Raw genomic sequence first — 57,671 nt, 5'->3', positions numbered from 1 at the left:
CTGACACATTTTCATTGCCTCTAATGCATTTTGGTGACTTTCCTTAGTAACCCCTGCACAACAGCTACTATCAACAACGATATCACATTCAGGAAATGCGGCCTTTAGTATTAATGCATTTGAAATAACACAAATATCAGTGCAAAGCCCAATCAATTCAATCTTATCAAAGGCTTCATTTTGTAATTTTTTGATTTCATTCACTAATTCCAAGGAACCAAAAGAAGGCTTATCAATTATTAGGCTCTTTCTTTCCTTAGCTATCTCTTCTATCTTATTGTTTAATTGCCATCCAGCGGTATCTTTTACGCAATGAAGAACGGGTAGATTCTTCCCTTCCATTGTATTCAGATATTCATTGGTATGCGTATCTCTTGTAAAAACAACATTGCCCTGAAAATTCTTTATTTTATCAACCACGTTAGAAACAATTAGCTTCGCTTCATTTGTACCTAGACTACCATCAATAAAATCATTTTGCATATCAATGACCAATAATAAATTATTCATCTTCGATTACCACCGTCTGAGCGGTGCCTCCTTTGATATTGTCTATCACACGAATTGCCGGAAACTCTTGCAAAAACTTAGAAAACTTCGTATAACCATAATTATTAACATTAAATTCAGGAATTCTTACACGAAGTTTTTGATTTAATTCTCCCATATTAATGCGTTTCTTACCTGTTTCTTTAATGATTGCACGTATCACACTTTCAATATGTTCCATCGTATTGGTGTTATCTCTAATATAAACAGTAATTGTACTACCAGAAATTCTTGTCTTTAGTGAGTCAATACTATCTAAAAATTTAGAAAGCTTCGTATAACCATAGTTACGAACGTCAAAGTCAGGATAAAGTTTTACCAAGCGACTACCAACCTCACCAATTCCAGTTTCACGTCCATCGTTAACATTCTCAGTAATAATCTTAATAATTGTTGCTTCAATGGCTTGGATGCTAACTGTGGATTCATTTTCAATTCCTTGGCTTGAGTCTCCTTCTGACTGATCCACTTGTGCTAATACATCCAAATAGGTAAATCTTTCACACGCAGCACGGAAAGGTTCCGGTGTTTTTTTCTCACCCATACCAATTACCATCATGCCGGATTCTCTTAATCTCATAGCTAATCTAGTAAAATCACTATCACTAGATGCAAGGCAAAATCCCTCCACTTTATTGGAATATAAAATATCCATTGCATCTATAATCATAGCTGAGTCTGTTGCATTCTTTCCCGTTGTATAACTATATTGCTGTATTGGCACAATGGAGTTTTCTAATAAAACTTCTTTCCAACTGTTTGCTTCGCTTTTTGTCCAATCTCCATAGATTCTTTTATAAGTTGCACTACCGTATTTTGAAATCTCATCTAAAATATATTTGATGTACTTTGCAGATATGTTATCCGCATCAATAAGTACTGCAAATCTTTTATCCTCCATTATTTCTCCTTTCTAAAATGCTGCTCCCATTCAGCGACTTTAAAACCTACTAAAATAGAGTCATTGTCTATGATTAATGGACGTTTTACTAACATTCCATCGCTCGCTAGTAATTCAATTTGTTCATCATCACTCATTGTACTTAACTTATCTTTTAGATTTAATTCCTTATATTTTAAGCCACTAGTATTAAAAAATTTTTTAATTGGATTTCCGCTTTTTTCAATCCATACTTTAAGTTCTTCTTTTTTAGGATTGTCTGTTACAATATGACGATCTTCATATTGTACATTATTCTCATTTAACCATTTTTTTGCTTTTATGCAAGTACTGCATTTTGGATATTCAATAAATAACATAATCTATACTCCTTTACTAAATTATATCTCACCTAATATTTTTAAAATACTCTCACAAATTTTACCCACTTCATTTACGCTTTCATCTTCGTCAATACCGTATTCAATCAAATGGTCCGTTACCACGGTATCCATATCTAAAATTTGTCCATCATCCAAATCTCCAGTTACGGAATACGGAATATCTAATGTTTTTAATAATTTAATTTGCTCCTCGTTGAACTTTATTTTCATCTTATTAATTCCTCTCTATTTTTTTTACGTCTATACTAATTAAACTCATACTTATGCTAAAAGTATACCACTGAATATCATTCCTAACAATATACGTCTAAAATGATTTTTATTAATTCTTTGCATTGACACTGCTCTATTTCCGTCTTATAATAAATTCTGCTGGGGAATGAACGTCTCCCTTGGCATTTGCCAAAACCGCTTAATAGCTGATGACTTCTGCATACTATGCAGATATCATCGGCTTTTTTTATTCTATTCTAAAGGAGATTTATAATGAAACCTAAAAAAATTATTATTTCACTTTCAATTTTGACCATTACCAGCATATTGATGGGTACTATTTCTGCAGCCTTTTTATCACTACTACAATTGGTAACTGGGCTAAGAGAGCAATTCCATTTTCTCATAATATTTCTCCCACTCACAGGAGTTGCAACTGCTTTTATCTATAACAAATACGGTAAGAATTCGAATCTTGGAAATAACCTCATAATCGAAAGCGTGCAGGAAGAGAGGAACGTACCACTTAGAATGTCCATTCTCACATTTATATTTACTATCTTTACACATTTGACTGGGGGTTCTGCGGGTCGAGAAGGAACCGCTGTTCAGATTGGTGGTGCATTATCAAATAATCTTGCAAATTATTTTAAAGTGGAACATAAAGATAAACGCATCTTTGTAATGGCAGGTATAAGTGCTGCTTTTGGTTCTGTTTTTGGCACACCTTTAGCAGGTGCTTTTTTTGGTATGGAAATGTGCTATATCGGTAAGATAAGTTATGAAGCCTTGCTTCCATGTTTTTTTTCCTCTTATATTGCTGACTATATCACAAGACTATTTGGTATTACACATACCTCATATGTGATAAAATCAATACCATCCTTAAGTTTATATAACATCATAATTCTCATTCTTGCTTCCTGTGCATTTGGATTCATGGGAAGAGTTTTTGCAATTTCTGTCCAAGCATTAAAAAAATTATATTCTAATATAATACATAATTATTTATATCGAGTAGTTGCTGGAAGTCTTTTGTACATCCTTGTTATGGTATTATTAAATGCTTTTAAGTTCACAGGTTTAAGCACTTGGATCATACAGGCTGGATTTGATGGCAAGGTCACCCTATTGGCTCCAATCAAAAAGTTAATACTTACAGTTTTAACACTGGGATGCGGTTTTCAAGGTGGTGAGGTCACTCCTCTTTTTGATATTGGTGCTTCTGTTGGCGGCTATATCGGTCAAATAACACACATAGAGCCATCACTCCTTGCTGCTTTAGGCCTTATCTCAGTGTTTGGTTGTGCTACAAATACCCCAATTACAACAATAATGTTAGGAATTGAAATGTTTGGTGTAAATGCCATTCCTTATTATATCATTGCAGCACTGATCAGTTACTATGTTTCTGGAAACAGTGGAATTTATTCTTCTCAAATTATTATGATAAGCAAATATCAAACACAAACTGATATCGGTCAAAGGCTAGGAGCCATCGGCAATAAAAGTATCTTTCATCGTGTATTTAAAGCTTAAATAACATAGCACCTTAATGGGCTTTCAATGGATAAGTTTCTTTGCTAACTATAAGTTTTCTTGACGAATAAAATAATACCAGATATGATATATATATTGCGTTGTAAAGCAGAAAACTTAATAATTTATTGAGATTTGTAAAAAGAATACTAGCGAAGAAACAGAAAGGTATCGCAAAAATGAGAGATTTAACACAGGGTAATATCCCAAAACATTTGATTAGTTTTGCAGTTCCAACTATTCTAGGTAATATGTTCCAATTAACGTATAACGCTGCAGATTCCATTATTGTAGGGCGATTTATTAGTGAAAATGCACTTGCAGCTGTAGGTACTGCAAATCCAATCATGAACATTGTGATATTTTTTATTGCAGGAATATGCCTTGGTACCTCTGTACTTATGAGTGAGTTTTATGGAAAAAAAGATATGGTTAGCTTTAAACATGAAGTATCTACTTCCATGGTAATTGGTGCCGCATTCACCATAATAAGTAGTTTATTATGTATCATTTTTGCTAGGCCTTTACTACATTTATTAAATACTCCAGATGAAATATTAAGTGATGCAACTGCGTATCTTCAAATAATATTTTCTGGACTTATCTTTACTTTTTTCTATAATATATATTCCGCAAGTTTGCGAAGTGTCGGAGATTCAAAAACACCAATTATATTTTTGATTCTTTCTTCGATTTTAAATGTAAGTCTTGATTTGATTTTTATCGGAATCTTTGATTTCGGCATTCGTTGGGCAGCATGTTCCACCGTTATCGCTGAAGCTGTTTCAGCTATACTATGTGTTATATATGTATACCGAAAGATTCCAATCCTTAAATTAAAACCAAAAGATATTATTGTAAAAAAACATTTATTAAAAATCACTGTTGAATATAGTTGGGCTTCCGCCATGCAACAAACATGTCTTCACATCGGTAAGGTTTTAGTTCAAGGTGCGGTTAATCCACTAGGAGTCCAAAGTATCGCAGCTTTTAATGCTGTAAATCGAGTGGATGATTTTGCATTTACGCCTCAACAAAGTATTGCTGCAAGTATGACTACTTTTATTGCGCAAAACCGTGGTGCTGGTAATAAGGAACGTATCAAAAAAGGATTTCGAATGGGTATGATTATGGAATATGCTTATAGCGTATGCCTAGGTATCATTGTTTTGATTATTGCTCGACCTGTTTTACGATTATTCTTACCAGATGCAAATAGTTCCGCTCTACCATTAGGCGTAGTATATTTAACGTATATGGCATTCTTTTATTTGCTACCTGCAAGTACAAATGGTATTCAAGGCTATTTTAGAGGAATGGGAAGAATGAAAGTTACTTTGAATTCAACCTTTGTTCAAATGCTCTTTCGAGTAATTTTTGCATATATCTTTGCCCCAAGATTAGGTTTTTCTGGAATCGCTTTTGCTTGTCTTTTTGGATGGATTGCAATGCTTACTTATGAAGTTCCAATACTTTTAAAGTCTTATAAGACATTAAGTTCAGAAGTGAATATAAAAGGTAATTAATAATGACTCAAACTTCACACTTGTATAAATATGTATGTATGGAGTTTTAGTTATTTAATCGAGTAGGAGGAAATTCATTAATTGAATTTCCGTCCTCTCACACCACCGTACGTACCGTTCGGTATACGGCGGTTCAATAAGATTACCTTATTTGCGAATATCTTTCACTAAGTGTTATAAAACCTTGTTCTCTAAGATATTTATTGGTAAGAGTTGAATTTAAGATTGGGCTATTGGAGATTCTCCAGTAGCCTTTCCTTGTATTCGCATGTTCCCATGCTTTCCAATTCTCTACCCCTAGTTTAACTAAGTTATCATGTTTCGTTTTAATCTTTTTCCACTGTTTCCAGTAACAAAGACGTAAACGTCTTCTTAGCCACTCATCAAGTTCTCGTAAAGTACCTTTCATATCTGCTAGTTTGAAGTAACTTATCCAGCCAACAATTAATTGTTTTAGTTTAATAGCTCTGAGTTCCATACTCATTGCATTACTTCTTCCAGTGATACTCTTAAGTTTTCCTTTTAACTTCTTAACAGAAACTTGATGTACTCTTATTCCCATTTCACCTTTCTTATTGTAAAAGGTATATCCTAAATATTTTAGTTTCCATGGTCGGTCTACCTTACTTTTCTCTTTGTTAACTTTAAGCTTCAAGTCCTTTTCTATAAACTCCGTGATACTTTTCATAACTCGCTCTGCTGATTTCTTTGATTTCACGTATACATTGCAATCATCTGCATAACGGCAGAACTTAAGTCCTCTTCGTTCTAATTCCATATCCAGTTCATGCAACATGATATTACTTAATAGTGGAGATAAGTTCCCACCTTGAGGCACTCCTTCTACAGTAGCACTTACTAATCCCTTTTCCATCACTCCTGCATTTAGATACTTCCTTATCAGTCCGATTACTCGTATATCCTTGACTTCTTTATAAATCAGCCCAATTAACCTATCGTGGTTGACAGTATCAAAGTACTTTTCTAAATCTATATCTACCGCCCATTTATAGCCTTCATCCATGTATTCTTTACATTTTAGAATTGCTTGATGCGCGTTTCGATTTGGTCTAAATCCATAACTATTCTCTGAAAATTTCTTCTCAAAGATTGGCGTTAGTACTTGTGATACTGCCTGTTGTATCACTCGGTCTACTACAGTTGGTATCCCTAATGGTCTTGTTTTCCCGTTATCCTTTGGTATCTCTACCCTTCTTACGGGATTCGGTTTATAACTTCCATCTGCTATGGATTGCTTAAGCTCTTCGCCATGACTTCTTAGATATGGTAGAAGTTCATCTACTCCCATCTTGTCGATTCCATGACTTCCTTTATTCTTCTTTACACGTTTAAAGGCTTCATTTAGATTTTCATTACTAATGATTTTCTCTAGCAATCCATAGTGATATTCTCTTCGGGCGTTCTGTCTGTTATCCGACGTCATAGAAATGCTCGGCGCCTTTGCATAGCTTTCGAGTTCCACTCTATCCTTTTGCAAATGACCTGATTCTGTATTCAGTTGTCTGCTGTCATCACATTTCTTTGTTTCTTTCAAACTTTCAAAACCTCCTATTGTTCAGTCCTTCCCATAGGTCGTCGACTACCTCCGGTACTATGACCTCTGCTGACTTCTTAGTGTTCAGCCATACATCACTGCATGGGTTGTCATTTCAGAGTTCACTTCCATGACGTATCACTAAGACCTCCCCAGGTAAGAACGCAATCTTCCTCTCCATCTATCTGCCACATTTACATTAATTAATTTCGAGTAGTTATTGGACTTCGATTTGTATAGCAATCTTATCCTTAATTAATGCCTTGTATGTGATTTCTGTTCGTCAGACCAGAGATTTGCCCACGGACTTCCTTCAGATTCGCCCTCGCGAACGACACCCTTGTCTTAGGCTATACACTTGCCACTACTAGGCTGTGTTAGGGACTTTAACCCATTAGATTGCGCCCATGCTGGGCACACTATAAAGGAGGCTATTGCAAAGAAATTTAGCAATAGCCTCCTTTTTCATACTGATTATGTTCTATACTTTTTATTTCTAAATTTTTTATTATCCGTAAGCGTAAATATTCCACCTAAAATTCATGCAACACTTTCCTTAAAATTTCCTTGACTTCCTCATCTTTTTCGCTTGCTAAAAGATGCTGTAGGAATGTTTTTGCATGTTCTGTTTTTCCTTTACCAAAGGCAACAATAGCTACTTTTCGGATTTCTGGATTCTCGTCATCAATTAATTTACTCAATAAATTTCTTGCGGCTTCATCCTGAATCTCACCCAAAGCACCAATGGCTGCTTTCACCACTTTAATATCCTTGTCTCTTAGATACTTCTCAATTTTTTCAGTTTTTTTCTTCTCAGCTAACTTTTGTATCTTTTCAATTTCTCTTTCTTCGCTCATAATTTTGCTCCTTCTATGTATTTAATTGTAATCTTACAAAAAATCAATCTGCAAGGTCGCAACTATACTGTAGCACACTACACGAAAAATAACAACTAAACTGTCTAAATATTATAATAATTTTATATTTATTTTTTATTTATTTATTATAAAATCTACTCTTGTAGGTACAAATTAATTTGTTAGACGATATAATTCATTCACCTTTGATATATATGATAGGACACAGCATTTATGCTTTTATTTTCTATCATTTAAAAAGAGCTGATGACAAATAGCATTCTATTATCACTATTTGCCACCAGCTTTCTGTCCATTATTTCTATTCCTACTTACGAATTTTAAAATTCACTTGCTACATTTTTTGCGATTTCTTTTGCTTCATTCACTTTAGCAACCACGTCAATTCCAAGGATATCAACGCCTTCCACTGGAATTGTAGTAACATCTTTTACTCCAAACAATCCTAAAATAGTTCTTAAATATCTATCATCCATTTCAATTGGAGTTCCAGTATATACTCCGCCCCTTGATGTAATGTGAACCGCCTTTTTACCTTCACATAAACCAACTGGACCAGATTCTCCATACTTAAATGTAATACCAACTACACTAATATAATCAAAGTAAGCTTTTAAAATTGCAGGAGCTCCTAAATTCCACATTGGTGCTGCAAAGATATATTTATCAGCGTCAGCAAATTGATATGCATACTTTAAAACTCCATTCTGCTTACTACTCTCGTCTTTTGGTCCAAATATTTTACCTAAATCCTCTGGTCTTAAGAAGTCTACATTTTCCTTATATAAATCTACTATAATTACTTCATCCTGTGGATGTTCTTTCTTATATTGTTCTACAAAATAATCAGATACTTGAAATGTTCTTGATTCACCTTCTGGTTTAATATTTGCTTTAATATATAATACTTTACTCATAATTTTAAATTCCTTTCATAATGGCCACTCTAATACATGGTTTATTTTCCGTTTATTTACTCATTGTCTAAACTTTAACATAATGTTGTAAAAAAAGAGATGTTATTTTTTTAACAATTTATTTTATATTAATAATAGAAATCATTATCATGTTTTTATTATAGCACTAGTTTTAAAATATGCAATACCTAAAAAAAATTTATTTTATTAATTTTAATTCGTATAGACTAGGAAATAAATGTAATACTATAGGTATCTTAAGAGAGGAAGTGAAAGTATGAGTAAACAATCAAACCAACGCTATCGTAAAGAATTAGAGGAATCCTCTACAAGTAGCAATAATCTAAAGAAAACAAATAAGACTGCTACATCTAGTACCTCAAAAAAAGAAACAAGTCAATATGACTATAAGGATGACTTTGATGCTATCTCTAATGATTATGATGACGACTCAGATTATTATTAACAAATTATGAAGTAAGCTAGAACTTCAATAAGATACGCCCCCAAAAAGAAGTGTAATCACACCAAAGGGCATAGTCAGTTCTGACTATGCCCTTTGCTATTGTTGCCCTTAATTATTCACTACTCCACCTTCAACCACAACAGATTCAGGATTTACCGTATCACCGTATACTGGTTTTAAAGTAGCATCATAGGCCTCATGTATAAAATTTTCTTTTCCAAGACTTTCCAATTCTTTATTAATCCACTCTAATAATTCGGTATCACCCTTCTTTACTGCAGGTGCAATTGTATCTTGATTTCCCATAGCTTCAATACCTACCGTAAACCCAGCATTTTCAAGAGCCCATGCGAATAATAACGTATTGTCATGTACAAGTGCATCTCCACGACCATCCTTTAATGCATTAAAAGCTTCCGTATTTTCATCAAATGCTAATAATTCAACATCTGGATAATTCTCTCTTAAATATATCTCTGCCGTTGTTCCTTTGTTTACAATTAATGTCTTACCAGCAAATTCATCTGCACTCGTAATAGGCGCACCATCTGGAGAAACTACACCAAGAGCACATACCATGTAAGGATTTGCAAAATCAACAACTTCTGCACGCTCATCAGTCACTGTAAAGTTTGCTAAAATAATATCTACCTTACCTGTTGTTAAGTATTCTACACGACTTGCTGCCTCAACAAGAACAAATTCCACTGCATTCTCATCACCGATTAGATCTTTTGCAAAACGTTTTGCAATATAAACGTCAAAGCCTTGATTATCCCCATTTGCATCTACATAACCAAATGGAGATTTGTCACTAAATACACCGATTCTTATTTTTCCATCTTTCTTAATTTGTTCGATTCTAGAAGTACCTGTTTTATCATCTTTCTTACTTTCTGAAGTACCAGTCACAGCATCGTCCTTCGTTCCGCACGCTACCAATGCCCCCATAACCAAAATAGCCGTCAATAATAATGCAATTACTCTCTTTTTCATACTTGCTCATCCTCCCAATTAAAATGTTTTAAAAATTTCTTTGCCCGTTCTGTTTTCGGGCGATTAAAAAACTCCTCTGGTGGCGCTTCCTCAACAATTTTCCCCTCGTCAATAAAGACAATACGGTCAGCCACCACCTTGGCAAATTGCATTTCATGTGTAACAATTGCCATTGTCATCCCCTGCTTTGCAAGTTCTAAAATAACTTCAAGTACCTCACGAACCATTTCCGGATCGAGTGCTGCAGTAACTTCATCAAAAAGCATAATTTCAGGATTCATACAAAGAGCACGAACAATTGCTGCTCTTTGCTTTTGCCCACCGGACAGCTGTCTTGGATAAGCGTTTATTTTATCCTTTAATCCTACCCTTTCAAGAAGCTTTTTCGCCTGCTCTAGGGCTTCTGCTTTTTCTCTCTTTTGTACTTTTAATGGGCCTAACAAAATGTTATCAATGATTGTCATGTGTGGAAATAAATCATAACTTTGAAATACCATTCCTATTTTGGTTCTAACACGAGTATCTCGTTTTACTTTGTTACTTATTATTTCTCCATCTAATACAATCTCTCCACCTTGTATTTGCTCTAATCCATTTACACAGCGCAATAATGTACTTTTACCACACCCAGAAGGTCCTATGATTACTACTACTTCTCCTGGTTTTATATGAAGAGTGATATCATTTAAAATGGGATCATTTCCATAGTGTTTTGTTACATTATTAATTTGAAGCAATGCATCAGCCATAATGGTTCCTCCTAACTATTCCATGCTTTTTCTAATTTCTTTGATAGCAACGATATTGGATAGCAAAGGGCAAAATATAATAAGAATATAAAGGAATATATCCATATCGGTGCACTTGGATTTGTAATTCTAGACGCATCCATTATCTGCTGACCCACTTTTAGTACTTCTACAACTCCAATTAATACAACCAAAGAAGTTGTTTTTATCATTCTTGTAATTAAATTAATCGCTGCTGGTACTAATCTACGTACAGCTAAAGGTATAATTACATAACGATACATCTGTATTTCGGTTAAACCGATTGCCTTTGCACTTTCCTTTTGATGTTTGGGGATCGAGGTGATAGCTCCTCTTACAATATCTCCCATCTCAACTGTACCCCAAATAGTAAAAACAATAATTGATACAACCATGCTATCAATATGTATACCAATCAACTTAGTAACGCCAAAATAGAATATGAACAACCATACCAAAACTGGAATAATTCGAACCGCCTCTAAAATAAAACGACATAGAATACGGATTGCGATATTCTTTGATGTCATAATAATTCCAAAAATAATACCTAATACCGAGGAAATTAAAACTGCAATTAAAGCAATCTGAATCGTAACGAACAACCCTTCAAAGAGTCTTTCCATGTTTCTTCCTTCGAATAAAACACTAATTCCCAAACTCAGCAAATCGCACCCTCCTCTCAATGTAGGATAGTATCAAAGAGATTGGAAGTAAAATAATCAAATAAGATATGACTAGCATAAACAATGCTTCATCTGTTTTATAATACAAACCAATTAAATCCTTTGCTACAAACATTAAATCTGCAAGTGCAACCGCACTAAATACGGATGTTTCTTTTAGTAAGAAAATAATATTCGCACTAATTGATGGAACTGCAACTGAAAATGCCTGTGGTAAAATAACATACCGTATTAACTGTCTCGTATTAAGTCCAATACTAATCCCTGATTCAATTTGTGAATTGCTAGTTGCTTCAAAACCACTTCGAAAAGCTTCCGCCATATAACTACTTCCTAAAAATGAAAGACCAATCACCGCGCAAGTAACTGAGCTTAATTTAATTCCCAACTGTGGAAGGCCAAAATATAAGAAGAAAAGTTGAATTAACAAAGGGGTATTTCTTGATAATTCGATATATGCTCCTGCTATCTTACTTAAAACTGGCACTTTATAATATCTAATAACACTAAGCAATAATCCAATAAAAATTGAAATTATAATACCTATAAAACCAATGTAAAGGGTAAGTTTCGCAGCCTCTACATACATAGGTATATGCTTAATCATAAAATCGTAATTCATATGAACGCCTCTCCCCCTCTAATTCTATGTAAAACTCACATAAAAACATTAACAACAAAATCTCGCATAAAAAATCTTTCTTGGTATTTCACATAAGAATATTCGATTCTGTTCGTATTTTATGCTGTTCGCATTTTATTCTGTTCATATTTCCTCCCATTCTGTTACAACATCAGAATAAAAAATTAAGATAGAAAATGTATCTCAAATTTTTTAGAATGATATATATTTTCTATCTCTCTTTTCATCTCTTTTTTCTTTTTAATTCATACTATTTCTATATGAATTATTATATTAAATTTATTTCAGATTGTAACACCCGTTTTGTAAAATGTCAATTACTTTTTAACAATATATGTTAGTTTTTTTAACAATTTATGTTAGATTCTTTTTTATATAACACTTTTCTTGAATACACATGCTATAATCCTTGCTTTCCCATGATTAAATCTCTATCTTTTCTATTTTAAAGCTAAGAGGTTATTCTTAATTTTGTATTTACTTAATTTTGCATTTACTTAATTTTATATTCACATGATTTTATATGTGCTTACTCTTACATTTACTTAATTCCAAAATTTATCTATAAACATCGATTGTATATTTTAAAACTTCTAGGATATAGTAAATAATAATATTTAATAGAAAGAAGGACATATCGATATGCCTTTAAAACAAATCCCTCAAGATCCTGGAATCGACAATACTCTAGCATTATTAAAAGAAGGATATTTCTTTATAAAAAACAGAACTGAAAAATATAATACCGATATATTTAAGACACATTTATTGGGTAAAAAAATCACTTGTATCACTGGCAAAGATGCAGCTAAGATTTTTTATGACTCAACTCATTTTATACGCCATGGTGTTACACCAGTAAGAATTCAAAAATCATTATTCGGTGAGAATGCAGTTCAAGGGATGGATGGTGGAGCACATTTACACCGCAAATCTCTTTTTAACGCACTCACTTCTCAAAATAACCAAAATGATTTAAGTAAAATCGTAGCGAAAGAGTGGGATTCTTTAATCAGTCGATGGGAACAAGCTTCTGAAATAAATATCTTGAAAGAATCGAAAGAGGTTTTATGTAAATCCGCTTGCTTATGGGCAGGTATATCTTTAAATGAATCAGAGGTAAAAGATAAAGCAGAAGAATTTTTTTCAATGGTTGATGCATTTGGCGCGATTGGTCCAAGACATTGGAAAGGTAGAAAAGCAAGAACGAAAACTGAGATTTGGATCGGCTCTATAATACAGGAGGTCCGAGATAAAAAACGCAAAGTTCCAGAAGATACTCCTCTTTATGCGATGGCCTTCTTCAAAGATATCAATGGAAATTTGTTAGAATTAAATATGGCCGCTATTGAACTTATCAATCTTATTCGTCCCATAGTGGCAATATCTATTTATATATCGTTTATGGCGCTAGCTTTATATGAACATAAAAGTTCTATCAGTGATTTAACAAAAGATAAACAAAGAGAGATGTTTGTTCAAGAAGTTAGACGCTTCTATCCTTTCACACCATTTTTAGGTGCAAAAGTTAAGACAGATTTTACTTGGAATGATTATTATTTTAAGAAAAATGAGATGGTTTTATTAGATATTTATGGGATAAATCATGATCCTGGGATTTGGAAAGAGCCGAATATATTTCAACCAGAACGATTTAGAGACTTTCATGGATATACCTATGAATTTATCCCACAAGGAGGCGGTGATTCTACTACTGGTCACCGATGCCCAGGTGAAGGGATTACCATAGAACTAATGAAAGTAACTTTGGATTTTCTTGCAAACAAAATAAAATATAATGTTCCAAACCAAGATTTAAACTTTGATTTTTCTAAAATTCCTACGTACCCAAAAAGCGGATTTATTATAAACAATGTAAAGCCAATAAATTAACAAAAAGTGCATCTCAAATATTAGATAGAGTATAGCTAATATTTGAAGATGCACTTCACTTTTGAAAAAAATAAAGTTTAATTCCTTAATTCCCTGTGCTGGTATAATACTGGATACTAAATTTTCAAAAACCATATGCCAACAAATACATTCCTACCCTAAGAAACGGTTACCTGCAAAACAACGGAAGCTTATTCATTAACTATTAGGTATTGGCTACACTTCATGATACACATAACAATTTCTTCCTCTATTTTTTGCTTCGTACAGGGCAGTATCCGCATTACTATAAAGAAATTTAAAGGATTTTTTTCTATCCTTTTCCACCGTTATCCCTATACTTACAGAAAGTATACTTTGCTTATCGGATAGCTTGACTTTACGTACCTTTTCTTGAAAATCCTCTACTTGTGATTCAACATTTTTTATTGCGGATGCTAAATCCGTTCCAATATGATCGATAAAAACTACAAATTCATCTCCACCAATTCTTCCGACAATGGAATTTTCATGAAAACTCTCTTTAAGCAATGTCCCCATTTTACGTAAAAGTTTATCACCTAAAATATGTCCATGGCTATCATTTACTATTTTAAAATGATCTACATCTATAATTAGCATAGCATAAAAAGAATCATTAACTTCCGCTAAACTATCAAAAACGCGCTTTTCTAAAGTTCTTCTATTGTAGACACCTGTTAAATCATCCACTTCAGACAGAATCTCTAATATTCTATTTCTTTTTAAAATTTCATAATGTTCATGTACTGCTCGTTCCAACTCTATCTTAGCTATGAGACTTTTACTAAAATTATTTTTACGTGTTATCACATTCTCATGGTTAAAACGATAATATTCTTCTAATGCCTCATGCCACTGCTGCTTATCTCCAATAACTTCATAATATTCAACTAGGATATCTTGATATTTAGCTGTGTAATTAACATCATCAATATCTTGAGCAAGCATTTTCAAAACATTAATATATGTATCTCCTAGTTTTCTATCTCCTAACTGGAAAATTACTTGACGCACCCTCATAAGCGCATTAAAGGCATGAGTGTATTCTGTGTATTTCAAAACTCTTTCTAGAAGATATTGAATTCCTTCTTTCGCTTTACTAATGTCACCCAGCCCAAAACTATAGATAACTTCTTTGGATACAATAATAGCGCGTAAAATTTCACGATCTTCATTTGATAAAGTAGGCTCTATTTCCTCCATATAGCTAATTACTTCATCATCTTTCTCTAATAAAATAGCATTTTCGATTAAATTCATTACTATCGTAGAATAAGCGTCGTCCTTATAATTTTCAACTTTTTCTTTGTATTCCTTTGCTCTTATAAGATAGTTATAAGCTTCTTTGTAATCACCTAGTTCATGAAACATATCTCCAATATTATTTAAGATACGGCTCGTCAAATCATCATTTTTCATATCCTTACTAACATAAAAACCTTTTAGTAAATACTCTAATCCCCAGAATTCTTCTGAAATAGAATTATAAATAACTCCAAGTAGATTACTTGTAATTACGTAATAATTTAAGAATTTATTTTTCTCACTAAGCTCATTCGCTAACGTAACAGGCTTTAAACTTAATTCCAAATTTCCAGTTTTATAGTAATACAATGATGTATAATAAAGTGAAACAACTTCACTGTAGGTGTCGCCATCCCTTCTAGCATTCTCTAATAGTTGTTCTGTTAATGAAAGCATTTCTTTCGTAAAAGTACTTTCTACTTTCATTAACTCTAATTGTTTAATAATAATACGATTTTCTTTTTTCATAACATCACCTTCAGCATATTGTTTCAAATGTTTATATAATATAATATTTTATTAAAATAAATAAATTTAAAATAATCAGTTTAAAAATTCAGTTATGTATTTTATCATATCACCATTTTCCATAATTTTCAAACATATTATTTTATCATTTTAAATTTTAAATAAAAAACAGCTTAAAACTTTAAAAACGTTCTAAATTAAGCTTTTTAAAGTTTCTTGCTGTTTTATTTTATCAATTAATCTGTGTTCCGCCCCATTCAATTACAGAAAATCCAGTTCGTTCAAATGTTTGAAGTTCCTGTTCCTCTATGTCAATCCAATGGTTAAGCGGTTTATAAACCATAAATACACGTAATATACTATCTGGTTCTGGAAAGATGCTTAATTTTGCACTATCGGTGTAACTTTCATCTTGAAATGTAATTAAATTATATGCATTATTTTGCATAAGAGGTAACCAATATACAATAAATTCATTGTACTCTTTTGGCGTCAAACCAAGATAAGAGAGCTTTTCTTGTAAAAAATCTTTTGTATCCTTGCCAGCAACAACAAAACCTTTACTCATATCAAATTCGTTTTGTGTAATTGCCTCCCAAAATAAATAAGAATATTCTAAGCCATCCCTAGAATTCATTATGGTTCCATCAGGTTTTGCTGTGACTTTCCACCCATCCACGTAATCTGGGTAGGATACAAATAACTCTCCTTTTAAGTCTAGCTTTACTTGAATGTTCCTTTCTGTTTCTGGGTATAGATAAATCACAGGTTTGGCAAATTTTATTTTATTTCTATCAGGTTCATCAATAATTGTCTCGTTGTTAAGCTTCGTTTTTAATATAAATTCATCGGATACTGTAACACTTTTATAACTGGATTTATTAACATTATACGAGAGACGGTAATTTCCTTCTGTTAAATCTGAAAACCAAGAAAGATCGATACTTCCCCTTCTCTTATCTTCTAAAGAATCCGGTGTCCCACAAAATCCTGCAGTACAATTTACCTCTTCCCATCCATTCTCTGTCTTCTTTTCAAGCTTTGGTACAGCTACATAACTAGCTGTTTTACCAGTATTATTATAAACAGTATAAAATATTTCTTGTGAATCTAATGACAAATCATAAATATATTCGTTACTGTCTAGTTCTAGATAAAAATCCTCTGGCTGCTTATCTAAGCTTTCTTTCCCTTCTTCTGTGTTTTTTTCATTCGTGCTTTTTTCTATGTTTTTATCTTTTATATTTTCTTCTTCTGCAACTTCTCCTTTTATGTTTTCTTTTGTGTTCTCTTCTTTTGCATTTTCTACTTCTGCGTTTTCATCTCCTGTAACTTCTCCTTTTACATAGAATTCCGCAGCTAAAACATAGGCACTCGTCTTTTCCTCTTCTTGCATATATACTGACTTTACAAAACGATAATGACCATTCATCAAATAATTATTATAAGCAGATAGTGATATTACCTCTTCCATTGTTGAGTTACCATTTAAAATGATTCCAATATCATTCCATGCTAAATCACCAGACGGAAATACCTGATACCATATCCCATCTTCTTCAACTTCTAAATTAATTTCTTTACCAAAGGTAAACTGATTTGAACGTTTATTATTAAACTCAAGTTTTATCGACTCAACCTCATTTGCATAAATCTCTTGCTCTGTGGTCAGAGTTATGCCTTCTAAAGAGTTCACGTCATTATATTTACTTTCTACACAAAATAAATCTTGTAAAAATTCAAGATCAAAAGTTCCATTACTAGCTTTATAGATATCACCTTCATAACTGATTGTATCTTCCGATATTATATCTATCGTTTCACCTTCATTGGATGAATCTATAATATTTAGATTCAAAATAAATTTAGCATCCTCATTCTGCTTCGATGCTCGTGCTCTTTGAAACTCCAAATCATATAATTGTTTTAATACTTCATCACTTTCAAGGTCATTTAAAGTTCTCTTCATCCCATTACTGTTTTCTGTTATTTCCACACTAAGTACTTCCCAATTCTTATCTTGAAAGTTAAAATTAATTTTAGTACATGCAGTGAAAATAACACCTATAACCACTAGTAACATCAATAATTTATATTTCTTCATCATTGCTCTCATCCTTCTCCTTCTCTGTCTACCAACTGAAACAATCCATTCCATCCTTCACTTGAAGAAGTGAGAGATATCTTGATTAGGTTAGATTAATTTTGTATACATTAGACGAGTCACCTTGGTTATAGGTTTCATTTATTTTCTATATGTGTACACTACAATGAATCTTATCCCTCAATATTTCATCTTTATGATTCTAGTTGTATATTGACAGTCTCGACGCTGATAGCTCTAGGCCTTGAATCGTTTTTGTTTCAAGCACAACATTACAGTCCCATTCTTTCGCTAACATTAACTTCTCACGAATATTAACATCCCCGTCACCTAATGATAGATGATTCTTATTCTCTAAAGCATCATGCAGATGCATATGTACCAATCGCTTAATATTCTTTTTTATAAATTCTTCATCCTTATAACCAATGCAATGATCATGCCCCACGTCATACGTTAGCGCAAACACAGGACTTTCTAATAAATACTCAATTCCAGATTTAGAAAACCCTTTATATCCGATTGTATTTTCAATACAAATTTTAATGTCTGTATGACCAATTTCTTTCTCACACATATTTCTAAACTCAAATAAACTTTTCCTATACGATTCTATGTATTGTTCAAATAAATACACTCTTTTATCAGGCAAGGTAAAATAAACACCTTCCGACATATGCATATTTAGAATTGGTGCTTCGATTTGTTTTGCAAGTTGAATCGTAAATTTAACTGTATCCAAATATGCCTTTGACACTAAGGGATTAAAGTCAGCAACATTTAGATTTTCATCTAGATGAATCGTAAAAAAGATATTCTCTCTTTTACGAATCTTATTTAATTTTTTAACATCGATTTGTTCTAATTGATATTGTGGCATATTCATATTTAACTCAATAAAATTCAAACTTAGGTGCTTACATAAAGCTACACATTCATCCAAATCTTTTGTTTCAATTAACGTAGGCATTCCAAATCTCATGATAAATCTCCTTATATAAATTTTCTTTTACATCAATAATACCTTTTATTTACTATAGCATACATTAAATTACATTGACACTTTTTGTTAAATCAATATACTGTAATTAAGCTACTGAAATTAAGTCTCTCGCAAATAAACATGATTGATCATATTTTTAGCTTATTACTAATGATTACTATTTAAGCCTACAGTTTTGAATTGAAATCTATTTTATTATAAAATCAAATATCAAAACTTCGAATACAATGATATATAAAACAAAAGGAGTTAATATTATGGGCTGTTTAGGTAATTTAATTTGGTTTATTTTTGGTGGCTTTGTCATGGGTATTAGTTGGCTATTCGTTGGCCTCTTATGGTGTATTACGATTATTGGTATCCCTATTGGTATTCAATGTTTTAAAATGGCTGGCTTAGCATTTTTTCCATTTGGTAAGGAAGTAAGCTATGGTGGCGGACCTGGAAGCTTTTTATTAAATATTTTATGGTTAATCTTTGGGGGAATTGGACTTGCATTAGAATCTGCAATTCTTGGATGTATTTTCTGCATTACTATCATTGGAATTCCATTCGGTTTGCAGTGCTTTAAGATAGCTAAATTATCACTGATGCCATTTGGGACATCTGTTATATAAGAAAGGACAAAAGATTAAATGACTGAGATTAATAACTTATATCCAGAAGATAAAAATGAAATGTATCTATTATTATGTGAACAATTAAAATCATTAACAGAAGGGGAATCCCACACCATTCCGAATTTAGCAAATGCATCTGCTTTATTAAATGGTGCACTAAAAAACATCAACTGGGTTGGATTTTATTTAATGACCGATGGTTATCTACTTTTAGGTCCATTTCAAGGAAAGACGGCTTGCATTCGTATTCCAGTAGGTCGTGGTGTTTGCGGTACAGCAGTTTCAGAAAATCGCTCACAATTAGTACCTGACGTACACGAATTTCCAGGACACATTGCATGTGATTCTGCTTCCAATTCTGAAATTGTTATCCCAATTCGTAATGGAAATAATATTGTTGGTGTACTTGATATTGATAGTCCTATCAAAAATCGCTTTGATCAAGAAGATTTGGCAGGATTGGAAGCCTTTGTTAAAATATTAGAATCCGCATGTAACTGGTAACACTCAAAATGATAAGATTATTACATTATTTGTATTACAGTCTTCTTGCTTGCAATAAAATAATTGATATTACTCATTAATTTATTATCTAATATATAAAAAATCACGTTGCCCCCAAACTTACAACTTGGTAGTAACGTGATTTTTTACATATAGGTGACTTAATTAATTTTTTTCATTGGTTTTTCTGGATCCGATTAAATTTAATTAAGATGTTTTCATTCATTTATTCGCTCCACAGATTTCTTAAGTCTATCCACCTGTTCTATAAATTTGTATTCATTACGTAAATCATCATAATTAGGATCAATATCAATAGATTTTAAAACAATCTTTTGTAACTCTTCTTTCTTTTCTGAAACAGAAACATCATCATTTATTATATAATCCCAGTAAATTGACTCCTTTTGATTATTTGCAGCCATTAGGATATCATTGATATAGCACTCAAACCAAATTAGTGCTTGATTTTTATCCTTCAAATATAAGTAAGACCTAACTAGCAAATATGCTCCATTCCCGTTGTAAAATGAAAATTTATGTTCTAAATCATAATACTCTTTCGCATATAATAGTGCTTTTTCATATTGGTTTAATCTACTAGAAATATTCCATAAATTCATGATTGCAGCCAGAACTTGTTGAATTTCTGATAAAAGATATTGCTGAGACAACTTTGCCGCTGTTTCATACTCTCCTTTGTGGATATATAATACAGGAAAAAGCTGTTCTGAACTTATTCCATTATTGGGTAAAGTCTCTAATAATATTTTTGCACCATCGAATTTCTTCTTTTTCATATAAGTAGATGCAAGCATAACTGTCGCTGTCATTTTTATATTGATATCGCTCGAATTTATTAGTTGTTCACACATTGTTTCATTGTAATCTTGTACGTTTTCATATTCCTCATCCGTATAATCTGAGTCCAAAGTATAAACTAAGTTCATGCTTGTCATCATTACGATTTCAAACTTTAGTTTTTCAGAATTAGGGTACTCTTCCAAATATTCTTTACACTTCTTAATTCCTGCACGGAACCCATTCTTTATAAAATACTCTTTTAAAGAACTAGTAAGCTGTTCTAATTCACTCTCATTTAATTCCTGTTGAAACGATAAAAGAGTATCCACTGTTGTACCTAGTGCTCTTGCAAGTGGAGAAAGTAATGTAATGTCTGGATAGGTACTATCGTTTTCCCATTTACTCACCGCTGGTGCGGATACGCCAATTAAACTTGCTAATTGTTCTTGGGTCATTTGTTTTTCTTTTCTTAGCGTATAGATTGTTTTTCCTATTTTTATAAAAATACACCTCCATATCAGTTTTGATATATACATACTCTTGTTATAGCTCTAACATAAGTATAGCAATTAATATATCCCAACTCAATGGAGGTGTTGTTAAATAATATTCAATAATAATTAACCGTTAGGAAATAACTATCTTCGCTCTCATTTCCAGATTTATTACTTCATATTTACTTACTGATTTTTATCTTAAATTCTTTAATTTTATGTCTCTATCTTTCTAATTTTTACTTTTATATTTCTTTTATATTTTTTCTTTTCTTCTCTTGCTTTTAAATTTCTTCCTTACGAATATCTTCTAACGCCTTCTTTATTTCTTCACACTTAATCTGCCCTGTTCGTTTGATATCTGGCTTTGCCCAATTACATGCATTCTGGATCACTGTTCGAACTTCTTTATTATAGTAAGTTGGATTTGTCTCATGGCCCGGTTGAAAATAAAATATTTTACCGTAACCTCTCGTCCAAGTACACCCACTTCTACATACTTCCCCACTTTCAAACCATCCTAGGAATATAACATCATCTGGTTTGGGTATATCAAAAAATTCTCCGTAAGCTTCTTCCTTTTCCAACTCAAAATAAGGTGGTAATCCTTTTGCGATTGGATGTGTTGGATTTACAACAAATAATCGTTCAAAATCGTCATGTCGATATCGCATAGTACAACTGGTACCCATGAGTTTTACAAATGGTTTCGCTGTGTTCGCTGAATGTAGTACTACAAATCCCATACCTTTTAGGACCGCTTGATAAACTCGATCCGCCACCTCATCTGGCAATAATCGATTTCCACCATGGGACCAATATACTAAAACGTCTGTTTGTTCTAGTATATCTTCTGTAAGACCACATTCCTCTTCATATAAAGACGCCATCTTAATTATCTTCGCGTCCTCTATTTCACTTACTATTTCTGCGAGCGTCTCTCCAATTCCATTTGGATAAATTGTCAATACCTCAGGTTTATTTCTCTCATCGCGTCCTTCATTAAAAATCGTTATGTTCATATCGTTACCTTTCTTTCTTTTGACTTTAATACACGCTAACTTAATTATCGCCTTATTTTAAAGAACTGTTTATATGTTCTCTTGCAGTTTGATATGCAAAATATCTAGACACATTAAAACTACGAATCTTGCCATCATACATTCTATAGGCATAACCATAGTATTCATTAATATAGGTCTCTAAATCAACATAATCACTTCCATAAATCATCTTCTCCGACAAATCAAGTTTATTTTCATCAATTTTTGCTAATGCTGGAATCGCATCGAATGAAAGATCAGATACTAAATACCTTACATCTTCACTTTGAATTTTCTCTATATGATTTATATTATAATTTGCAATTATATAATCTGGTCTCATAAAAGCTAGTATAAAATAGCAAAAAAGAACTGTTCGAAAGAAAAATTTATCTATTTTATACGTATTATGATAAATATAATACAAGACACCAATCATAAGAACTGTTAGGGTAATTAAAAACCAAATAACTAAAACTCTTAAAAATGTCAAATGATATACGCTAATATAAAGAATCATTCGGTACATAGCAGAAGCTATCATTATAAATGTGCAAATAGAAATAATGGTTAGTAATCTTTTTAGACCATTGTGCTCTGAATATTTCTTTACACACAAAACCACCATACCAATATTAATCATAACTACAAATAGCAATTGAAAAAAACCTTGTTGTGCATACTTTGCATAAGTAATTCCTTCGGGCAAAGTTAAAAAATTCCCTCCAAACAAATAAACAATTTGAATACCACAAAACAATAAATATGTGGCTGTAATTATTCCTGCCATAACAATTGCAGACGTGGCTTCTTTCTTCTTAATAACCTTTACTTTGTCATTCAATCCATTGCTGGCAAAGGAACATATCAAACCATAAAACATAAACATTGCTATAATAACTAAAAATAAATAATAATTTAATTCTCCTGAAAAAGGGTTTTTAAATATTGAAAAAATACTTTTCATTAACTTTTGGAATACCATGTCTGCACTCGCTAACAAAGGAAGTACAATTCCAAGGAAAATACCACCATATATAATACCTTTGAGTATTGGCAGCCACTTGCTTTTTTCATGTTTTAATGGTTTTAATAAGGATATACCATGCTTAAAAAGATATCGAATACTCGCTATCGCTTCCAACCATACAATCACAATATTTTTAAAATAATGAAGGATACCCCAATCACTATCTTCATAGAACTGTTTAAATAAAAATATAGTAAATAAAATTATAATTCCTAAGGTATTAAATATAACAATAAACCAATTCATCGTTAAAAATGAGGAAATACCTAATAAAACAGCAGCAATTGCATAAAAGTAGGTATTCTTTTTTATCGTTCGATTTAATACTTTTAAAGTTATAAACGAAAATCCAAATAAACTAACTACAAATAAGGGATACAAAATTCCATTAAAATTTATATAAAAATCATAAAAGCAGAACATGAATAAAAATCCAAATCCCAATGCTAGGAGTAAAAGAAAAACATAATTCTCCCTTACTGGTTTTAGCTGATCAGTATTCGTTCCAGATTTATTTGTATCTATCTCTTCACTTTCTTGAACTTTATTTTCTTTATTTTCACTTTCCTTTTCTGTATTTTGCCCCACTTCATTTTCTTGCTCTTCTTTTTCTGCGTTTTCCCTTACTTCATTCTTTTGTTCTTCTTTTTCTTCATTTTCCCTTACTTTATTTTCTTGCTCTTCTTTTTCTGTGCATTCCCTTACTTCATTCTCTTGCTCTTCATTTTTATTATTACTTACATTGTTTTTGATTATTGAATTCTCTAAGTCAGACATAATAGTCCCCCTTTCATCGTCGATAACGAAAAGATTGATTAATTCTTATCACTTACATATTCTAAGATATCTCCCGGTTGACATTCTAAAATTTCGCAAATCTTATCCAATGTCTCTAAGCGAACGGCCTTGGCCTTCCCATTTTTTAAAATTGAGATATTTGCCATGGTTATTCCTACTCTTTCTGATAATTCAGTTACGCTCATTTTTCTTTTTGCTAACATTACATCTAAATTTATTCTTATTGCCATCTTCTCACCTCAACTTAAATTGTTAAATCATTCTCTTCTTGTATCCTGCTTGCTTTCTCAACCAAATGAGCAAGTGCAGCCGATACCACTGCAATGGCAATCCCAGCAAATATAACAAATAAAAATCCTATTACTACGGATGGGTGAGACATACCTAAAAAGAAGAATACTATGTTACCAATAAAACAAATTATTGTATCTATAATAGCTAGACGACTAATCCAACCAAGTAATATAGCATTCTTTTTTGAAAAAGAATTATCATTTTCTATTTCTCTACATATCTTCCAAAAAAGTACTAAAACTAAATAACAAGGTATTGCCATCACCCAAATAAACACTAGCCATGGCCAATAGCAAAATGCAAATTCTTTATTTGTTATTGCAAGTTCATTGCCTATTTGAGGTAATATAATAAAAAATACAATAGCCCCCATAATCCCAACTAGAATTGTTATAAACTTTAACCATTTTGATAAATTAGATTGATTCATAGATCTTGTTCCTTTCAGTGATTGAAATATCGTATTTACAATTTATTTCAATTTATTTAAATGAATTATAATCCTTTATTTTCTATAAGTCAATATTTATTTATCGTTTTACAATAAATATTATTTGTATTTTGATAAAATATAATTTAAAAGGGACTACAAAGGATAATGGTCCTACGGGCAGTGTCCCGCCACCGCCTGTGCCGTATATCCGAAGGGTAGGTAATCCCGTTGGAAAACTGACTGTTTCTATGCTCTCGGAATTGTTGTAAAATGAAAAGCAGAACGACAAATATTCATTTATGGAAACTATCAAAAAGTTCATAGACGAAGTATTCATGAAAAAGGGCTTACCTGCATTGCAAAGAAATCCGAACTTGCGAAAGGCTATGTGCTACATCGGGGAAAGAAAAAATAGAGAGCGATAAATTAACATTTGGGGGTATAAACATTGGAAGAGAAAGAAAAAATATTACAAAGCGTTCTGCAACTTATGAACGCATATCATGATGGTTTGCTGGGTGGAGAGAAAATGCCCGAACACGAAAATCCGGGATTAGATAAAACATCGAAAGAAAGCTATCTGTACTTTACGTTGCCTATGGCATTGAATTATCAGAGAAATTCATATCTTTTATGGGAATGTGCAAACAGACTTTATAGAGAAGTGCCAATGTTATTTGACTGCGCATCGGTATTATCAATACCGCAAAACGAACTGCAAGAGATTCTTGTTGATTATAAGGTTGCATTACAGCCTAACAAACAACCTCTTATTTGGAAAACGTTATGTAACACTTTTGCGGAGAAATTTAATGGTGATGTACGAAATCTCTTTTTTGACATGAACTATGAAGTTGCTGCTATCAAAGAGTATATTCAGAAGAATAAAAGGTCGTTTCCCTATTTAGGAGGAAATAAAATCTGTAATTATTGGTTATATGTCATGGAACAATACACGGATACGAAATTTGTTGACCGAGAACATATCACGGTTGCACCTGATACACATGTAATTCAAGCAAGTACAAAATTAGGTGTTATTACGGAGGAAGAAGCGAAAGACTCAGATGTGCAATTAAAGCTGGTAGAGCGATGGTATGAATTATTAAAAGATACTGATCATGTTTCAATAGATATACATACGCCAATGTGGTTGTGGAGCAGAGGAAAATTTGCTGTTGACATAGTGTGAACAAAATCCGATTTATTGAGGAAATAGCAAAGCCAGCCGATCCATTCGTTAGCAAGATGAACGGCAAATACTGCGCTGCTATTGACAGTCTGGCCCGTTTTTGCTGATGGGCAATCAAGGCGCCCATTCAGCGGGATGGCGGACGACGGCCAATGCAGGGTGCTTATTCCTACACTCAATTGCTTAGGGAGTAAAATTACTTTAATACGCTATTTGTATTCTGTTAATTCTCCCTTATCCATCTCATAAACTGTATCACACAGAATGCGAATATCCTCAGCCGAATGCGATGCAATTAAAATTGTTTTGCCTTGATTTTTTAAATCTAATAAATATTTTCTCATATCATTAACTCCATCCTTATCTAATCCATTAAATGGTTCATCTAAAATTAGTATAGAAGGATTTTCCATGATAGCTTGCGCTAAACCAAGTCTTTGACGCATTCCTAAACTATACTTTTTAACGACACGTTTTAACCTATAATCAAGACCAACTGCCTCCATTGCTTTTTTAACATCTGCCTTATCCGCAATATGATTCAAACCGGCAAGAAGTATTAGATTTTTATAACCGCTATAATAGGGAATAAAGCCAGGTGTCTCAATGATCAATCCTAAATTAGAGGGAAAATCAACATCCTTTCCTACACGTTTTTCTTCAACGATTATTTCACCGCTTGTTACTTTCACAAATCCGCAGATACATTTCATTAGCATAGTTTTCCCTGAACCATTTCGTCCAATAAGACCATGTATTTTCCCCTGTTCAAATGCAACCATAATATTTTTTAAAATCAAATCTTTTTTTATCTGTAGCGATACATTTTTAACCTCAATTGCATTACTCATAGCCATTCTCCTTAATCTATCTCTTGAACACTATCAAAATTGGTACTTTTCATTGCTATGCAACTAATAATAATTAGAATCACTATTGTACATACAAAATAAGTATAAGATATCCACATCGGCATTATGGGTTTACGAAAATACTGTGTGAAATGTAACCATATAGAGGTATGTGCCATTGGAAAAAACCACATCATCGGTATCTTAACCAAACAAAAAGTACCACCAAAAGCTATAATACACCCCGTAGTAAGTATACCAAAAATCTTTTTTTTCAAACAACTAAAAACAAGCATTATCAATGCTATAACTAATAAATACAGCATCATTAACCCATAACCTATAGAAGCTGCATACCAAGGAGAAACTTGATTATATATATTTTCTTTTATTAAAAGACTTGCAAAACTCTGAGCCCTTTCTGGATAAATAGTCGCATATTTCGTAACTACTAATGACCAACCGTTTGCAGAAAAGCTACTAGTTATTACTGGTAGAACTGTACCTATAAAAATAACTCCTATATATGTAAAAATAGATAAAATAGCAAATAAAATTTGTCCAAATATCCAATTTATTCTTCCAATTCTCTGCAAAAAAAATAAAGTTGTTCCATCTGTCCGAGGGAAATCTGAAAATAAAGCTAAGAATATAGCTGGAACAATAATAACTAAAACTTCTGAATTAACTGTTGCAATAAAAGGTTCTAATACGTTAATAGGTGAATTCATTTCTATCGCATGAGCTTGCAATGGTTCAATTACAAAGCTGTATATAAATAAAAGCATTACTACAAGCAGAATCATTCTAGCATTGCATATCCACTTTATATATTCTGTTCTTGCGGTAGCTAATATTTTCCTTATATTTAGCTTATTCACCAAAATCCCACCTCCGGTTCATTATAATAGCAAATACACAAAAACAGAAACAAACAAAAGCTATATTTATTAATAGTGAATTTCTCACCATATTATTATAATAAGCCAGACTACTTATTGTTTCAGGCCTTAAAGTATGTATAAAGTCAGTTGTAGAACTTTTTCTCTCTAACATTGCATCATAACTTATTTTTGTTAAACTTGTATTATAAAGATATATTATCATGAAAGGTACACAAGTAATAATATATCGATTTCTTACAAACGAAGCCATTAAAAATGCTGGAACAGCCGATACTGAACCATATAAAAACACTCCAAGTAAACTTTTTAAAACGATTAAATGGATATTTGTTTTTTTCTGTCCTATTAACGATATATAAGATGAGTGCGAAGGGAAATTAAAATAAATGATTAGCCCAAAAATTGCATAACCTAAAAAGACTGCAAATCCTCCCCCTAACATAGCAGATAGGAATTTTGAGATATAATATCTCATCTTACCTACACGATAAATCGTAAATCTAATAAGACCACTATTTCTCTCTGAACAATAATTAGGAATGAACGGAAAAGCAGCTATAATCGGTATAAACATAAGAAAATATCCACTGATTGCATTACTAAAAACGTTAATTGCTGCAAAGGAAGGATCACCCAGAAATATCTTTTTATCTAATCGAATAATGCCTTCTATAACAGAATAGATTTTTCCTGTGCTTGAATCGACATATAATATTGTTGTAAAAAATAATATTACAGTAATTAAAATACATAAAATAAATCCTACATTAAATATAGTCTTTTTCAGTTCTTGTGATAATGCATAAAATATCTTCATATATCTCCTTATATTATTTAACTCTTAATAATTATTTTTAATAAAATCAACTTCTCCTGATTCAAGGTCTACAGTTACATAAACTTCTTTATTTGGAGTCAAATCTAAATAAAACACCCAACAGGGTTTTGACAAGTAAATATTACCTGCTGTGTAATCGGTAGGGTCATAGTTTTCTCCTTTGATTCAATTAAAATTTCGGTTTCTAATGCCATAATAAATTTATCTTTAATAGAATAATAATCATAAAAATAATTAGAAAAATATAAATTATTATAAGATTTTGTAAAAAGAATATTATAAACATAGTAACCATCATCTGTTTGATATACAATAACCTCACTTGGTATTAGTTCGATGTCTTTAGAGAAGGATTTCAATTCCTCTGCACACACCTCAGCACGTTCAATCGCTTCACTAATCTTCATTTCCCCATCTATTAATACGTAACTATGATCTTCATACTCTATTCTTAAAGGTATTCGTTCTACTTCTATATATATTCCATTACTTATATTTATCAAAAATTCATTATGACTGTAATAATAAAATCCATCATTACCCATTCCGAAATGAATATTTTTTTCTTTATCATCATATTGAGGGCCTGGAGGATCCAATCTATCATTCCAATATATATTTTTTTTATCAAAGCTATTACCCACAAAGCTTTTTATAACTTCCAAATAATTGTCATTAAAATTACTTACCTGTATAAATTTATTCTGAGCGATTTCACCTGGTTTATTTATATCAATATTATATTCAAATGTTATGTTAGAATAACTATCTGACATGACATCATCTAATGTTTTTAAAATATTATCTATAGTATCAAATTCAAGATTATCGTCTAATTGATGTTCTTCCTTATAATTGGACTGAGATGTATTCTGATTAATATTATCGTTAACTTCCTGAGGAGTTTTATCGCACCCTGTTAACCCAAGTATTAATAAAATAATTATTAAGACATTTCTTGCTTTCATCGTCATTCCCTCTCTTAATTGTAATTAGAACTGCAAAAAAAAGTTTATAAATTCTTTCTTTTGCAGTTCTATTAATTATTATCTAATAAATACCTACTGAACCATAAGCATAAATCGATTTAGATACTGTATAATTATTCAATTTTGTAGTTACATAAAAAGCTTTACCTGCCTGAGGGACACTCCCTATAAAATATAAGTAATCGGTTCCCACAGAGGAAATATAACCTGATTGAATTGGAAATGATGTACATGTTCCAGTTACATATGCACCTACTGTAGATACGGTAAATGAATCCGTTTCAATTGTTACATATGGAACAACATTGTTGGTTTGGGTTAATAAATGGCTCTGAGTTATTTTAGTATCTGAGGATGGTGCCCCACTTGTCCAATAAAGATCATAACTACTTGCTGCATTAGCTGAAATATTAGTTGATGAAGCTATCGTTGCAGTTACAAGAGCTATCGCAAATATTTATATTCCCCTTTCATTCTTAGTTTTATAAAAATCGTTTGCAACCAATTTTTACATATATGTTAACTTAAGTAAACATACAAAATAGAATTCATACCATTCCTTCTGCAATCTATTAATCCTTTAATGTTCTTTATATTTACTTTGGTATCTACTATTATCAGTAATTAACAATTGTTAATTATAGAAATCAATAATAGTAGTCTACTGCTATCTAATAAAGTGTATTCTCTTTTCTATCTTTCTGTTCTTCATAAATCCCAAAATTAACATTATACTAAGTGCAACAAATTCAGCTGCAATGCAATAAGCAACTTGTTGCTGTTTTAAGACTATCATGACCAGCATAACAACAATTTCAATAAATAAGATTAACCTTGCTCGATTACCATATACCTTAACTTCCACTTGATTCAGTGGTTTATTCTTATCTTCCACTGGTGAAAGATAAAGGATTATACCAACTGCACATAAGGTAAGTCCTATACCAATACTGCTAGTCCAAGGTATTTGCTTGATACCAAAAAGTGCTGCTAACATGATTACAATAGAAAGAAGATAACAACGAAATTGTGTTTTCGCATGATATCCTCCTGCATAAGTTCTCAAAGGAATATATGCAAGCATAAACACAAAACTTTGCCATACCATTTTGAAAAGTAGACCAATCACTACGGTAGTTAAAAGATTAATTATCATGAGAAGTCCATGATGTAGACCGTACTCATATAACTCTTTATCTTCCGTAGTGATGATTCCACTATTGGTAAGCGATTCTGCAATCTTACCAGATAAATCAATTTTCATTAGAACTTACGAAGCTTGTCCGCACCTTGTGGTAATTTTGGTTGATGTCCTAACCACCAGCAAGTAGTACTAACATTTAATGTTGTTAACATTAAAGCAAAACTTGCTACAACACCACCAAATTTAAAAATTAAATTCTTCCCTCTAGTCTTCAAAGCTATACCCCCTTTCACAATTATTGGTAAATTTATTTTAACATATAAATTAGCATAATTTAAAAAATGTCGAAATTGCTATATTTTTATTCCGAAATTCGTAAATAATTACAATTAAGTATCATTATATTTGTTAAAATAACATATTTTGTTATATACTTATATGTTAAACATAATAAATTTTGTTATATACTTATGTGTTAAAATATATAAATACTATAATACATAATCATGAATTACATACGTCTCACATCGTCTTTTGATATCATTTAGATAAAAACTTTCACCGGTGCTTGATTCTATGTAATTTGAAGGAATAGATTCTTCTCCCACAGCACTCAAACTAATTTTAAAGTGTCTCTTTAATATTTCTTTTCCAGTAATATCAAAATAAAACTCTGTAACTTGCCCATTATAACCGATAAAGATTTGTCTTATGGTATCATATTCTCTTCTATTAATAGTTATAATATATCTTCCTACAATATCATTTACCCCTGGTTTTTCATCTTTAACATATAACTTCTCATCATTACCACAAGAGATAACTTTTTTCTTTTCTAAGTTGATCTTCATCCCATATTTGTCTTCACCGACACCCCAACGTTCCAAAAAATTATCATCCATAAATGACTGAAAAACGTTTACTCCTCCCTGTTCTTCCATTGCCGCTATAATCTTGATATGTGAATCAGTAACAGTTATATACTGAGTTAATTCATGAATGATATCCCCATACAACCCCATCAACTCTTTGAATTCTAAACATCGAATTCCATGAATACTTGCAAACCCTTTAATATAACTAATAATCTCAATTGCTTTCCTTTTATATTTTTTATCCACCACACAATACTCCGCTGAATATTGCTTAACCCCGAATCCTTGGTCTAATCCTTGCATTGCACGAACTTCAAAAGGTTGCGCTTCCATCTTTTTAATTGTTATGCAAGGTAAAATATCAGGAAATCTACTCATATATATAAAACCTCCCCTATTTTTTATATAAACACATCTTAGCACAAATAAAATTTTTCAAGGGGAGATTGTCGAAAAAACTATATAATGATTGCGATATTCATTCTTATTTATAGTAACGGATTGTATAGTAAAATATTTACAGAGAATAATTTATCATTATAATCAACATCTAATTTACCATTGTATTTATTAATGACATTTTCAACACTTGTTAGTCCTATACCATGATCATAAAAATCTTTTTTTGTTGTTAATAACTTTTTATTATTTTTTTCTATAATTCCATCAAATGAATTAACAATAGAAATATATAAAACTGAACGGTCAAGAACCATTTCAATTTGTAGATTTTTCTCATTACTTTTGTATAATGCCTCTATGGAATTATCCAACAAATTACCAAGAATTATATTTAAGTCAAAGGAGGATATCTTAATATTATTTGAAATATTAACTGTTGCCTCAACAGTAGTACCTAATTTCTTAGCCTCATAAATTTTATAATTTAGAATACTATCAACTTCGACATTTCCTGAGTTTATATACTCCGTGGAAACATCAATATAATCATAAGTGTGATTTAAATAATGAAGTAATTCTTGCTTTTTATCATTTTGAAGCATATATTGCATTGTATATATGTGATTTTTCATGTCATGTCGTAGCATTCTTATATTTTCACTTGATTCTTTAATTAAATTAAATTGATTTGCATAGGCCTCATTTTGCTGTTTTAATAAAACTTTTTCATATTTATCATCATAATACTGTATCATTGCATCGTATAAATAAAATACTAAGAAATTAATACCAAGCAACAAACTAACATTAATGGTAGTAGCCAATGAATTATATTTTGATACAAAAGCTGTTATAACAATCATAATACTACTTACGGGTATCATAAATATCGCTAACCAATGCAATCGATTCATCTTTGAATCTCTATTATTACTAGAAATTCTTTCAAGTATAAGCACTAATATAAAAAATAAAACATTGCTTAATATATTAGTAAAAGCTCTTATATTTTTTTCAGGTATAATATGAATAAAAATGTTATATGAAATACTATCAAGTAGCATACCTATAGAGTAGAACAACACTGTTGATATAATTCGAGTTGAAAGTTTCGCCTCATAAATAATAGTTAATAAAAAGAATAAAACAATATTCGTAACTAAATTTATGAATGGATTTGAAAAATAAATAGATAATGTACTATTTAAAATAAAAAAAATTGTAAAGGAAAAAAACTCTAATTTTTTATTTGTATTCGTTCGGTCAAAAAAAACACCCACTAATCTGTACAGAACATACATACGAAATAAGTTTGAAATTAAATATAATAAATCATTTACGTGTATCATATTTTTTACTCCCCACCTTTTCTACGTTTAATTAGAAAATCTCTTACTTCTTTTCTATAAGTTTGACTGATTGGAAGATGTACACCATTCGTAAACTTAATGCTGTCATACTGCGATTCCGAAACGTACATATAATTAATAAGATAGGATTTATGTATTAGTAAAAAATCTTTGTTAGGTACTCCTTTTTTGATATCTGCTAATTTCCCATAAAATTCGTATGTTTTATCAATCGATATAATACGTATCTTTTTATCATCACTTTCAAAATAAATGATTTCTTTGTAAGGTACTCTATAATAAATTTTACCTACATGAAATTCAAAAAATAAATTGCATCGACTCGACAATTGCATTGCAAGTTTTAATGTTTTACTTATCTTTTCTTTACAGATCGGTTTAATTAAAAAATTAAGCGGCCTAGTTTGGAACAAATCCATAGCGTAACTTTGCTTTGCTGAAATGTAAATTAGCTGTGTTACCTCATCGTGCATCTCTTCTCGAATACGTCGTCCTAAATCAACTCCATTCATTTGTTTTAATTCAATATCTAAGAATATTACATCAAATTTGTGTTCGTTTAAAATAAACCTACATAGTTCCTCCCCTGAATAAAACACCTCAACATCAATTTTATCAAACACTTCTTTTTGAAAATTTAAGATAATGTTTTCGATTTGCGAACAAATAGCTTGTTCGTCATCACAAATTGCAACTCTAAACATATCCCCCTCCCCAGTGATTCAATTAATTACAATTTATACTCTAATATAATATAGCATATTTTGTAATTTTTAGAAATATTTTTCCATGTTTTTTAGAAAAATATCTGGAAAGGAAAAAATCAGGAGATTCTACAAGACCTTTAAAGGCCATATAAGAATTTAAAGAACTTTAAATTACAGAAAAAACTTTTTTCATTTTATTTAATATTAAAAATTATTTATCACTTAATGGTTCATATATTTCAAATTTAAAATCATCTGCAATTTTAAAACATTGCTCTGATTCATCATAAATAAAATAGCCAGAAACGCCTCCAAGATATTGACCTCTATTATAATTTAGAGATATGCTTGTTTTAGCCTCTATGCGATGTAACTCGTCATTCCAATCCAATATATAATGGCCACTTTCATTACTTGGTATATACTCTGGTAAAGTACCTTCTTTTGCATAAGCAAATACTGTTCCATATTCAACATTACCAAGCATATCTACAACCTTACATGTTGCTATTCCAGATTGTAGTCCATCACTTGTAAGTAGCTCTGTTTCAAGCTCAAAGGATTCAACTTCTACTGTTATAAAACGTTCCATTTTCTCAATAAAATCTTCTATTTCATATTCCTTTAATGTTTCTAAATTAAATACTTTTATATGAGATTCCCATACACCTGTGCCGCCATAACCATACATATAAATAAATTCTTCTATTCCATCCCCAGTAATATCTTTTAAATAAAATTGGCCACTTGCACCTGCAAAATATCCAACTACAGGTGAATCAAAGGTAAAGGAGCCATTGGGACAAATAACAGTGGTTTTCGTGAAATCCGAACTTACATAAGCGATAATATCTTTATCCAAATCAGAGTAACAATAATATAATTTTCCATTCCAGTATTTCTCAGAAACCTGAAAATTTTCAAAACTTTTTATTTCATTCCACCATGCAAATTTCTCATATACAACCTTTTCAATATGATTAACCCCTTTGTTTAAATCTAATGTTCCAAGTGGCATAATACTGGATTGTAGCTTATTCATTTCTTTTGGTAGTATAATATTTTCCATATGATTTATACTGACAAATCGAATTTTCCCATTTGGTAGAATTCTAAAAGTAATTTCATCTTTTCCTATGTAGCACTCATCTTTTCCAATATAAAGTTCATCCTGAAGATATGCCATACTTTGAATCGTATAAATATTTTCTTCCTCATTCCTAGATATAACTTTTATATCGGATTCTTTCATGGAAATATCGCCGAAATAATACTGACCATATAACTCTTGCGTTAGAGCCTGAATATCACTTATGCTACCTGTTATTATCTCTTCCTCTGACAGTTCGATGATTTCTTTATCATTGTTATTTATGGTGAATTCCTTGTTTTTATTATTGATAGTTGATACTTTCATAGTTAAATTAATACGAACTGATACTATTATTATAAAAGTTACAACTATTAGTATTCCCAACCTCACTAAGGTTTTTTTTCTCACATTTAACCCCATCACTTACAATCCCCCTTATCCCCTTATTAAAAGTAATCTTATGTCAACTATTTTTTATAGATTTTACTCAATACACGTAATGTCTTAAAATAATCTCCTTATAAACAATGTACTTATAAATATTTATTTATAAACATCTACTTAAAGCAATGATATTACATGTAATATAATGTAAATAATCTAGTTTTGTAATTTTATTTCATATATATCTAAATTATAGAAAAAGAGATTGACATTCGTCAACCTCTTTCACCATTTTTTCCTAATTTATATTAGAAATACTTATTATTTACTTTTTACATATAGTTTTCCCTATTCATAGATTCATTGTTTAACAGGAATCCATATTTCACAGACTTAGGAATCACTATGCGTTATTAATATAATCCAAAGGTCTCGGCAACATTTAATACAAATAGAATGCCTTTTCCTGGTTCTTCAATCTTTAAACACTCTCTTATTGAATTAACAATTGAGTCTGTTATACTACTTTCAGATAAAATTAATACAATTTCTTTTTCTGGCTCTATATCCATGTTAAATAGTTTTTGAGTTTCATGTATTCCAGATCCTCTAGCATTAATAATTGTTCCACCTTTAGAACCAGCTTTTTGAGCTGCTTCAATCACTTCTTCAGCTTTCCCTTTTTCAACCACTGTAAAAATTGAATTATACATTGTTTTTTCTACACCTTCACTTTCTAAAACCTTATTATAGGTACAGCCTCTAGCACCCAAGAAATTTGCAACCGGAATGATAAATGCAATCCCATGCCTTGGTTTATGAAATTCAAGTTCTTTACTAATTATTTCAGTAGCGTTACGAATAATGCTTCGTTCACCAATGATTAAGACAATCTCTTTTCTGACATCATTAATTTCTAAAAATTCTAATAGTCTATTTTTAATAGTTCCTTTTCCTAATAGAATGGTTCCACCTGTAATTCCATTATGTTTGGCGATTTTCATTACTCGCCCTGCGGCTCCATAATTTACAATGATACAGAGAAGGTCATAATTTATATTTTCAATTGTGTCATTCATCTGCAACAATTCCTTTCTTCTTTGAATTATACTTAAAAATTAAGCCTAAAATTTGTAGAGCGATTAATGGAGTCAATGCAACCATTGCTATAATTCCAAATCCATCAATTAAAACATCCGCACTTACAATAGAATCCGCTGCACCTTGTGCAAAAGCTAAAATAAAGGTCGCTGTCATAGGTCCAGAAGCTACTCCTCCGGAGTCAAAGGCAATACCAACAAACAACTTTGGTGTAACTAGTGTCATAAGACATGCAATAATATATCCAGGTAATAAATAATGCCATAATTGAATTCCTGGTATTAAAATACGTATAATAGAAAGTGCAACTGCAACACCTACACCGATACATAATGAAAATAATACAACTTTTCTTTTTACATATCCACTCGTAACATCTTCAATCTGTCTTGTTAACACATATACAGCAGGTTCTGCTAATATTGTAACTAAACCTAATAAAAATGCAACTCCTATTATAATTAACTTATTATCATATAACGCTAATTGATATCCAACAATTGTTCCAACATCCATAAATCCTGCGTTAACACCAATTAAAAATATAACTAATCCTAAAAATGTATATATAATACCTTTTACAATTTTATGGAGTGCTCTTCTTGATAATTTAAATGAAATTTTTTGAAAAACAAAGAAAATGAGTACAATTGGTATTAAAGCAATAAAAACTTCTTTCGCAAGCCCAGGCGCTACATCAAGGAATGGATGAAAAAATGATGTATCAGCTGTCACTTCACTTTCTAAACTTGCTGTTATTTCACCTGTTTTAGACCAAATACTCATGATCATAACCGATAAAATCGCACCAGAGGATGCAATTGCTACTAAACCGAAACTATCCTTTTCTGATGCCTTACTATCTTTCTTCAATGTGGAAACACCCATTGCAAGAGCAAGAATAAACGGTACTGTTAATGCTCCAGTTGTTGCACCAGAAGCATCAAAAGAAATTGCTAAAAATTCTGGGGATACAAAAAAGGATAATATAAGAATCACTGCATAAATTGCAAGCAGAATCTTATATAAAGGTATGTTGTATACAATACGAATAAGCCCAAGTGCTAACATAATTGCAATACCAAGGGATACAACTATAAGAATGATTGATTTAGCAATTATACCTGAGGTAACAAACTCAACTTGACCTGCAAGTATATGTAAATCAGGCTCTGCTACAGAAACAAAAAAACCAAGTAATAAGCCTGCAATTGCAATAATCCATATTTTCTTACTTTTAACCATTGCAGAACCCATTAAGGAACCAATTGGTGTGATACCAATGTCTACACCAACTAATAATATCGATAATCCGAGGACAATAAACAAGCCTCCTAATAAAAACCTACCTAATGTCACAGTATCTAGAGGCACAAATGTGAAACTTAATAGTACTACAATTAATGTAATTGGTAATACTGAAAATAAAGCCTCTTTCATTTTCTCAAATAATGCATTCAATAATACGTCACTTCCTTTCCAATTATTCATGCTACGGCCAACTGCTAAGCTATTTGCTATTTATATAAGTTAAGACCATACCTCGTTATAAATTATATTTTTTTACATACTTAAAAAGTATATCACATTTTTTTTTAGATTGAAATATATTTTATATAAAATTAGCACAATTTTTATAAATAGATTTAGTATATATCTAATAGTATTCTTTTTTCTGAAATTTCCTTACCATGCTTATATTAAGTATTTCCATGTCATAAATTAGCTTTTATTAAGATAAATAGTTGTATTTTTCTTATTTTTCAAAAAATAAAGAATATTTACAAATTAAAAAGACCTTTGCAGATAGTTTATTTTATAATAATACTATTTGCAAAAGTCCATTTATTTTATTTCATAGCTTCTTTTATTTAATTTATCTTCTTTTTTTAAATAATCTTTTTTCTAATGAATCATCCCATAAGTAATTGCTCGTAATTTTCTTGTTGCTTCTGTCGTTCCAGAATTACATCTTTGAATAAAATACAGAAAAATTAATTTTTCTTCGGGATCTATCGTAAAATAATTTCCTGTCCAACCATCCCACCCATACTCATAGGTACTTGCATTCGTTGCTGCTTTCGCCTTATCAGTTAGAATCCTCATTAAATTTCCATAACTATAGCCTCTTATGGAATCCCAATTAAAAGATTTTTGTTGCGCATCGGTCAATTGAGGTGTTCTCATAAAACGAACTGTTTTTTTACCTAAAATACGTTTTCCTTTATACATTCCTTCATTTAACAACATTAATGCAAATTTTGAATAATCATTGATTGTAGAAACTAGTCCAGCTCCACCAGCTTCAAATGCTGGTTTTTTTGTAAAATCCGTCAAAGCGAGATTGTCTCCTTCGTAAGGTACTAATTTTTTTTGTTTTTCATCAAAGATATAATTTTGTGCAAATCGATTCACCTTATCCGCTGGAACATAAAAATCCGTATCCACCATACCAAGTGGATCAAATAATTCCTCTTTTAAAAACTCACCAAATTTTTTACCTGAAGCCACTTCTATCACTGCACCTAATACATCCGCAGATGCTCCATAAAGCCACTGTTCTCCTGGTTGAAATGCAAGTGGACATTCTCCCATTCGATTACAATATTCATAAGTTGTTCTATACTGACCCTTTGATGCATTACTTATATAGCTCTCAAATACAGCACCCATGCTTCTTTCAGCTACTGTATTATCTCCTGGATATACAATTCCAGAAGTCATATTTAACAAATCACGTATGGTTACTTCTCTCTCTACAGGAACAAGTGTATCATTTACACTTACCATTTGTTTTTTAAAAGATGGTAAATAGTTTGACACAGGTTCATATAAATCAATTATGCCTCGCTCAAATAATAACATAGCTGCTGCAGCAGTTACAGGCTTTGTCATGGAATATAGCCTGATAATTGTATCTCTTTTCATGGGTATCTTTTTTTCCATATCTGCATATCCAAAATCATTATAATAAATTTCTTTATCATCTTTGATTATACAAATACTTGCACCCGCAATATTTCCTGCTTGAATCTCACTATTAACAATTTCTGCTAACCTTTCTTTCATACAAATGAAACCCCTTTCGCATTCAAATTGTACACCTTTTAACCATCCATATTATAGCATTTACTGGAATATATTTCAATAATAGTTCTATTCCATTCCCTGCCCCACAGTGTATTAATTTCTTCAAATCCCATACGCATTATCTTAATTCGGATAAATAAGCATTTAGAAAATATCAAAATTACCTCTAATAATGGCAACTTTCTCAGATACCTTTAGTAGCATTACACTTATTATATAAAATAAAAGCCCAAGAATAATTTCACCAATCACTAAGCTAGTAATCTTAGTTAAATCTCCTCCTTCAAACAATAAATTTACTGCTCTAATACTTCTTGTTAAAGGAATTATATCCGTAAGTCGTTGTATCACACTTGGTAGCATAACCACTGGAAAATTTGCACCTGATAAAATAGCAAGTACATAGGACGCACAATTAAGCAATAAATGCATTTCACTTGAAACCATACCAATCATACTTAATATCATACCAAAACCGCTTGCTGAAAACATCGCAACAATAATGATTATCATCAGTAAAACCATGTTTACCTCATGAAAACTCACGTGAAAGATTGCTCCTCCAATGATAAAACCAAGAAATACACTAAAGAAGGATTCTATCGCCGGAAAAAATCCTTTTTGTAACACAGTTATTAGTTTATTACTAGGAGAAACAATTAAAGAACGTAATCTCCCGTAATACCGTTCCCCATTAAATGAAACACCAATGGTAAATACACAAGTTGAGGTGCATAAAAGGAATGCGTTTCCTACTACCCAATAAGTTAGTTGATTTGTTTGAAATCCAAAGGATGCCATCAAACAATACATGATCAATGTAAGTAATGGTATTGAAAATTTTAATAACAAAAATTCTTCAAAACGAAACTGTGAATTTTGTCCTTTGTAATAGAGCCAAGATTGCTCAAAAAATCTATGTATCATTAGCTTACCTCCAAAGTTGCACGAATTCTTACTTGATGATCGATTACTCTATAAAGAAGCGATATTCCAAATAAGTAAATTATATTGATAACCACTAAGACTAGAAATGTCCTCCAATAGACATAAAAATTAATATTCCCCTCAATACTCATCCGAATCAGTTTCACTGCCCAAGTTGGAGATAAACAATTACTTATTGGTATTATCCACTTAGGAAGCAAATCAATTGGAAATACAAAACCGCTAAGCAAAATAACAGGAATCTCAATACAATTCATATACAGTGTTGTTTTTCTTGAAAGAGTTAAGATATAAGCAATTACAATGGAAATTGTCATAAAGCATACAATGGCCGCACTCATTGAGATGATAAAATACCCAAGATTACCAAGAGATAAGTCCGCATGAAATAAAACTTTCGCAGTGATAAAGGAAATAAACAGTGTACTAAGAGCTAGTAATGTATTTCCTAAGATTTTCCCCCATATTATCAGTCGGAAATCTGCTGGCGCTGTATATATAATGGATAAGGTTCCACTCCACCGCTCACGATTAATGTCACCAGCAGATGAAAAGCAAATACAACTCCAAAGTCCCATTAATCCAGCACCCATAATGACATAACTTATAAAATTCTCTTTTCCGGAATTTTGAAACATATAATAAATTAAAATTGTATTTGCAATTGGATTCGCAATCAGACAAAAGCGAAACATAGATCTTTGAAATGAATTTTTCATCTGTAAAATCATCGTAGTAAGGATTACCTTTGATTTCATTTTAATTTCCTCCTACAAGTGCTATATAGACATCTTCAAGGGTAACTTCTTTTTCTGAAAGCTTTGTTTCAGGATGCTCCATTTTATAATTTGCTTTTAAATCCTTTGGGGTATCTAACGCAATTAATTTACCTTTATTAATAATTGCAATACGGTCACAAAGTTCATCCGCCTCATACATATAATGTGTCGTTAATAATATAGTTTTCCCTTGTTCTTTCAATTTTTTTATAATATCTCTTAACATTCTTGCACCTACTGGATCAAGTCCAACCGTAGGTTCATCCATAAATATAATTTCCGGATTATTAATTAAACCTCTTGCAATTTGTAAGCGTTGTATCATACCCTTGGAATACGTTTCTACTAAGAAATCTGCTTTCTCTGTTAAACCTACAAGTTCAAGAATATTTTCTATGTACTCTTCCCTATCTTTATGTGAAATTAGATAAATATTCGCAAAGTATCTTAAATTATCCCTTGCCGAAAGCCTTCGATACACTCCCATTTCACCACCGAAAATAAAATTGATTCGATTTCTGATTTTATTTTCTTCGCCAAAGGTGTTGTATCCAAGAACTTTACACTCCCCCTTAGTAGGTGCTAATAGTGTGATTAGCATTTTGATTGTTGTAGTTTTTCCTGCCCCATTTTGTCCAAGCAATCCAAAAACTTCTCCTCGTTTTACATCAAAGCTTAAACCGTCTACTGCTTTAACAACTTCTTTTTTTCGTTTTATCCATCCTTTACTTAAGCGATATTCCCGTGTAACATTATTCACTTGTATTACGGATTCCATATGCTCACCATCCTATTCTTTATTGTTCTATGTATATCTAATTAGATTATAATAGAATAACATATTTTTTTATTTTGTCAATTAGGATTTTGTATAAAGAATGTGTTATGCACATTCTCGTCGTTATTACGACTGACTTATAAAAAAAAGACTGTTGCAAACCAGTCTTTCATCTGTAACTTAAAACAGATAAATAAAGAACTAATTTGCAACAGTCTTTTTATTCTTCTCTACCAAGGGCTTGAGAAAACTTATCGATCAACTCTGCTCGCATTTTTTTATTTACACTATAATATTTTGAATTTTTAACTCTTTCCTCATGAATGATTCCGATACTTCTTAACTGTTCCATATGATGAGATAAGGTAGATGTAGCGATGGAAAGCTTTGCAGCTATTTCTTTTCCAATCATTGGACCGTTTGTTGATAATATCTCAAGAATCGAAAACCTTGTTTCATCCGCAATTACTTTTAGTATCTTTACAACATCTTTCGATTCTAGCCTATCTTCTTTTAAGCGATAGATTAAAAATTGATCCGTGTACATATAACGCACACTTTTATATGGTATAAAAACAGATGGCATAAAGTAAAAATGTTGATACGGACCACGTCGACCAAAAGTTTTCCCCATTATACGTTCCGAATATTCCAGTGGTTTAAGTTCACTTAATCCTTCTCTCGTTTTTCCTTCTTCAAGTAAAATAAGCTTAGAATAGGAGTCCATAAACTTATCAAATTGCTCTGTCCTAAGCTCATTTGCACAAGCAAAAATATCTCTTATAATTCGCTCTGTTTCTAAAAAAAGGTCTTCAAACACAAGATACGGAAAAGTTTCTTTTATATAGTTTAATTTATTGTATAGATCCACGATCTCATTTTGCGAATTCACAGCTTTTTTAATTTCTTTTATATCACCTTCTTGACCTAAGAAATGATAAATAAAAAATTCTTTCTCTGTCTTCAATAGATAATCTTCAAAGCTATCTAAAGTAAATTCTTTTAATTCACAAAATGATAGTAATTCTAAAACACCAATTGCAAAATAGGGATTTTCTTGGTGCAAACTATATAAATATCTATACTTTCTCTTTATATGATGAATGAAATCCTTATCATAAACTTCTTCATAAATCTCTTTATTTTTAACTTCTCCTAAGATACCTACTACTGCAAACAATAACTCAATTTCTTTGGAATAAATAAATGTACTATCCTGTTTGATATCTACAAAGATCATTTGGCACCCCCTTGCAGTTATCATAATATCACTAAAATTCTGACTTTACAAATCATTTTGTATCATTTCCCCTACGATGATTCTAAGTATGAATTCATTAGCCTCTACTCCATCCACCATTCCGCCGGTATCTCTTCTAATTCCATTAAGCAATTAATTTGATGGGATAACACTTTTTTTGTAACTTCAAATATTCCATTCGCATCACATAAAATACAATTGGCATCACCAAAAGTAACTTCTTTTGCTACATGATTATCATAAAATGCCTGCTCTAATTTTGAATATGCCTCTGAAATATGAGCTGTTGTTTTATTATAATGACGGTACACATGATTCTCTTTTATACTACCGTCTGGCATAATAATTTTAAAAAGTACTGGTTTTTCAGTAAATCGTTCTGGAACCTGCAACACTTCTTCCACACCATGAATAAATGTATTACGAATATGATTTACACCTAATAAAAGAATTTTCGCATTTTTTTCTCTTAAACGGTCATAACATCCACCAACCGCACAAGGAGTTGTTACATCTTCTTCTCCTTTTATGTATTCGTAGCTCTCCTTACCATAGGCAGCTACACTATGTGTTGGATGCAATGAGCGAACAACACCCTCTCGTTTCATGAACAAATTAGTTAAGATTCCAACACAGGATGGCTCCTTGTCTGGATCATACACATTATGTGACTCACTCATACTCGCCCAAGTGTGGGTAGGAAGAATTAGAAGTCCCTCGGATAAATATTCCATGAAGGCATCTAGTACTGTATCTGCTCCACCTTCTACTTCACCAATGGATTTCATTGATGAATGGATAAACACCGTATCCGTAGGTTCTATGCCCATTGCTTTTATTGCGTTTTTTAAATCTTGTTTCGTATACATAACTATTCCTCATTTACTTTGTATTATTTTATATATTTTTGTATTACTTATAATTGCACTATCTTATATTTTATTGTGTTAGCTTTTATTTCATTGCGTTAGCTTTTATTTTATTGAGCTATCTTATATTTCTTTATATTATCTAGTATTTCTTTGCAATATCTATATTTCTTTGCATTATCTAGTATTTCTCAACTATTTTAACACTTTCCCTTATATTAAGGTACTTCCTAGGTATTGTCAACAATTAGGGCATAAAGCTTTTATATTGCACTTTTATCCCAAATACAGATGCTATAGCTCTTATAGGAAAGCCTTTAAACTAGCTACATAAATGCATAAAGGGTGTTACAACCTTAAACGTTATTGTAACACCCTAAACTTAATACATATTATATTACTGACCTTTTAGTACTTTACCCAAAGTCTTTAATGTTATTTTTTGACCATTATATAATACCAAGCCCTTATAGATCTTGGCCGAATAAATAATAACTATTAAAGAAAATGCTGCTGCTATAACACATGAAATCACGCCTTGCAGTATAGATACATTACCTGTAATTAGATCCACTGGTACGCAAAATGGTATTGTGAACGGTACATACCTTGCTACATTTAAAATTCCTTCATGTCCCATCATAGATGCCATATAGCAGACTAACCAACTAATTAAAATAGGAAATACAAATACTCCTTGTGTGGAAGCAACTTCTTCGGGTTTTGTAACCATACATCCTGCAAGACCTGCAAGAACACAATAAAATAAAAAACCTATACAAAATATAATAATTGCTAAAACAACTGCTGGTAAGGAAAATGCGGATTCTCCAATATTGTCTTTCAAAAAATCTATAATTTGGATCACTGAACTTTGATATTCTGGATATATTGCATGTGCTACTGCATTTCCACCATATAAGCCAGCAAATATAGCAACAATCCATGTTAAAAATTGCAAAATTGCCATACTTGAAATAGCAAGTACCTTACCTGTAATTAACGCATATGGATGAACAGAGGTTAATAAAGTTTCCATAAGTTTTGAGGTCTTTTCCGTAGATACTTCTTTACTAATTGTTTGACCATGAAAGATAAGCATAAAATACATCATTAAACCAAAAATCATTGGTGCTAACATCTTAATAAGATATGTTGCAATATTTGTATCTTCACCAATATTACCAACTGAAGTTACAACAGGCATCAATACCTTAGTTAACTGCTCGTTTGTTAAACCAGCCTGCATTAACTTATTAGAATCAAAGCAAGTCATCATGGATGTTAATAGATTTTCTGTATTCTTAGTAGAAATGGAAGATCCCTCTGGAATAAGTGCCTCAATCGTGTAATCAGATCCATTTGGCTCAATTACTACTGCAACTGTTTTATCAGAATTTGCTTTTGCATCCTTTACTATTTCTTCTCTTGTCTTATTACTAACATAGATAAAATTTATTTCAAGAAAACTCTCGTCGTTATTTTGTAATAATATTTCATGATAGTCTGTGCTAGGTAATCCACTTTCATCAAGTACATAGACCGTTTCAATTGGCGATTTCTTTTCAGCTTCTGCTGGCTTTGCATTTATTATGTTTCCAATGATAAATGCTCCGATAATCAATATTGCAACTCCAAACGTAACAAGTTTAAAACCTTTTCCATTCGTTGCATTACGGAAAGTAAAGCCATACACATCCATCCAACCTTTAAAATATTTCTTATTCATGGTAAAGCTCTCCTTTCTATACCGTCTTTGAAATCTTAAATAATTCCTTGATTCCTATTTTATTACCATTATGCAATATTAATGTTTCATAAACTCTTGCTACAAAACGGAACAATAAAGAAATAACTATAATCTGTAAAACGATTGCTACCGCAATAATTAGGAAGTTTGCTTTTCCTACTAGAATTGCACCTGGAAGTATAAATGGAGAGGATAAAGGAAATAACAGCGAAAAATAAACATAAGCATTCATACCACTGCCCATTAAGGTACCTGCTGCACCCATGCCAATATAAACACCAACTAAAGTAATAATCGTAAAAATTGTAAGACTTTCGCTAGCTTCCTCTATTCTACTAACAGTAGCCCCCGCTAAACCTGCTATTGTTGCATAAAAAATCAATCCTAGTGCAAATAAAATAATACAAAAGATTATATTTATAATATTTATGTTTTGTAATATATCTCCTGTAATATAATTTGCTAAAATATTATCTGCACCAAGTAAGGTGATGGAGATTTGGTTTGATACAAAAAACAGAATTATGGTTGAAAGTACCTGTATTAATACCGCTGATAACATTGCCAAAACCTTACCAACCATGAGGGCTAGTGGTTTTACTGATGTTAGTAGGTATTCAATTACTTTCGTAGACTTATCTGATACAATTGATGTTGCAATTTGTGAACTTGCTAATGTATTTACCATCATGATTATAAATAGCAAACCATATATAAAAAAGTATTCAATATCTGTAATTGATGTATCCTCTTTTACAACATCAGCTCCAGTAGTATCCACCATGCTTACTTTGGATTCAATTTTTGAATGAATAACCGCTAACTGCTCACTTGCAATTCCTAAAGAATTAATCTTAGTTTCTTCAAATAACTTTTGAATTGCATTGGCAAGTACAGAAACATCTGCTTCCTTTACTGGTCCATTCTTTGCTTTTACAAAACTTAATGAATACATACCTTCATTATCCGTAATTTTTAGGGCAACTGCAGTATTCTCGTTTGTATCTATCGTATTTAATATATTTTCGTAAGAATCATCTGATGTTAAAAATGTTATGTGACTTAATGTTTCATTCGAATGGATGGAGGAAAAATCATTAAGCATAAGTGTCGTATTGTTAAAAACATATACTTTTGTAATTGGGCTCACACCATCTTCTTTTATATCCCCTTTTGAGGTGAAAATAGCTACAAGTGGCATTGATACTAGAGCTATTAATATAAAAATTACCAATGAAATAATATAGGCTTTGCTTTTTAAGGTTTGAATTAAAGTAAAAGAAAAAACATCCCTCCAACCAGTGATATTACTTTTCTTCATGAACATTCCCCACCTTCTCAATGAATATTTCATGCAATGATGGCTCTCTAAGTTCAAATTTTACAATAGGAACTTTATCTTCTATTAATTTAGAAAGGAATTCCATTGCTTGATTTTCTCCATTCACTTTTAAATGATATTCACTTGGAGTTTTATTTACTATCGTAAGTCCAAAAGATTTGATATAAGAAGCGATGTCGTTATCACTCTTTACAAATAAGTTAACGCGTCCATATCCTTTTTTTATCTCATTTAAGTTACCTTGAAGTACTGCATTCCCTCGATTTAAAATCGTAATATCAGAGCAAAATTCTTCAATCGTTGGCATCTGATGACTGGACATAATAAGGAACTTTCCTTTTTCAATCTCTTCACGTATTATTCCTTTAAAAAGGTCCGTATTTACTGGGTCAAGACCACTTAAAGGCTCATCTAGTATAAGCAATTCGGGATCTGATATTAATGCAGCCATTAACTGTATCTTTTGTTGATTACCTTTGGATAATTGATCCGCACGGTTAGCTTTTGATGATTTTTTTCCCTTAACTTTTGGTGGGAATACATATTCAGTAACTTGTAATCTTTCTGACCAGTATTTAATTTTTTCCAGCGCTACCTTCTTAGGTACATTTTTTAACTTTGCAAAATAAAGCAATTGGTCCAGTAGTGAATATTTTGGATACAAGCCTCTTTCTTCCGCAAGATAACCAACATTAGTCCGAACAGCATCCAGAGGTTTTCCTTTCCAAAGCACCTCACCCTCATCATGAGCTAACATACCAAGAATGATACGTAATGTAGTTGTCTTACCAGCACCATTTGTACCAAGCAATGCATACACTCCAGGTTGTTCGATTCCAAAGCTTAAATCATTCACTACAACTTTGTCACCGTATTTTTTTGTTACATGCTTCACTTCTAAAGACATATGTTCCCCTTTCCCGCACGATAACTTATGTGTCTTGTTACATGCTTTATACTTAATATAGAATTCCTTTATGGAAAGCGGATATCCTTTCCATAATCACGAAGATTATATCATAATCTTTTCCAAAATTGAAGATATTTAACATAATCTTAATGCAACATTAATCACCAACCTGTCACTAAGACGTAACACTCATAATGTTTTGATACCTTGTACTATAACAGAAAATGATACATCAGATTTTAAACAAAAATAGAGCTGACTAAAACACGCTATCTTTGTGTTATAAATCAGCTCCATTTATAAATGAGAAGAATTTATGTAACGATTCAATAATTCTTATATCGGTAATTATTACTTCTTAATCCATTGATGATTACTATTTGATTACTAATTTTTGTCCTATCAAAATTAAATCTGGATTCTTTATACTATCTTTATTCCATTCATAGATTTTATTCCACTCAGAGCCTTTTCCAAATAAATCTTTAGCTATATTCCAGAGACAATCGCCCTTTTTAACAACATAATAATCAGTTGCATTTTCGCTATTTGTTATACTCTGTGTTTTCTTTTCCTCTTCGCTACTTGCCTTATTCTTTTCCTTCTCCTCAATACTTTGCATCTCTTTTAATTCATTTTCAACTGAAGCCTCATTGCTTTTTTCATATACTTTATCTCCAGAGATTATAAACTCACTATTCGCAGTTTCTCCATTTTGAAAATGATAAGTTACAACAACTGTAGAATCTTCTGCTTCTTCAAAGAATTTATCTGTAAATGTAACATTACCTTTTAAATAATCCACTTTAAAGGCATAATCATATTCCTTATAACTAGTCCAGTTTTGAGGACCCACTCCACTTCCATCTGCTTTCACTGCTTCTAATGTACTTAGTACATTACCATTAAATTCAACTGGAATTACAAAGCCACTCTTATTCCCACTTCCTATACCGATTACAGGAGCTTTGCTATAATTTATGTATAATGTCCAATCTGGTCCTTCTGAAAATTTTAAAGCTAACTTAGCAACTTCCCCATATTGTGATTTTAATAAACTTTGTACAAAGGAGGCTTTTAGTGTTACTGAATCATTTGTAAAGCTATAGTCTGTACCCTTTTTTAATTGTTTTCCATTATAAGAAATCGATTTAAATGTATTTCCATTTAAGGTAAGCTTTATTATAATGTCTTTTATTTTATTCTCATCTGTCACAAATACTCGGTCTGTCTCAGTATATGAGGATCTTCCAGCCCAAGAAGCTTTTATGATTTCATAAAGAGACTGGTCGCTCCATTCATATTTTGTACGACTCATATGCTGTCCATTATCCCATAGCATCAATGGAATATTCATTTCTTTTGAATAATAGTTAATGTATTCAAAATACTTTAATACTTCCCCATGTTCCACAGCGCTTAGTGTTTTATCAAATCCAAGGAGCCCGTATTCACCACAGATTACACCAATACCATTCTTTACAAAGGTTTCATATACACGATTAAATGCAGCTTCTAATTCATTCACAACGGTTTCATCCATCGTCGTTGTTCCAGCAATATTGGTACTAAATGGCCAATATCCATAATAGTGAAATGTTGCTATAATGTTTGGATCTTTTAAATTTGAAATCATCTTATAAAGTGCATCACATCTAGCTTGAGAATCATTCGTATTTAGCGTTGGTAGAACCAACATACGAGTAGCGTTTGCGCCTCCTGAATTACGAACAATATCATAAAATGCTTGATTTACCTTATCATTAATCTCAATCTGTGCTGTCTCATCCCCACTCCAAAATTGTGGTTCGTTAAGTGATTCAAAACAAACTTTTTCCGAATAATCTTTAAAATAATCAGCTAATTGCGTCCATATTGCTTTATAACGATCCATGGATGCGCCGTTGTCCCAATCTGCACCAATTCCTGCAGCCCAGTTCCAGGAATCATGATGTAAATTTATCATTACATATAAACCTTCATCTAATGCCCAATCTACAACTTCTGCATATCTAGCAAGAAACTTCTCATCTAGTTTATAATCTGGTGCTTCTCCTGTTCTCATAACACTCGTGAATGGCATACGAATGCTTTTAAAACCTTGTTTTTTAATTTCCTTGATTAATTCCTTGGTTACCTTAGGATTTCCCCAAGACTCTTCTCCTCTATCTCCACCTGTGTCAAAAGAATCAAAGGTGTTTCCTAGATTCCATCCTGGATTCATTGCCTGTGCATACCCATAAGATGCACTTACATCATCCTCTTTTGCTTTTGCTATGCTTTTACTACCCATCAAAGACAGTAAAAGTGCTACACAAAGTACTACCGCAAATACCTTTTTCCAAATTCTCATAATAAACCCTCCGTATGATTATGATGATTTTGTAAAATATATACAATTTCATTATATCGTACAAGAGTAGTTTTAGAATACCCATAAAATTTCCTTTGTTTTACCTTATCTTTTAGTGAATCCTTTGTGTTAGCTTACTTTTTGTGATGGTCATGTGGTACCATATATTTGAAAAATTTTATCTTCGGTAGAGCTCTTTTTATTGCTTATCTCTTGTAAGCTTCTTTATTTTTTTAATTATCTTCTAATTAATTCCTTTGATAAACACAAGTTCTTTCTCATTCGAATACTCTTCGCTATATTCAAATCCCAATCCATTAAAATTCTTTATTGCTTCAATATCATTAATATTTTCAGAAGCAAGATAACGAACCATCTCACCACGCGCCATTTTAGCTTCAGTCGCTTTTACTTTTAATTTCCCCTCAACTAAAGTTCCAAAAATACATGTTATGAAGTTTGTATTTTTATCTAAAAAAGGTTCGATGGCCTTACTATATTCTTTCGATGCTAAATTTAAAATTAGATTATCCTCTGCTACTAGTTCTTGGTATAATTTATCATTCCAAAACTCGTATAGGTTATTACAAAACCCGCTTTTTAACTTTGCCTGCATTTCTAATCGATAAGGTACAACTCCATCCAGTGGTCGCAAAATTCCATAAAAACCAGATAGTATTCTAAGATTTTCTTCTACGTACTTCCACTGTGAATCTGTAAATACCTGGGGAGCCATATATTGATACTGTATTCCTTCATAAGCTAATAACGCTGGCGTTAATCCTTTTTCTAGATCCATATTTTGATATCTATCATAATTAAGTTCTGCTATCTTCTCATTACATGCAAATAAATCTTTTAATTCTGATAATGGTAGTGATTTTAAATACTCTTTTAACGTATTTGCTCGCTCTAAAAAAGTAGGCAATGCTTTATATGCGATCTCATCTGTATTACAATTCATTTTTTTCGCTGGTGAAATTATTATTTTCATTTTTATCCTCCATTTACATAATTAGTGTGAAATAAATGGTATTATGCGTTTTAATTCTCACTTCTTTATTTTATTCTTTACTACCTAGACATTTCAATGGCAATTCCTTCATTGAAACAACATCCTTTTTCTATAAAGTCTAATTTAAGGGTCTCTTAAAAACTGCAACAATATTTCTGCTTGCCCCTTGTGAGTAACTTGTATCAAAACAGGATACTAATTCCCAACCATCTCTACCATATGCATTTGCTGCTTGTTCAAATTCCTCGGTATCAAAAACACCTCCTAAAAAACCTTTTGGCTCAAATTTAACGCTCTTATATTCCCATTGAATCATATCCATTGCTCCTTTCATATCACTTATTTTGTTTCAAAATTAATCATTTGCTGTAGGTATCCTAATTTCATTTATAATAGCATTATAATAAGGAAATCAATTTAATAAAAGATAATATTTGTACAAATGTATTTAATAACCATTTTATAAAACCCATCCTAATAAATGCAGTAAGAAAAAAAGCAACTGATACGCTACATATCAGTTGCTCACCTTCACATATAATTATTAAAAATCCTCACTTCCAAACTTATTACTAAACATATCATTATATGCCTGTCTAATTTCCTCTTCTGTATTCATAACAAATGGTCCATATGCAACAATTGGTTCATTGATTGGTTCACCGCTTAATACAATAAATGCCGCATCTTCGGAAATTGATTCGATTCGGATATCTCCTTCCATATTCTCAAATAATATAAAATCTCTTTCACTGCCAACCTTAGAATCATTAATTTTTACTTCACCCTTTAAAATTAATATTCCAGTATTATATGAACTTGGCTCTTTTATAGTAACATCACCATGATTTTTTAAATTTACATTATACATATTAATATTAGTAAATGTACTTGCTGGGCCTTTTACACCGCTTACCTCACCGGCAATGATACTTATTTCACCTTTATTATCCTCTAATTCTACGATACCCATATTTTCTTTTAACAATGTTTGATATTTAGGATCTGTCATCTTATGACTCTTAGGAAGATTAACCCACAATTGAATCATGTGGAACATACCACCGTTTTTATTAAACTCCTCCTCGTGATATTCTTTGTGAAGAACTCCTGATCCAGCAGTCATCCATTGAACATCTCCAGGTCCTATAATACCGTGATTTCCCTTATTATCATGATGTTCAACCTTGCCTTGATATGCAATTGTCACTGTTTCAAATCCTCTATGAGGATGGGCACCTACACCTAATCTTACATTTGATGGTTCAAAATAATGTGGTGGATTATAATCTAATAATATAAATGGCGAAAATCGCTCCGTGATATCCTTTGCTCCTGGAAAGTACTGCTTTACTCTAAATCCGTTGCCAACCATATGTGTTTCATCTGCTCGAAATACAAGCTCTATATCTCTATATTTTTTCATACGACATACATCCTTTCTGATACTTTTTCATTATTCTACTTCTTTAAATATTACTAATTAGTGATATTTAGGTATTTAATATATAGGATTTATACTTTAGTAATTTTTTAAAGTATAAATCCTATATCCCTTTAAACTTTTTTAAAATATTTTTTAATGTAATTTTTTCTTCATCTGATAAAACGTTAAAGATACTATTAATATTCTCTATATGATTCGGTAACATCTCTTCTATGATATTAATACCTTTCTCAGTGATTGAGATAATAGAAGAACGTTTATCTCTAGGGTCTATGCTTTTATTAATAAAACCGTCCTTTTCTAGATTCTTAATTACTACTGTCATGTTGCCCGAAGTTGTTAAAATACTTTCTATAATTTCATTAATGTTCATATCACCCTTATTGTATAAGGCTTCTAATACTCCAAACTGAGCAATGGTTAAGCCACTTGACTTAATCGTTTGATATTCTTTTCTATGAATCTCGTGCTCTGCTCTTGAAAAAACAATTAACGTTGATAAATTTAATTTATTGTCTGCGATTAATTTTTTTATATTTTCCATACATTAAATATATCACTAGTTAGTGATATTGTCAATACAAATATATTTCTTATCAGAAAGAGACTGTCACATGCTCAATTTATGTAACAGTCCATCTCTTTCATATTTTCTTCTTTTTAATATTCTCTACTCTTTAATATTCCCTACTCTTTAATATTCCCAACTCTTTAATATTCTCTTCTTTTTTCCTCGTTAATAAATTCGATATCTTCCTGATAACATTAAAAGGGAAAAGAAATATAAGCAGTTATCATAATATCTTCGTTCTCCTTTTCTTAGAGACGTTTGAAAAAATTGTTCTACCCATTCCATATGATATTTTCCACTAGCCGCTAATGATCCAGCCGCATTTGTTGCAATAATTGCAACAGGATGCAATGCTGGTTGTTCCAGTGTTGTTCCATCAATTAAATAATTACGATATTCATGTAAGCTTGTTTTCTCAGAAAAAAATGCTTGCAACTTATTAACTATATTACCAAGTGATTCATCTTTATGAAACCAGGCTGCATCTAATCCAATATTCATTGCAACGCGATATGAATCGGAATAAAATTGCCCGTCATGAAATAGACGTTTTGGAATTCCACTATATTCAGCATATTCTGGAGCCATTCCAGTAATGTCATGACAGGTGATATGTAAAAATTCTCTACTCTTTTCTGCAGCTGTTTTAAAAAAACTACGATCCTCTTCTTTTGCCCATAAAGAAAATAACTCATAAAAATGAGGTAAATGATAAGATGGATCTGTAAAATTTGCTTCTGGAACAAACTTAATATAAAAGTTCTCTAAGTCCCACATGGAGCATCCATCCTCCACGATCTCCTCTTGATGTATACAATGCCATAAAATATCCTTTGCTTGCTCACTATAGTTAAATGGTGCTACACCATCCCCCCAGCGATGACTTGCAAACATAAGCGCCATTGCAAAATATTCCTCTCCATCTGGTGCCGGACCTTCCGAATTCTTTTCTCCCTCTGGAGATACTGACCAAGCAAAATATCCTTCATATTTCCCTGCTGATTGATACATATACGTCTTTGAAAAAAGCCATAAACGATCGAAAATGTCCTTTCGATTCATTTGAACCGCCATCATCATACCATAGCTCATACCTTCCGACCTTACATCCAGATTACCAGTATCAAGCAGGTATCCCATGTCCTCTCCTAACTCAAAGTAAAACTTATCATCTTCAGCAATAAATATTGTTTCAAAAACTTCTTGAATTCTTTTATCAATTTCATGTTCAGATATCCCCAACTCAGCTAACAAATTAGGGTATTTACCAGTATAAAATGCACCATCCATCATTATTATGCTCCCCTTTCTTGTTGTTTTAAATATACAAATACCAAGATAGCAAATCTTTATTTACATTTTATACGGACTTACATTTTATTTCTCCTTAGGTGTTGCTAAAAGATGCTTATATATTGCTAAATCAGATATTATAAGAATGTAATATCCTTAAAATAAGATAAATGTCAACAAAAAGGAGCAAGATTACTCTTGCTCCTTTTTCAATATTTTTATTATTTTGCTTTTACGGTAATTGGTGCACTACCATATACATATTTACCATTTTTATCAAGAACTCTAACTAAAACATTCTCTTTTCCAGCTGTTTTACCGCTTACAACTGCAGTTAATTTTCCTTGATTTTTGTAAACAATAGCAATGTTTCTCTTACTTGTTAACCATGTAATATCTTTTGCCTTAAATCCATAAAGAGCTACTTGGTAAGTTGCTTTTTCTCCAACTTTAATTGTTTTAGGACTCTTTATAAATTTAATAAATGCATTTTTAACTGTAATCTTAGTACTGTATACCATTGTCTTATCATCAATTTTTAAAGTTGTCTTAATAATAACAACACCTGGTGTTTTTGCTGTTACAATACCATCTTTAGATACAGTTGCTACCTTGCTATTACTTGTTGTATAGGTTGCCTTAAAGTCTATTACTCCTTTATCAACAGCATCTTGTAATCCTGTTGGAAGTACGATTTCAAGTTTTTCCATATTGCCAGTAGTTCCACCAACATACTTCCATCTCGTAGCAAGTTTGTTCGTTCCTACTCCATTTACAGTCACTGCATTTAATGTTGCGTCATCTACAACAAGTTTATCACTAACTGCAACTACATATTCAGAAGCATGTGTAAAGTTAAATTCTACTCTACCATTCTTATCGATTTTACTTGCTGACTGTAATACAAGTTTTCCTGTTTTTTCATCATAGTGATAAATACCTGCAATAAGCTTTTCAATGTCTTTTGTAACTAATTGATTATTGAATTTTGTTAAATCAAGAGAAAGTGCTGCCTTGAAACCAAATTCACCATCATGTGCAAGTGAAATTTGATTTGTTTTAACATCATTCATATTTACTAATTGGCTAATCACTTTGTTAGGAACAATTGTAGTATTTAAATCTACTGCAAGATCAACATTTTTATATGCATCTTCACTCAATTCCTTACCATTGATTGTCCATGTGATACCATTCTCTAATTCTAAACTTACCTGAACATTTTGTCCTTTTATTGTTTCAAGGAGTTCTTTACCAAGAACAGTAGCGGATCTCATATCAATTTCAATGGAAAGTGGCTTCGCATTTTCTGCATTACCAGTCTTATTAAATGCATCTAATTTCTCATTGATTACTTTGTTTACATCATTCCAGTTAACATTACCACTTGCATCTACGTATACGGTAACATCTACAGGTACTTCTGGATTAAATGGTGTTTCTGTTGGACTAGGTGTTGATGTAGGTCTTGATGGAGTAGACGTTGGTCTTACTGTTTCCTCCTCAATTTCAATAACCTTAGATGGTGTACCAGTCATTCTAGCACCTGCATTTGCTGGAGCTTTATCGGTTAATTCTAATAAACCGTTCATATTAATAGTACCATCTGCATTTCTTGTTACTTTTGTTGTTGTATCTAAGCTTACAAACCAATCCTCTGAAACAGCTACATTCTCTGTATTTGTTGATTTACCACTATTCCAGTAATAGTTTGTTGTTCCATTTACTTTCGTTAAATCTTGGCTTCCTAAAAGTTTGAAATTATCATTTGCGTCAGTATGTTTTGTTTTGAAAGAAATAACACCATCTGCAAAGAAATCTGTGTTTTTAGCATCATTCGTATAGAATGCTACATTGTAGGATTCGTTATTAAATGATGTAGAATTGTATACTTGAATGTCTGGACAACTGTTGGAATCAATACCTTTTGCCTTGTTATCAAATGCAATACTATTGATTAATGTATGGTATCCAGTGATACTGCTACCACCCATCTTAAATCCATTACCATTACCTGCATTTGTTCCATCTGGTAAATATCCATTGCCATAAGCTACACTGTTTTTAATTGTAACTTTACCAATTGGACCAGTTTCAACCTTAGCAAATAAATCCCAACCATCATCGGCATTGTTATAAGCAATACATCCGTCAAATACGTTACCATCGCCAATTGTTAACTTCGCTGCAAATCCATCTGCATCTTCATAACCCTTATCAGCATTTGCATAGGAAGTACAATTTAAAATTAAATTGTTTGCTGGCCAATCTTCATAAGTATCTGTAGTTAAGTATCTGCTTAATTGGATACCAGTGTTACCGTTACGGTAAGCATGAACATCATCTAGAACACAATTACTTCCGGATAACTGTAATCCCTTTTGTCCGTCTGCTGAATTTGTTACATCAATTCCTTGGATGTACCAATAATCTCCAGCAAAAACAATACCTGTTACTTTCTTATTAAAATTAAATACTGGACGTGTTGTAGCATCTGGATCTGCAATCATATAAATCATTGCATCCTTCGTTCCATCAACTCCTCTTGCAACAGTAAGTGGAGTTTCCATGCTGTAAG

Annotated in this window: 54 protein-coding genes and 1 riboswitch (2 of these 55 cut by a window edge); of the genes, 7 read left to right on the top strand and 47 right to left on the bottom strand. The window is 31.6% G+C overall.

What is annotated here, in order from left to right; translation table 11 throughout:
• The 4 genes in view from BN4220_RS10760 to BN4220_RS10745 are tightly spaced (at most 21 nt apart) and all read right to left on the bottom strand, a layout consistent with a single transcriptional unit that may run on beyond the window.
• Positions 1-510: the 5' portion of a cysteine hydrolase family protein gene (locus BN4220_RS10760; protein WP_066715952.1), read on the bottom strand. It extends 15 nt beyond the left edge of the window; only the first 510 of its 525 coding nucleotides appear in the window; the start codon lies at positions 508-510; its stop codon lies beyond the left edge, outside the window.
• Complete coding sequence (locus BN4220_RS10755; protein WP_066715950.1) at positions 503-1,450, bottom strand: NYN domain-containing protein; 948 nt, start codon at positions 1,448-1,450, stop codon at positions 503-505. Before BN4220_RS10755 ends, BN4220_RS10760 begins: the two co-directional genes overlap by 8 nt.
• Positions 1,450-1,809, bottom strand: coding sequence for an arsenate reductase family protein (locus BN4220_RS10750; RefSeq protein ID WP_066715948.1), 360 nt, complete (start codon positions 1,807-1,809; stop codon positions 1,450-1,452). The genes BN4220_RS10755 and BN4220_RS10750 overlap by 1 nt, the downstream gene beginning before the upstream one ends.
• A 21-nt stretch (positions 1,810-1,830) precedes the next feature.
• Positions 1,831-2,043, bottom strand: coding sequence for a hypothetical protein (locus BN4220_RS10745; protein ID WP_066715946.1), 213 nt, complete (start codon positions 2,041-2,043; stop codon positions 1,831-1,833).
• A 156-nt stretch (positions 2,044-2,199) separates the two neighbouring features.
• A riboswitch (Fluoride riboswitch) is annotated at positions 2,200-2,272 on the top strand.
• Positions 2,273-2,319: 47 nt separating this feature from the next.
• On the opposite strand from BN4220_RS10745, the gene BN4220_RS10740 reads away from it, so the two are divergent.
• Positions 2,320-3,585, top strand: a complete 1,266-nt coding sequence (locus BN4220_RS10740; protein ID WP_148401729.1) for a chloride channel protein — start codon at positions 2,320-2,322, stop codon at positions 3,583-3,585.
• Positions 3,586-3,764: 179 nt separating this feature from the next.
• Positions 3,765-5,111, top strand: a complete 1,347-nt coding sequence (locus tag BN4220_RS10735) for an MATE family efflux transporter (protein ID WP_066715944.1) — start codon at positions 3,765-3,767, stop codon at positions 5,109-5,111.
• A 142-nt stretch (positions 5,112-5,253) separates the two neighbouring features.
• On the opposite strand, the gene ltrA is transcribed toward BN4220_RS10735, so the two are convergent.
• The 3 genes from ltrA to BN4220_RS10720 all read right to left on the bottom strand — a co-directional run bounded on the left by ltrA (position 5,254) and on the right by BN4220_RS10720 (position 8,461).
• A complete protein-coding gene (gene ltrA / locus BN4220_RS10730) occupies positions 5,254-6,666 on the bottom strand; it encodes a group II intron reverse transcriptase/maturase (RefSeq protein ID WP_066713335.1) in 1,413 nt (470 codons plus the stop codon).
• A gap of 533 nt (positions 6,667-7,199) precedes the next feature.
• Positions 7,200-7,523 carry a HEAT repeat domain-containing protein gene (locus tag BN4220_RS10725; RefSeq protein ID WP_066715940.1) on the bottom strand — a complete coding sequence of 108 codons (324 nt, stop codon included), beginning with the start codon at positions 7,521-7,523 and terminating at the stop codon, positions 7,200-7,202.
• Between the two features lie 341 nt (positions 7,524-7,864).
• On the bottom strand, positions 7,865-8,461 hold the full coding sequence (locus BN4220_RS10720) for an FMN-dependent NADH-azoreductase (protein ID WP_066715938.1): 597 nt from the start codon (positions 8,459-8,461) through the stop codon (positions 7,865-7,867).
• A 277-nt stretch (positions 8,462-8,738) separates the two neighbouring features.
• On the opposite strand from BN4220_RS10720, the gene BN4220_RS10715 reads away from it, so the two are divergent.
• Positions 8,739-8,927, top strand: a complete 189-nt coding sequence (locus BN4220_RS10715) for a hypothetical protein (RefSeq protein ID WP_066715934.1) — start codon at positions 8,739-8,741, stop codon at positions 8,925-8,927.
• Between the two features lie 108 nt (positions 8,928-9,035).
• Here the strand turns inward: BN4220_RS10715 and BN4220_RS10710 are convergent, their stop codons facing one another.
• The 4 genes from BN4220_RS10710 to BN4220_RS10695 are packed head-to-tail and all read right to left on the bottom strand — an operon-like array spanning position 9,036 to position 12,001.
• On the bottom strand, positions 9,036-9,923 hold the full coding sequence (locus BN4220_RS10710) for a cysteine ABC transporter substrate-binding protein (protein WP_066715932.1): 888 nt from the start codon (positions 9,921-9,923) through the stop codon (positions 9,036-9,038).
• Entirely contained in the window at positions 9,920-10,672 is a 753-nt protein-coding gene (locus BN4220_RS10705) for an amino acid ABC transporter ATP-binding protein (RefSeq protein WP_066715930.1), read from the bottom strand. The genes BN4220_RS10710 and BN4220_RS10705 overlap by 4 nt, the downstream gene beginning before the upstream one ends.
• A gap of 11 nt (positions 10,673-10,683) precedes the next feature.
• Positions 10,684-11,361, bottom strand: a complete 678-nt coding sequence (locus tag BN4220_RS10700; RefSeq protein ID WP_066715928.1) for an amino acid ABC transporter permease — start codon at positions 11,359-11,361, stop codon at positions 10,684-10,686.
• Entirely contained in the window at positions 11,342-12,001 is a 660-nt protein-coding gene (locus BN4220_RS10695; RefSeq protein WP_066715926.1) for an amino acid ABC transporter permease, read from the bottom strand. The genes BN4220_RS10700 and BN4220_RS10695 overlap by 20 nt, the downstream gene beginning before the upstream one ends.
• Positions 12,002-12,664: 663 nt before the next feature.
• On the opposite strand from BN4220_RS10695, the gene BN4220_RS10690 reads away from it, so the two are divergent.
• Positions 12,665-13,915, top strand: a complete 1,251-nt coding sequence (locus BN4220_RS10690; protein WP_066715925.1) for a cytochrome P450 — start codon at positions 12,665-12,667, stop codon at positions 13,913-13,915.
• A gap of 216 nt (positions 13,916-14,131) precedes the next feature.
• On the opposite strand, the gene BN4220_RS10685 is transcribed toward BN4220_RS10690, so the two are convergent.
• The 3 genes from BN4220_RS10685 to BN4220_RS10675 all read right to left on the bottom strand — a co-directional run bounded on the left by BN4220_RS10685 (position 14,132) and on the right by BN4220_RS10675 (position 18,795).
• Positions 14,132-15,709, bottom strand: a complete 1,578-nt coding sequence (locus tag BN4220_RS10685) for a tetratricopeptide repeat-containing diguanylate cyclase (RefSeq protein WP_066715922.1) — start codon at positions 15,707-15,709, stop codon at positions 14,132-14,134.
• Positions 15,710-15,941: 232 nt separating this feature from the next.
• Positions 15,942-17,825, bottom strand: a complete 1,884-nt coding sequence (locus BN4220_RS20490; protein ID WP_242867782.1) for an immunoglobulin-like domain-containing protein — start codon at positions 17,823-17,825, stop codon at positions 15,942-15,944.
• A 190-nt stretch (positions 17,826-18,015) separates the two neighbouring features.
• Complete coding sequence (locus BN4220_RS10675; RefSeq protein WP_066715920.1) at positions 18,016-18,795, bottom strand: sugar phosphate isomerase/epimerase family protein; 780 nt, start codon at positions 18,793-18,795, stop codon at positions 18,016-18,018.
• A gap of 278 nt (positions 18,796-19,073) precedes the next feature.
• On the opposite strand from BN4220_RS10675, the gene BN4220_RS10670 reads away from it, so the two are divergent.
• A complete protein-coding gene (locus BN4220_RS10670; RefSeq protein WP_066715915.1) occupies positions 19,074-19,433 on the top strand; it encodes a YccF domain-containing protein in 360 nt (119 codons plus the stop codon).
• Positions 19,434-19,451: 18 nt separating this feature from the next.
• Positions 19,452-19,940, top strand: a complete 489-nt coding sequence (locus BN4220_RS10665; RefSeq protein ID WP_066715913.1) for a GAF domain-containing protein — start codon at positions 19,452-19,454, stop codon at positions 19,938-19,940.
• A 218-nt stretch (positions 19,941-20,158) separates the two neighbouring features.
• Here the strand turns inward: BN4220_RS10665 and BN4220_RS10660 are convergent, their stop codons facing one another.
• The 5 genes from BN4220_RS10660 to BN4220_RS10640 form a co-directional block, all read right to left on the bottom strand.
• Positions 20,159-21,280, bottom strand: a complete 1,122-nt coding sequence (locus tag BN4220_RS10660) for a helix-turn-helix domain-containing protein (RefSeq protein WP_082812263.1) — start codon at positions 21,278-21,280, stop codon at positions 20,159-20,161.
• A gap of 242 nt (positions 21,281-21,522) precedes the next feature.
• Positions 21,523-22,260, bottom strand: a complete 738-nt coding sequence (locus BN4220_RS10655; RefSeq protein ID WP_066715909.1) for a ThuA domain-containing protein — start codon at positions 22,258-22,260, stop codon at positions 21,523-21,525.
• Positions 22,261-22,312: 52 nt separating this feature from the next.
• Positions 22,313-24,088 (bottom strand): DUF4153 domain-containing protein, encoded by a 1,776-nt coding sequence (locus BN4220_RS10650; RefSeq protein WP_066715908.1) that lies wholly within the window; start codon positions 24,086-24,088, stop codon positions 22,313-22,315.
• 38 nt (positions 24,089-24,126) lie between these two features.
• On the bottom strand, positions 24,127-24,339 hold the full coding sequence (locus tag BN4220_RS10645; RefSeq protein WP_066715907.1) for a helix-turn-helix domain-containing protein: 213 nt from the start codon (positions 24,337-24,339) through the stop codon (positions 24,127-24,129).
• Positions 24,340-24,353: 14 nt separating this feature from the next.
• A complete protein-coding gene (locus BN4220_RS10640) occupies positions 24,354-24,833 on the bottom strand; it encodes a DUF2975 domain-containing protein (protein WP_066715906.1) in 480 nt (159 codons plus the stop codon).
• 532 nt (positions 24,834-25,365) lie between these two features.
• On the opposite strand from BN4220_RS10640, the gene BN4220_RS10635 reads away from it, so the two are divergent.
• Positions 25,366-26,028 carry a hypothetical protein gene (locus BN4220_RS10635; RefSeq protein ID WP_148401728.1) on the top strand — a complete coding sequence of 221 codons (663 nt, stop codon included), beginning with the start codon at positions 25,366-25,368 and terminating at the stop codon, positions 26,026-26,028.
• Between the two features lie 209 nt (positions 26,029-26,237).
• Here BN4220_RS10635 and BN4220_RS10630 read toward each other — a convergent pair whose 3' ends face one another.
• From BN4220_RS10630 to BN4220_RS10500, 28 genes are all read right to left on the bottom strand, one after another.
• Positions 26,238-26,879, bottom strand: coding sequence for an ATP-binding cassette domain-containing protein (locus BN4220_RS10630; RefSeq protein WP_066715902.1), 642 nt, complete (start codon positions 26,877-26,879; stop codon positions 26,238-26,240).
• 11 nt (positions 26,880-26,890) lie between these two features.
• Positions 26,891-27,760: a hypothetical protein gene (locus tag BN4220_RS10625; protein WP_148401727.1), complete on the bottom strand. Its 870-nt coding sequence runs from the start codon at positions 27,758-27,760 to the stop codon at positions 26,891-26,893.
• Positions 27,753-28,601: a hypothetical protein gene (locus tag BN4220_RS10620; protein WP_066715897.1), complete on the bottom strand. Its 849-nt coding sequence runs from the start codon at positions 28,599-28,601 to the stop codon at positions 27,753-27,755. Before BN4220_RS10620 ends, BN4220_RS10625 begins: the two co-directional genes overlap by 8 nt.
• 104 nt (positions 28,602-28,705) lie before the next feature.
• Positions 28,706-29,590: a hypothetical protein gene (locus tag BN4220_RS10615; RefSeq protein ID WP_066715893.1), complete on the bottom strand. Its 885-nt coding sequence runs from the start codon at positions 29,588-29,590 to the stop codon at positions 28,706-28,708.
• Positions 29,591-30,278: 688 nt separating this feature from the next.
• Positions 30,279-30,875: an accessory gene regulator ArgB-like protein gene (locus tag BN4220_RS10610; protein WP_066715891.1), complete on the bottom strand. Its 597-nt coding sequence runs from the start codon at positions 30,873-30,875 to the stop codon at positions 30,279-30,281.
• The gene (locus BN4220_RS20080; RefSeq protein WP_148401726.1) at positions 30,875-31,030 is read right to left on the bottom strand and encodes a cyclic lactone autoinducer peptide; all 156 of its coding nucleotides are present in this window, start codon (positions 31,028-31,030) and stop codon (positions 30,875-30,877) included. Before BN4220_RS20080 ends, BN4220_RS10610 begins: the two co-directional genes overlap by 1 nt.
• A 216-nt stretch (positions 31,031-31,246) precedes the next feature.
• Positions 31,247-32,008 (bottom strand): hypothetical protein, encoded by a 762-nt coding sequence (locus tag BN4220_RS10605; RefSeq protein WP_066715889.1) that lies wholly within the window; start codon positions 32,006-32,008, stop codon positions 31,247-31,249.
• A gap of 110 nt (positions 32,009-32,118) precedes the next feature.
• Entirely contained in the window at positions 32,119-33,381 is a 1,263-nt protein-coding gene (locus BN4220_RS10600; RefSeq protein WP_066715887.1) for a sensor histidine kinase, read from the bottom strand.
• Between the two features lie 5 nt (positions 33,382-33,386).
• Positions 33,387-34,106 carry a LytR/AlgR family response regulator transcription factor gene (locus BN4220_RS10595; RefSeq protein ID WP_066715886.1) on the bottom strand — a complete coding sequence of 240 codons (720 nt, stop codon included), beginning with the start codon at positions 34,104-34,106 and terminating at the stop codon, positions 33,387-33,389.
• A 214-nt stretch (positions 34,107-34,320) separates the two neighbouring features.
• Positions 34,321-35,622, bottom strand: a complete 1,302-nt coding sequence (locus BN4220_RS10590) for a hypothetical protein (RefSeq protein ID WP_066715881.1) — start codon at positions 35,620-35,622, stop codon at positions 34,321-34,323.
• 377 nt (positions 35,623-35,999) lie between these two features.
• Entirely contained in the window at positions 36,000-36,665 is a 666-nt protein-coding gene (locus BN4220_RS10585; protein ID WP_066715880.1) for a P-II family nitrogen regulator, read from the bottom strand.
• Positions 36,658-38,178, bottom strand: a complete 1,521-nt coding sequence (locus tag BN4220_RS10580; RefSeq protein ID WP_242867781.1) for a DUF1538 domain-containing protein — start codon at positions 38,176-38,178, stop codon at positions 36,658-36,660. Before BN4220_RS10580 ends, BN4220_RS10585 begins: the two co-directional genes overlap by 8 nt.
• A 414-nt stretch (positions 38,179-38,592) precedes the next feature.
• Positions 38,593-39,756: a serine hydrolase domain-containing protein gene (locus BN4220_RS10575; RefSeq protein WP_066715879.1), complete on the bottom strand. Its 1,164-nt coding sequence runs from the start codon at positions 39,754-39,756 to the stop codon at positions 38,593-38,595.
• A gap of 165 nt (positions 39,757-39,921) precedes the next feature.
• On the bottom strand, positions 39,922-40,704 hold the full coding sequence (locus BN4220_RS10570) for an ABC transporter permease (RefSeq protein WP_066715878.1): 783 nt from the start codon (positions 40,702-40,704) through the stop codon (positions 39,922-39,924).
• On the bottom strand, positions 40,704-41,483 hold the full coding sequence (locus BN4220_RS10565) for an ABC transporter permease (RefSeq protein ID WP_066715876.1): 780 nt from the start codon (positions 41,481-41,483) through the stop codon (positions 40,704-40,706). The genes BN4220_RS10570 and BN4220_RS10565 overlap by 1 nt, the downstream gene beginning before the upstream one ends.
• Position 41,484: 1 nt before the next feature.
• Positions 41,485-42,282, bottom strand: coding sequence for an ABC transporter ATP-binding protein (locus BN4220_RS10560; protein ID WP_066715875.1), 798 nt, complete (start codon positions 42,280-42,282; stop codon positions 41,485-41,487).
• 220 nt (positions 42,283-42,502) lie between these two features.
• Positions 42,503-43,522 carry an ArsR/SmtB family transcription factor gene (locus BN4220_RS10555; protein WP_066715874.1) on the bottom strand — a complete coding sequence of 340 codons (1,020 nt, stop codon included), beginning with the start codon at positions 43,520-43,522 and terminating at the stop codon, positions 42,503-42,505.
• A 104-nt stretch (positions 43,523-43,626) separates the two neighbouring features.
• Positions 43,627-44,412, bottom strand: a complete 786-nt coding sequence (locus BN4220_RS10550; RefSeq protein ID WP_066715873.1) for an AAC(3) family N-acetyltransferase — start codon at positions 44,410-44,412, stop codon at positions 43,627-43,629.
• A gap of 397 nt (positions 44,413-44,809) precedes the next feature.
• Positions 44,810-46,141: an ABC transporter permease gene (locus BN4220_RS10545; protein ID WP_066715872.1), complete on the bottom strand. Its 1,332-nt coding sequence runs from the start codon at positions 46,139-46,141 to the stop codon at positions 44,810-44,812.
• A 16-nt stretch (positions 46,142-46,157) separates the two neighbouring features.
• A complete protein-coding gene (locus tag BN4220_RS10540) occupies positions 46,158-47,483 on the bottom strand; it encodes an ABC transporter permease (RefSeq protein WP_082812410.1) in 1,326 nt (441 codons plus the stop codon).
• Positions 47,470-48,411 (bottom strand): ABC transporter ATP-binding protein, encoded by a 942-nt coding sequence (locus BN4220_RS10535; RefSeq protein WP_066715870.1) that lies wholly within the window; start codon positions 48,409-48,411, stop codon positions 47,470-47,472. Before BN4220_RS10535 ends, BN4220_RS10540 begins: the two co-directional genes overlap by 14 nt.
• A 379-nt stretch (positions 48,412-48,790) precedes the next feature.
• On the bottom strand, positions 48,791-50,767 hold the full coding sequence (locus BN4220_RS10530; RefSeq protein ID WP_066715869.1) for a cellulase family glycosylhydrolase: 1,977 nt from the start codon (positions 50,765-50,767) through the stop codon (positions 48,791-48,793).
• Between the two features lie 244 nt (positions 50,768-51,011).
• Positions 51,012-51,761 (bottom strand): peroxide stress protein YaaA, encoded by a 750-nt coding sequence (gene yaaA, locus BN4220_RS10525; RefSeq protein ID WP_066715868.1) that lies wholly within the window; start codon positions 51,759-51,761, stop codon positions 51,012-51,014.
• 139 nt (positions 51,762-51,900) lie between these two features.
• Positions 51,901-52,098, bottom strand: coding sequence for a DUF4177 domain-containing protein (locus BN4220_RS10520; protein ID WP_066720862.1), 198 nt, complete (start codon positions 52,096-52,098; stop codon positions 51,901-51,903).
• Positions 52,099-52,326: 228 nt separating this feature from the next.
• Positions 52,327-53,208, bottom strand: a complete 882-nt coding sequence (locus BN4220_RS10515; RefSeq protein WP_066715867.1) for a pirin family protein — start codon at positions 53,206-53,208, stop codon at positions 52,327-52,329.
• Positions 53,209-53,329: 121 nt separating this feature from the next.
• A complete protein-coding gene (locus BN4220_RS10510) occupies positions 53,330-53,773 on the bottom strand; it encodes a MarR family winged helix-turn-helix transcriptional regulator (RefSeq protein WP_066715866.1) in 444 nt (147 codons plus the stop codon).
• A 192-nt stretch (positions 53,774-53,965) separates the two neighbouring features.
• Positions 53,966-55,093, bottom strand: a complete 1,128-nt coding sequence (locus BN4220_RS10505) for a glycosyl hydrolase family 8 (RefSeq protein WP_066715864.1) — start codon at positions 55,091-55,093, stop codon at positions 53,966-53,968.
• A 221-nt stretch (positions 55,094-55,314) separates the two neighbouring features.
• Positions 55,315-57,671: the final stretch of a pectinesterase family protein gene (locus tag BN4220_RS10500; protein ID WP_066715862.1), read on the bottom strand. Its footprint extends 5,791 nt past the window's final position; the window shows 2,357 of its 8,148 coding nt (coding positions 5,792-8,148); its start codon lies beyond the right edge, outside the window; its stop codon occupies positions 55,315-55,317.

The organism is Clostridium sp. Marseille-P299, assembly GCF_900078195.1.
In the GTDB taxonomy this organism is placed as follows: Bacteria; Bacillota; Clostridia; order Lachnospirales; family Lachnospiraceae; genus Lachnoclostridium.
The sequence above is the reverse complement of the archived record's forward strand: the minus strand, read 5'-3'. Positions and strand labels throughout refer to the sequence as shown.

What these genes read in the sequence shown, in the direction of transcription:
- yaaA (WP_066715868.1), bottom strand. Translation starts at nt 51,761, where the DNA reads ATGAAAATAATAATTTCACCAGCGAAAAAAATGAATTGTAATACAGAT.
- BN4220_RS10675 (WP_066715920.1), bottom strand. Translation starts at nt 18,795, where the DNA reads ATGAGATTTGGAATGCCTACGTTAATTGAAACAAAAGATTTGGATGAA.
- BN4220_RS10595 (WP_066715886.1), bottom strand. Translation starts at nt 34,106, where the DNA reads ATGTTTAGAGTTGCAATTTGTGATGACGAACAAGCTATTTGTTCGCAA.
- BN4220_RS10560 (WP_066715875.1), bottom strand. Translation starts at nt 42,282, where the DNA reads ATGGAATCCGTAATACAAGTGAATAATGTTACACGGGAATATCGCTTA.
- BN4220_RS10515 (WP_066715867.1), bottom strand. Translation starts at nt 53,208, where the DNA reads ATGAAAAAATATAGAGATATAGAGCTTGTATTTCGAGCAGATGAAACA.
- BN4220_RS20490 (WP_242867782.1), bottom strand. Translation starts at nt 17,825, where the DNA reads ATGAGAGCAATGATGAAGAAATATAAATTATTGATGTTACTAGTGGTT.
- BN4220_RS10655 (WP_066715909.1), bottom strand. Translation starts at nt 22,260, where the DNA reads ATGAACATAACGATTTTTAATGAAGGACGCGATGAGAGAAATAAACCT.
- BN4220_RS10540 (WP_082812410.1), bottom strand. Translation starts at nt 47,483, where the DNA reads ATGAAGAAAAGTAATATCACTGGTTGGAGGGATGTTTTTTCTTTTACT.
- BN4220_RS10755 (WP_066715950.1), bottom strand. Translation starts at nt 1,450, where the DNA reads ATGGAGGATAAAAGATTTGCAGTACTTATTGATGCGGATAACATATCT.
- BN4220_RS10530 (WP_066715869.1), bottom strand. Translation starts at nt 50,767, where the DNA reads ATGAGAATTTGGAAAAAGGTATTTGCGGTAGTACTTTGTGTAGCACTT.
- BN4220_RS10665 (WP_066715913.1), top strand. Translation starts at nt 19,452, where the DNA reads ATGACTGAGATTAATAACTTATATCCAGAAGATAAAAATGAAATGTAT.
- BN4220_RS10720 (WP_066715938.1), bottom strand. Translation starts at nt 8,461, where the DNA reads ATGAGTAAAGTATTATATATTAAAGCAAATATTAAACCAGAAGGTGAA.
- BN4220_RS10710 (WP_066715932.1), bottom strand. Translation starts at nt 9,923, where the DNA reads ATGAAAAAGAGAGTAATTGCATTATTATTGACGGCTATTTTGGTTATG.
- BN4220_RS10590 (WP_066715881.1), bottom strand. Translation starts at nt 35,622, where the DNA reads ATGGGGTTAAATGTGAGAAAAAAAACCTTAGTGAGGTTGGGAATACTA.
- BN4220_RS10735 (WP_066715944.1), top strand. Translation starts at nt 3,765, where the DNA reads ATGAGAGATTTAACACAGGGTAATATCCCAAAACATTTGATTAGTTTT.
- BN4220_RS10565 (WP_066715876.1), bottom strand. Translation starts at nt 41,483, where the DNA reads ATGAAATCAAAGGTAATCCTTACTACGATGATTTTACAGATGAAAAAT.
- BN4220_RS10580 (WP_242867781.1), bottom strand. Translation starts at nt 38,178, where the DNA reads ATGAATAATTGGAAAGGAAGTGACGTATTATTGAATGCATTATTTGAG.
- BN4220_RS10670 (WP_066715915.1), top strand. Translation starts at nt 19,074, where the DNA reads ATGGGCTGTTTAGGTAATTTAATTTGGTTTATTTTTGGTGGCTTTGTC.
- BN4220_RS10645 (WP_066715907.1), bottom strand. Translation starts at nt 24,339, where the DNA reads ATGGCAATAAGAATAAATTTAGATGTAATGTTAGCAAAAAGAAAAATG.
- BN4220_RS10635 (WP_148401728.1), top strand. Translation starts at nt 25,366, where the DNA reads ATGCCCGAACACGAAAATCCGGGATTAGATAAAACATCGAAAGAAAGC.
- BN4220_RS10535 (WP_066715870.1), bottom strand. Translation starts at nt 48,411, where the DNA reads ATGTCTTTAGAAGTGAAGCATGTAACAAAAAAATACGGTGACAAAGTT.
- BN4220_RS10545 (WP_066715872.1), bottom strand. Translation starts at nt 46,141, where the DNA reads ATGAATAAGAAATATTTTAAAGGTTGGATGGATGTGTATGGCTTTACT.
- BN4220_RS10570 (WP_066715878.1), bottom strand. Translation starts at nt 40,704, where the DNA reads ATGATACATAGATTTTTTGAGCAATCTTGGCTCTATTACAAAGGACAA.
- BN4220_RS10745 (WP_066715946.1), bottom strand. Translation starts at nt 2,043, where the DNA reads ATGAAAATAAAGTTCAACGAGGAGCAAATTAAATTATTAAAAACATTA.
- BN4220_RS10520 (WP_066720862.1), bottom strand. Translation starts at nt 52,098, where the DNA reads ATGATTCAATGGGAATATAAGAGCGTTAAATTTGAGCCAAAAGGTTTT.
- BN4220_RS10600 (WP_066715887.1), bottom strand. Translation starts at nt 33,381, where the DNA reads ATGATACACGTAAATGATTTATTATATTTAATTTCAAACTTATTTCGT.
- BN4220_RS10555 (WP_066715874.1), bottom strand. Translation starts at nt 43,522, where the DNA reads ATGATCTTTGTAGATATCAAACAGGATAGTACATTTATTTATTCCAAA.
- BN4220_RS10715 (WP_066715934.1), top strand. Translation starts at nt 8,739, where the DNA reads ATGAGTAAACAATCAAACCAACGCTATCGTAAAGAATTAGAGGAATCC.
- BN4220_RS10505 (WP_066715864.1), bottom strand. Translation starts at nt 55,093, where the DNA reads ATGATGGATGGTGCATTTTATACTGGTAAATACCCTAATTTGTTAGCT.
- BN4220_RS10695 (WP_066715926.1), bottom strand. Translation starts at nt 12,001, where the DNA reads ATGAATTACGATTTTATGATTAAGCATATACCTATGTATGTAGAGGCT.
- BN4220_RS10620 (WP_066715897.1), bottom strand. Translation starts at nt 28,601, where the DNA reads ATGAAGATATTTTATGCATTATCACAAGAACTGAAAAAGACTATATTT.
- BN4220_RS10575 (WP_066715879.1), bottom strand. Translation starts at nt 39,756, where the DNA reads ATGAAAGAAAGGTTAGCAGAAATTGTTAATAGTGAGATTCAAGCAGGA.
- BN4220_RS10750 (WP_066715948.1), bottom strand. Translation starts at nt 1,809, where the DNA reads ATGTTATTTATTGAATATCCAAAATGCAGTACTTGCATAAAAGCAAAA.
- BN4220_RS10660 (WP_082812263.1), bottom strand. Translation starts at nt 21,280, where the DNA reads ATGTATATATCAAAACTGATATGGAGGTGTATTTTTATAAAAATAGGA.
- BN4220_RS10685 (WP_066715922.1), bottom strand. Translation starts at nt 15,709, where the DNA reads ATGAAAAAAGAAAATCGTATTATTATTAAACAATTAGAGTTAATGAAA.
- BN4220_RS10705 (WP_066715930.1), bottom strand. Translation starts at nt 10,672, where the DNA reads ATGGCTGATGCATTGCTTCAAATTAATAATGTAACAAAACACTATGGA.
- BN4220_RS10650 (WP_066715908.1), bottom strand. Translation starts at nt 24,088, where the DNA reads ATGTCTGACTTAGAGAATTCAATAATCAAAAACAATGTAAGTAATAAT.
- BN4220_RS10690 (WP_066715925.1), top strand. Translation starts at nt 12,665, where the DNA reads ATGCCTTTAAAACAAATCCCTCAAGATCCTGGAATCGACAATACTCTA.
- BN4220_RS10630 (WP_066715902.1), bottom strand. Translation starts at nt 26,879, where the DNA reads ATGAGTAATGCAATTGAGGTTAAAAATGTATCGCTACAGATAAAAAAA.
- BN4220_RS10510 (WP_066715866.1), bottom strand. Translation starts at nt 53,773, where the DNA reads ATGGAAAATATAAAAAAATTAATCGCAGACAATAAATTAAATTTATCA.
- BN4220_RS10740 (WP_148401729.1), top strand. Translation starts at nt 2,320, where the DNA reads ATGAAACCTAAAAAAATTATTATTTCACTTTCAATTTTGACCATTACC.
- BN4220_RS10550 (WP_066715873.1), bottom strand. Translation starts at nt 44,412, where the DNA reads ATGTATACGAAACAAGATTTAAAAAACGCAATAAAAGCAATGGGCATA.
- BN4220_RS10610 (WP_066715891.1), bottom strand. Translation starts at nt 30,875, where the DNA reads ATGAAAATTGATTTATCTGGTAAGATTGCAGAATCGCTTACCAATAGT.
- BN4220_RS10605 (WP_066715889.1), bottom strand. Translation starts at nt 32,008, where the DNA reads ATGAGTAGATTTCCTGATATTTTACCTTGCATAACAATTAAAAAGATG.
- BN4220_RS10640 (WP_066715906.1), bottom strand. Translation starts at nt 24,833, where the DNA reads ATGAATCAATCTAATTTATCAAAATGGTTAAAGTTTATAACAATTCTA.
- BN4220_RS10725 (WP_066715940.1), bottom strand. Translation starts at nt 7,523, where the DNA reads ATGAGCGAAGAAAGAGAAATTGAAAAGATACAAAAGTTAGCTGAGAAG.
- BN4220_RS10615 (WP_066715893.1), bottom strand. Translation starts at nt 29,590, where the DNA reads ATGAAAGCAAGAAATGTCTTAATAATTATTTTATTAATACTTGGGTTA.
- BN4220_RS10585 (WP_066715880.1), bottom strand. Translation starts at nt 36,665, where the DNA reads ATGAATGACACAATTGAAAATATAAATTATGACCTTCTCTGTATCATT.